Source organism: Caldicellulosiruptor sp. F32, assembly GCF_000404025.1.
GTDB lineage: Bacteria > Bacillota > Thermoanaerobacteria > Caldicellulosiruptorales > Caldicellulosiruptoraceae > Caldicellulosiruptor > Caldicellulosiruptor saccharolyticus.
On the sequence record NZ_APGP01000011.1, the window covers coordinates 1 to 47722 of the forward strand.

The following is a 47722-nucleotide window of genomic DNA, read 5'->3' on the forward strand; positions in this document are numbered from 1 at the left end:
TTTCTTAACAGAATATATCTTTTTAAAATTTATCAAAATTATCATCGTGCTTACCTTGTAATGTTAAACTTGTCAAATAAGCTCCAATTAAATTACAAATCTGTATATAAGATTTTAGATTCTTTTTTTGTGTAAGCATTTTATTAGATAACTTTATAAAATTCGTAATTATTTCTAAACTTATATTATAAACAAAGTCTTCTAATAATCCTAACCCGTAAAGAAGTAAAATTTCTTCAATAATCTTTGTCATAATCAGTGAATTAATATTTTCAACTTTTTGTTTTTCTCTTAATTTACACATTATCCTTTCTATTAAATACTTTTTTATCTCTTTTTTATCCTCTTCATACTTCCTTTCATGCTCTGTAATTAAAATTTCTCTATAAAGTTCCCATTCAAGAAATAATTCATTTTTCTTTAATATATAAAAAACAGCTACTATATCCGGATATGTATTATAAAAATTATAGCCTCTATCAATATATACAATTACTTCCACTATCATTAATGCTATGGGATAAACTAATGCTATTAATAAAGACTTAAAAACACTATATCCCAAAATAAAATACAAAAGTAAAAAGTCCACAACAATTGAGACAATAATACCATTTAACAAAAGTAAAATAAATTTAATTTGTATTTTATAAAAATCTGTAACTTCTTCTTTTTCGATATTTGCAAAAGAACACTGACAATATCCTCCCACATAAAAACCTTTTTTCTTTTCAATACTTATTTTTGTTGAGTTCAAATTTGAATTTCTAAATTTAATTACAAAATTAAGTATTCCCATTTCGTTTACAAAAACTTTGTTTCCCCACAAAATTTTTGCTCCTATATAATGACCTATTTCATGAAATACTATTGTTGTAATATTTAAAACTATAAATAGAACAAATGCTTTTATAATAGTTAACATATTCTCTATATCTCCTTTTTAAAAATCACGGAAGAGGCTGTCTTTATTCTAATTTTTTCATGTAAAAATTCAATAATTTTATAAAGACAACCTCTTCCTTTATTACAATTCAATTCAATTTAATATGCCATTTAGAAAGAAGGATAGATTAATTTTTGTTAATCTTCTTTCCCATGTTTCAAATGAACAGCATCTCTCAATCCTATAAAAGCACTAAAACCACCGCTTACCGCCGCACTTGCAAGAAACCATGTTACAATTGGCAAAAATGCAATACCACCACATACATTTTCCTGCTCTTGTTTAGTCATACTCTCAAAATTTTCTCCCAGCAATACTTTTGCTCTTTCTTCACAAATTTGAAAACTCATTTAAGCCACCCCTTCATTCCATATTTAATAATGAAGTATTAAATTATTCCTATTCATTTTACAGTTCCCATCCTTTTTTGAAACTATAATAATAACTGATAGCACCAGCTGCCGATGCTCCTGCAGAAGCTGCAGTAATTTTTGGTAAATTGCTTTTTATAGCGCTGATTATTTGGCTCAAATCTATATTTATATTTACATCAAGAAATATAAAGCCTCCTGCTATAGAATACTTCTCAATTTGCTCAATTTCTTCAAAAGTTGGTCCAACTAATGAAGACAAATTTTCTTTCATTCTTTTCACACCTCCTCATTTTTTTGATTTAATTATATATCCCAACCCTCACAGCCGGCTGATGAAAGGGTTGTTGCCTCACCTCATAACCTCAATCCCATCTTTTCTAAAACCCATTCAATCACTCGCTTTTGCTCAACCACTATGCTCATCTCACAGGCTTGCCCTGCCCTCAAATTAATACCTTTTGAAACATTCTTCACTTCTACTTCAACTTCATAAAATCCTTGCCCACTTTGACTTGCTACCTTTATATCCCGTGATACCCTGGTAACCTTTCCTTCTACTACATTCAAGCCACCTGCTCCTGTCAATTTCACCTTTACTCTTTGCTCTTTTTCTATACCACTGCTTTTTGTGTTTGGTATGTATCCAATTATCTTAAAACCTTTTGCCTGACTGTTAACTATTCTGCCAATCTCAGTTCCGCTCCTTACTACCACACCACTGACCATTTCGCTACTGTATTCCACATAACCATCTTTTTCCGCTCTTACACTACAGCTTTCTATCAACTTCTCAGTTTCATCCAAGTTGATTTTCAGGTTCTTTATTTCATTACTCAAATTACTAATCTCATTATCAATCTGCTGCAGCATGTCCAGCTGATACTTCTCAATATCTCCTTTTGTATCATCACCTGAAATGTTTAGCAGCTTCAGCTGCCCTTCTATTTTCTGTTTCTGCAAAATCATCTCACTTTTTGACTGCCTCAGCTCATCAAGCTTTGAATCTATTTTCGATACTAAAATCTTCTTCTGTATATCACTACCATCCAATTTTGCCTTCACCTGCTGATTGTAAGCCTCTATTTCACTCAATATAAATCCTAAATACCCTATGTCGTATTTTTCTTCTATCTTAACTTGATCGCCTTTGCTTACAATTCCCTTTATTTCTCTTAACATGCTTTCAAATTTATCAATACTTTTAATCTTTTCATCCAAACTCTCCATCTGCTTTTTAAAATCCATTATACTGTATTCTCTTTGTACTCTTGCTTCTTCTGCAGCTTTTCTTAATTCGTTTACCTCATAACTATAGCTCAAGTACCTCAAATAGTATGCATTATTTTTATTCCTGAGACTTTCTCCTTTTTCTATGCTATTTCTCAATTCTTTCAAATCATCAATCTTTTTCTCATTTTCGCCCAATTGCTGTCTTAACAAATCCCTCTTCTTTACATACTCCTCATCATCAATTTTAAATAGAACCTCACCTTTCTTTACATATTCACCTTCTTTTACAAAAACCTCTTTTACCTTCCCTCCAACATAACTTATCACCTTTGCTTCATCTTCCCAAGGTCTTATTATTCCTTGAACCTTCACATTTATATCAATTTTCCCTACAATACTCCACAAAACAAGCCCTATTATTAAAGCCAACAAAATGTATGTAATAAAAAGTCCATACCTTGGAATCTCTGCCTCGTACAAAAGCTTGCTTTCCCTAAGTTCGCTAAAATCATATATTACCTCTCTCATCTTCCAGCTGCACTCCCAACCAAATCCCATAGCCCTTTTTGCTCAAGCCCTATCAGCTGCTCTCTCCACAGGTTATAATAATACCCTTTCTTTGCCATGAGTTCCTCATGCGTCCCCACTTCTACTATCCTGCCTTCATGCATTACCACAACCCTGTCGCATTTCAAAATAGTGGATAGCCTGTGCGCTATTATTATGGTTGTTATCTCCTCACATATTTTCTCTATAACCTTTCCTATCGCCTGCTCGGTTACAGAATCAAGGTTGCTGGTCGCTTCATCCATTATTATTATCTCAGGCTTCTTTAAAAGTGCCCTGGTTATCGCTATAAGCTGCTTCTGCCCACCTGACAAATTTGCTCCATTCTCTTCTATCATCGTATTATATCTCAAAGGAAGTTTTGATATAAACTCATCCAGTGTGGTTAATCTGCTTATTTCAATCACTTCTTCCATTTTTATATTCCTGTTACCCAATACCAAATTCTTAAATATCGTACCACTGAACAAAAAGATCTCTTGAGATATATATGCTATCTTTTCCCTCAAATGCCTCTTGTTTATATCTTTTAAATTGTATCCATTTATCCTTATCTCACCGCTTTCATAATCATAAAATCCTAAAAGCAGTTTTGCCAATGTAGTCTTCCCTGAACCACTCTCCCCTACTATCGCTATCTTTTCTCCTCTTCTTATCTTAAGATTTATATCTCTTAGCACAAGCTGTCTTGTACCGTATCTGAAGTTCAAACCCTCTATCTCTATATCACCCTTCAAACTAGGTGATAACTTTTTGTCCTCATCTTCTTGAAACTCACTCTCAAGTTCCAAAATTTCACTAAGCCTCTCGGCTGCAACTATTGCTGTCTGCAACATCGGCTGCAATCCTATCAAGTTCTTTATCGGGTCTACAAAGTATGCAAGCAGTGCATTGAACGTAAACAACTCTCCTATGCTCATCTGCCCATTTATTACCTTGTGTGCTCCTACCCATAGTATTACCATAACACCTACCGCTGCTATCCCACTGCTTATATTACTTTGCAAATTGTTTAGATTTGCCACTTTAATCACATCTTTCAAAAACTTTACAAACTTGCTCTCTGTCTTAAAATTCACATCCTCTTCTATATTAAATGCCTTTACTACCTCTATCCCATTCAGTGACTCTACCAAATATGATGTCAAAATTGCATTGTCTTCCATCTCCTGTCTGTTCGCTTCCCTCAATGCCCTGTTAAATCCAAACACCACCGCTGCATACAGCAAAACCATCACAAGTGCTATAAAAAACAGCGTGGAATTTTGCAGGTATAATATAATTGCGCCTACCACTGCCATTATGCTGTCTATCATTAGCGTCAAAGTTGCACCTGATACTGCATCCCTTATCTTTGACGCATCCATAAACCTCGAAATTATCTCCCCTATCTTCCTGCTACCAAAAAAACTCATCGGAAGCTTAATCACATGTTCATAGTACCCCAGCATCAGCTTAATATCCAATCTTTGACTTAAATGTATCAAAAGCCTTACCCTGAATGCTCCTAATATCACCTTGAATATTGTAATCAGTATCGCACCTGCTGCTATAACGTGAAGTGTATTCTTCAAAAGATTTGGTATTACATCATCCATCAAAAACTTGTAATAAAACGCTGCCACTATACCAAGCAAGGTATATACAACTGACACTGCAAAAATATTCAATATCAAATTCTTCTGTGGTCTCAATAACTTAAAAAACTTTTTCAAAACCCCCTCTTGTTTTCCTTTCTTGAACCTCTCATTTGGTACAAGAAGTATCAAAATGCCTGTCCATATTTTAAAAAACTCTTCTGGCTTTAGCTTAACTATTCCTTTGGCCGGGTCTGCTATCACTATCCTTTCTTTTCTTATCTCATGTATTACAACATAATGAAATAGCTTGCCATCTATCAGTACATGTGCTATACACGGAAGTGGTATTTTCTCAAATATTGCTTCTTTTGCTTCTGCCCTGACTGCTTTTGCTTCAAATCCAAGCTTTTCTGCCGCTTTTACAACTCCATATGCTGTGGTGCCAAACCTGTCTGTCCCTGCCATCTCTCTTATCCTAGCTATCGATACTTCTTTTCCATATTGCAAGCAAATTGTTGCTAAGCTCGCTGCTGCACAATCTGTTATATCATGCTGCTTTACACAATAGTATCTTTTCCTCATCTCTACATCCCACTTGATTTTTGATATATTTGCTTCTTTATTTTCTTATTTAGGCTGTTTTGTACTTGAACTATTTTTTCTGTAAACTTCTTCTTGGAATTTCTATGCAAATTTTATCTTATACATTTTCACTCTGTCAATCCCGTTTTTTTTTTTTTTTTTTAGCCAATTTTCAACCAAATTTTGAGCTCAGAATACACTTTTCTTTAAATAGCTTAAAAGTTCTTAAATTTTCTTGAGTTTATATCAAGGCCAAATTTGCAAATAGTTAAAATATATAGTTTGTTGAATAAAAGAAATAACCATATAGAGTAAATGTAGTAACAAAAGAAAAAAGCCCCATCGTATTATAATTTTGATCTTTAGAGAAAAGCTGCAACAAAACATAAGGGAAGATAAAAAATAAAGAACAGAACAACCAAGGAAATGTAATCTATTTCAAATTTTCACCATGTACTTAAAAACAAAAAGGATTTACTACTTTTATTTTCCCAAAATACTGACCAGAATTTAAATCTTCACTCAATACTACTGAACATCCCAAATTTATAGCACTGCAAAGTATCAAAGCATCCCAAAAAGATATTTTATATCTTTGTGAAAGCTTGATAGCTTCCAAAATATCTTTTACTTCAATTGTGGCTACCTTCCATAAACCTAAGTCTGATATGATTTGAAAAGCGCTTTCAAAACTTAAAGGATTTTTAACCTTTTTTGTAACAACAACAAAAAATTCTTGAAGAACTTGAGTGCTCAATGCACCATTTCTTTCTTTCCAAAGCTTCTCCACAATTTGTTTAGCTATTACGTGTTTTTCCCCTGCAGATTTATCATAAGCATAGACCAAAATATTTGTGTCAACAAATTGATAGCTACTCTCTTTCATATAAATCTTCTCTCCTCCAACTGATTGCTCCACCTGTTCCAAGGTCAAATCCTTCTTCTAAAAGTTTAAGATGTTGTAAATATACTTTTTGATATGACTCTTCCCTATTTACAAGCTCTTCTAACAAGCTTGTAAGCAGCGCAGAAATAGATGTATTCCTTTCAACAGCAATATGTTTTACCTTTTGAATAAGTTCCTTGGGAAGAGACAAAGTAATATTCTGATATTTACGCATACTATTTCACCTCCACGTAAAATAGTGTATCACATATTTACGTGAGATTCAACATTAAGTTTGAATGTATTATTCACCAATCAATCATGTGATAGGAAATGGAAGTATAAAAATAGGGTGGAATATACAACTCCACCCTATGTCTTTCTCATCTATCTTTTAAAACCCAAAATACTCTTTTGCATTATAATAGCAAATGCCTTGAACTATTCTACCAAGTATCTCCAAATCATAAGAGTATTCGCCATTTTCTACCCACTCACCGATCAAGTTGCAAAGAAGCCTTCTAAAGTATTCATGCCTTACATAGGACAGAAAGCTTCGAGAATCTGTTACCATTCCAACAAATCGGCTCAAGAGCCCAAGGTTCGCAAGGTCTTTCATCTGTTGAAGGTTACCATCTTTGCTGTCATTGAACCACCAAGCTGCACCAAGTTGCATCTTGCCAGGAATGCTACCATCTTGGAAAGACCCCATGATTGTTGCAAGAACATAGTTGTCTTTTGGATTTAAAGAATACAAAATTGTTTTTGGCAAAGAGTTCTCCTTCTCTAATGAATCAAGTAATTTAACAAGTGAAATAGCTACTTGATTATCATTTATTGAATCATATCCTGTGTCAGGCCCCAAAATATTGAACATTCGTGTGTTGTTGTTTCTCAGAGCATTTATATGAAGCTGCATTGCCCAGCCGAGACTTGAATAAACCTTTCCTAAGAGTCTCAATGTATACGTTTTATATTTTGCAACTTCAATTTCTGTAAGTTTCTCACCTGCTAAAGCTTTTTTGAAAATATTAGCTACTTCATTAAAAGATGCATCGGCAAAAACCATATCGTCAATAGCATGGTCAGAGGCACGACACCCCACAGAGTGAAAAAATTCTGCTCTTGACTTTAAGGCATCTAAAAACTCATCATAGCTTTCTATCTTCTTTCCACATACCTCTGCAAGCTTCTTTACCCACGGGATGAATGTTTCTCTTTCAATGTTCACACCCTTGTCAGGTCTGAAAGTAGGATAAACTTTGACATTGAAGTCTTTATCTTCTTTCAGTTTTAAATGATACTCAAGTGTATCAACAGGGTCGTCTGTCGTGCAAATTACTTCCACATTGGACTTTAAAATTATATCTCTTGCACCAAGCTCTTTTAGAACTTTGTTTGTCTTTTCCCAAATGATAGGTGCTGACTTTTCATTCAATATCTCATCTATTCCAAAATATCTTTTAAGTTCTAAATGTGTCCAGTGATAAATTGGATTTCCTATTGCCATTGGAATGGTCTTTGCCCATGCCAAGAACTTTTCATAGTCATCTGCGCTACCTGTTATATACTTTTCTTCAATTCCGTTTGCTCTCATAAGCCTCCACTTGTAATGATCTCCTCCAAGCCAAACCTCCGTGATATTCCTAAACTTCTTGTTTTCATAAATTTCCTTTGGATTCAAATGACAGTGAAAGTCAACAATTGGCATATCTTTTGCATATTTTTCGTAAAGCACTTTAGCAGTCTGGTTATTCAAGAGAAAATCCTCATCCATAAATCTTTTCATCTTTCCAAACCTCCTTGTAACTTGTTTCAACACAATTTTGTAAAAATTCAAACAAAATTCACAACTCAATCTGTTTGAATATATTATAAAATGAAAAGAGGGAAAGTTCAACACTTTCCCTCTTTCTTTATTCCATTGCAAATCCAAAAACTTTTCTTTGGACTTTTGTGGAGTTATTTTTTCTTCAAGTTAAAGAATGCGTTCATTCCAGGATATACGGCAACGCTACCGAGCTCTTCTTCGATTCTCAATAGCTGGTTGTATTTTGCTACTCTGTCTGTCCTTGACGGTGCACCTGTCTTTATCTGACCAGCATTTACCGCAACAACAAGGTCAGCAATTGTTGTATCTTCAGTCTCACCTGATCTGTGTGATACAACTGCAGTGTAGCCTGCTCTATTTGCCATCTCAATTGCTTCTAAAGTTTCTGTAAGTGTTCCTATCTGATTGAGCTTAATTAATATTGAGTTTGCAACACCAAGCTCAATTCCCTTTGCAAGCCTCTTTGTATTTGTAACAAACAAATCATCACCAACAAGCTGAATTTTGTTACCAAGTGCTTCAGTGAGCATCTTCCAGCCTTCCCAGTCCTCTTCTGCAACACCGTCTTCAATTGAAACAATTGGATATTTCTCAACAAGTTTTACCCAGAATTCTACCATTTCTTCTTTTGTTCTAACTTTACCTTCTCTCTCGAAATGATACTTTCCATCTTCTTCATTGTAGAGCTCAGAGGTTGCAGGGTCAAGCGCTATTGCTATGTCTTTACCTGGAGTATAACCAGCTTTTTCGATTGCTTCAACAATCACTTCCAATGGCTCCTCGTTAGACTTCAAATTTGGCGCAAATCCGCCCTCATCACCAACTGTTGTGTTGTATCCTCTTGCTTTGAGCACATTTCTCAAGTGATGGAATGTCTCAGCACACATCCTGAGTGCTTCGCTAAAAGATTTTGCACCGACAGGCATTATCATAAACTCTTGCAAATCGACAGAGTTGTCAGCATGCTTACCACCGTTTAAGATATTCATCATTGGCACAGGTAAATATTTTGCATTAACACCGCCAATGTATTGGTACAGTGGAAGACCAAGTGCGTTCGCTGCTGCCTTTGCAACTGCCAAAGATACACCCAAAATTGCGTTTGCACCAAGCTTGCTCTTGTTCTCTGTTCCATCAAGCTCAATCATAAGCCTGTCAATCTCAACTTGGTTTAAAGCATTCATTCCAATAATCTCTGGTGCAATAACCTCATTTACATTTTCAACTGCCTTGAGAACCCCTTTACCCATATATCTTTTTTTGTCACCATCTCTGAGTTCAACAGCCTCAAACATACCTGTGGATGCACCTGATGGAACAGCAGCTCTACCTACGAACTCATCATTTACAACAACTTCTACTTCAACAGTCGGGTTTCCTCTTGAATCAAGAATTTCTCTTGCTTTTACAGCTGTAATTGAAAGATCAACTTTCATTCGTTTATTCCTCCTTCTGAATATTTTTTTCAGTCTCTATAAATGAATTTATTTAATAACAAGCGAGCTTCCTTTCATCTCTGAAGGCTTTTCTAACCTTAAGATGTCTAAGATTGTCGGAGCAATGTCTGCTAAAATTCCGTCATCTCTTAATTTAACATTGCCATACCCAACAAGATACAAAGGCACCTTATTTGTTGTATGAGCTGTATGAGGCTCACCTGTCTCATAATCGATCATCTGTTCGCAGTTACCATGGTCAGCAGTAATAATAACCACTCCGCCTTTTTCTAAAACTTTGTTAACAACTTTTCCGATACACTCATCAACAGCCTCAACTGCTTTTATTGCAGCCTCCAACACTCCAGTGTGTCCCACCATATCACCGTTTGCATAGTTACAAATTATAACATCATATTGGTTGTTTTCAATTCTCTCAAGAAGAGCTTCAGTTACCTCATAAGCACTCATCTCTGGTTTTAGGTCATATGTTGCAACCTTCGGTGATGGTACCAAAACCCTGTCTTCTCCGACATTTGGTACTTCAACACCACCGTTGAAGAAGAAGGTGACATGAGCATACTTTTCTGTCTCAGCAATCCTGAGCTGTTTTAGGCCAAGCTTGCTCAAATACTCACCCAAAGTGTTTTCTAAATTTTCTGGTTTGAAAGCAACATGGCAATTCTTTATAGTGACATCATACTGTGTCATGCATACAAAGAATACTTCAAAATATCCTTTTTTCCTTTCAAAACCGTCAAATTCTATATCACAAAATGCTCTTGTGATTTGTCTTGCTCTATCGGGTCTAAAGTTGAAAAATATTATGCTGTCGTGTTCATTTATGGTTGCAGTGGGCTTACCATTCTCAATCACAACAGTCGGAATTACAAACTCATCGGTATTACCTTTTTCATACGACTTTTCAACCGCCTCTAATGCTGAGCTTGCATACTCGCCTTCACCAAACACCATTGCATTATAAGCCTTTTCTACTCTCTCCCACCTTTTATCCCTGTCCATTGCATAGTATCTGCCCATCACTGTTGCAATCTTACCACAACCTATCTCTTTCATCTTCTGTTCAAGCTCTTCAATGTAAATCTTTGCGCTTGAAGGTGGGACATCACGTCCATCTAAAAAACAATGAACATAAACTTTTTCAAGATTATGCTTCTTTGCAAGCTCTAAAAGTGCATAAAGGTGAGTGTTGTGACTGTGAACACCGCCATCTGATAAAAGCCCCATCAGATGAAGAGAAGAGTTATATTTTTTGCAATTCTCTATTGCCATCAAAAACTCTTCTTTTTCAAAAAAGTCGCCGTCTCTAATTGACTTTGTTATCCTTGTAAACTCCTGATACACAATTCTCCCAGCACCCAAATTAAGATGACCTACCTCAGAATTTCCCATCTGACCTTCAGGAAGACCAACGTCCATTCCACTGCTACCAATCAAGGTATATGGGTAATTCTTTTCGTAATAGTCAAGGTTGGGGGTCTTACCCAAAGCAACAGCATTCCCCTCTTGCTTTGGGTTGTAACCCCAACCATCCATGACGATAAGAACAACAGGTTTTTTCATCATCTTATTCCCCTTTACTTGCCATAATTAGTAGTGTAATATCTTTGCAAATTCCTGAGCATTAAGGCTTGCACCGCCAACTAAGCCTCCATCAATCTCTGGCATATTGAAAATGTCAGCTGAATTTGCAGAGTTTACACTACCGCCATACTGAATTCTAACCTTTTGCGCAGTATCTTCATCGTAAATCTCTGCAATTACATTTCTGATAACCCCAATTACTCTATTTGCCTCTTCAGGTGTTGCATTCTTACCTGTACCTATTGCCCAGATGGGTTCATATGCAATTACAACCTTCTCAATATCTTCTTTAGACACACCATTTAGTGCAATCTTTACTTGAAGCCTTACAAGCTCATCTGTAATACCATATTCTCTTTGCTTAAGTGTTTCACCAACACATACAATAGGCTTTAGACCAAACTTGAGCGCTGCTAACACTTTCTTGTTCACAATCTCATCAGTTTCACCAAAGTACTGCCTTCTTTCAGAGTGACCTATTACCACATACTCGACCCCAACGGCTTTGAGCATTGGACCAGATATCTCACCTGTATATGCGCCTTTTTCTTCATAGAACATGTTTTGTGTTCCAAGTTTTATATTTGTTCCTTCTATTGCTTCTTTGACATATGGCACCAGGATTGAAGGTGCACAGATTACAACCTCTGCTTGCACATCATCAATATATTTTTTCAGCTCTTCAACAAACTCTTTCGCCTCAATAGGAGTCTTGTTCATCTTCCAGTTCGCTGCGATTATCTTTTTTCTTGGATTTTTATCAAGAAGACATGCAATCCCCGGTAAAACTTTGCCTTCCAAGAACTCTAATGAAGCACCGCCACCTGTTGAAATATGTGTCATCTTATCAGCAAAGCCGAGCTTTTCAACAGCAGCTGCAGAGTCGCCACCACCGATAATTGCAATTGCACCATTTTCTTCAACAGCCTCAGCAACAGCTCTTGCAATAGCTTCTGTTCCTTTTGCAAAGTTTGGAAATTCAAATACGCCCATTGGACCGTTCCAAACAATAGTCTTTGCCTTCTTTATCTCTTTTGAGAAAAGTTCAATTGTGGTATTTCCTATATCCATACCCATCATATCATCTGGCATTGCATCTGATGGTACGTACATAAACTCAGTATCATTTTTAAACTCTTTTGCTACTATGCTTCCAACGGGTAGCAAAAGGTTTACTCCTTTTTCTTCTGCCTTTTTCATTATCTCTCTTGCAACATCAAGCTTGTCATCTTCACATTTTGATTTTCCAATCTTATATCCTTTTGCCTTCAAGAAGGTATATGCCATTGCACCGCCAATAAGCAGGCTATCCACTTTTTCTAATAAATTCATAATTACTCCAATCTTGTCAGAAACCTTTGCACCACCTAAGATTGCAACAAAAGGTCTTTGTGGATTTGCAAGAGCATTGCCAAGCATTTCAATCTCTTTTTCCATTAAAAATCCAGCAACTGCTGGTAAGAACTCTGCAACACCTGCTGTTGAAGCATGAGCTCTGTGAGCTGTGCCAAATGCGTCATTTACGTAAATGTCTGCAAGCGATGCTAAAGCCTTTGCAAATTCTCTATCGTTTTCTTCTTCCTCTTTGTGGAATCTGACATTTTCAAGCAAAACAACATCTTTTTCTTTCATCTGTTCCACGCATTTTTTTGCATCTTCGCCTATAACATCTTTTGCAAGCACAACTTCCTTGCCAAGAAGCTCAGATAACCTTTTTGCAACAGGTGCCATAGAATATTTTGGATCAAACTTACCCTTTGGTCTTCCTAAATGTGAAACAAGAATCACCTTTGCATTGTGATCAATCAAATATTTAATGGTTGGAAGCGCTTCTCTGATTCTTCTATCATCTGTGATATTCCCATTTTCATCTTGTGGAACGTTAAAATCAACTCTGACTAACACTCTTTTACCACTTACATCTATATCGCGAATTGTTTTCTTGTTCAATCTTGGCATTAGTAATCTCACCTCTTCTATATTCTATCTCCTTGAAAACCTAAGATAATGGTTCCACTTTTTCAAATCAAGACTGGTCCGGGCAAAACTGCACTCTCACTACTTCTTGCCGGACCAGTCTTTTTTAAAAATCATTATAACCCTTTCTTAACAATGTAGTTCAGAAGGTCAGCAACTCTGTTAGAGTATCCCCATTCGTTATCATACCATGCAACAACCTTTACAAGTGTATCTTCTATAACCATTGTTGAGAGAGCATCAACTATTGAAGACCTTGGATCACCCTTGTAGTCAACAGAAACAAGTGGCTCTTCGCTGTATCCTAAAATACCCTTTAATTCGCCTTCAGCAGCAGCTTTCAAAACGCTGTTTACTTCTTCTTTTGTTGTTGGCTTTTCAACCTCAAAAACAACGTCTGTAACAGAAACAGTTGGAGTTGGAACTCTGAGTGCAAAACCATTGAGTTTTCCTTTGAGGTGTGGAAGAACGAGCGCTACTGCCTTTGCTGCACCAGTTGTTGTTGGAATGATAGAAAGTGCTGCTGCTCTTGCTCTTCTTAAATCCCTGTGTGGAAGATCCAATATCTGCTGGTCATTTGTGTAAGAGTGAACTGTTGTCATAAGACCTCTCTTTACTTTGAAGTGTTTGTCAATTACTTTTGTTACAGGTGCCAAACAGTTTGTTGTACAGGATGCATTTGAAATTACATGGTGCTTAGCAGGGTCGTACATCTCTTCGTTAACACCCATAACAATTGTGATATCTTCATCTGTTGCCGGAGCTGTGATGATTACCTTTTTTGCACCTGCTTGGATGTGCTTTTCTGCATCTTGCTTCTTTGTAAACCTACCTGTTGACTCAATTACAACCTCAACACCTAAATCCTTCCATGGCAGGTTTGCTGGATCTTTCTCAGCTAAGACCTTTATTTCCTTGCCGTTTACAATGATTGACGTGTCTGTATAATCAACAGTCCCATTGAATATACCATAACATGAATCGTATTTTAAAAGATGTGCCAAAGTTTTTGGATCAGTCAAGTCATTTACCGCAACAACCTCAAACTCATTTGGATATTTTGCCAAAATTGCCTTAAAAGCATTTCTACCAATTCTTCCAAAACCATTAATACCAATCTTAACAGCCATCTTACCTACCATCCTTTCTCTTTTTTTTATTTTTAACACTGCAGCAACCTTAAAATTGCAGCAGTGTTACTACCCTTTTATACTCAAAATTCTACGTGCAATCCCCTCGTCAATGACAAATATTGTGTTATGTTTTATACCATTTAATGAAAGTATTGCCTCTGCCTTGTGCGCGCCACCCGCAACTCCTATCATATATTTAATGTTTTTAATTTTTTCAAGTTTTATACCTACTGTGGTTGTACTATAGACAATATTACCCTCTTTGTCAAAATAATAACCAAAAATCTCACCAATCGCTCCCACTTCTTTTAGTTTTTCTATCATCTCTTCGCCAAATTTTCTTCTCTTTGCCATTTCAATCGCATTGCCTATACCAAATATCAACATATCGGCATTGTTAATGTCATTTAAAACATCTTGAACCTCTTCTTTTCTCACAATCAGTTTATATATCTCTTCGTCCATCGTATCAGGAAGGTGGAGAAGCTTATACTTTCCACCCAATTTTTTAGCTAAACTTGCTGCCAGGGTATTCGCTTGTTTTTCAACCTCTTGTCCAATTCCGCCCCTTGCTGGAACTACCAAGATATCTTTAAAAGAGCATCTTGGGAAATTGTCAACAACTTCTTTTACCGTCTGTCCACCTGTAACGGCAATTATCTTGACTTCTGGTAAGAGGGAGAGAATAACCTTACCCGCTGCAATACCCAATTCCCTCAGTACATATGGATTTGTATCAGCATTTCCTGGAACTACAATGATATCTTTCGCACCTAAAATATCTTTTACCCTCTCTCTTAAAGCTTCTAACCCTTTTATATCATATACTATATTAGAAAGTTTTTCAAGAATATCTTCTCCTTCATTTGTCAAAAATGTACCATTCTCTGTTATGGTTAAAAGCCCAAGACTTCTTAAAATGTCTACTTCATTTCTTACAATTCTTTCAGAAAGCTTTACCCTTTCAGCTAACATCCTTCTACCAATTGGCTGATAATATTTCACGTTTTTTAATATGTCATACCTTCTTTCAAATATTTCTATTACTTCAGGTGTTACTCTTTTTAAAAGCTCAAGAAAATCTTCCATCTCATCATTACTCCATCAGGGACAGGTTTATCCATCCCACATATAGTTTTGTCCCACTATTAATTATATCACTTTTAAAGCTTTGTTCAAGTGTATACATGCAAAAAAAGCAGAGGAAGGCAACTTCTTCTTTTATACCCTCCTCTGCTTTTTGCCCCTTCTAACTATTATTTATCTATAAATGCTTTCATCTTTGATTTTACTTGTGCTTGAGCAGCTGCAAGTCTTGCTATTGGCACTCTGAATGGTGAACATGAAACATAGTCAAGCCCTGCATTGTGGCAGAACTCAATGCTGGATGGATCGCCACCATGCTCACCACAGATTCCAAGTTTGATATCTAGTCTGGTGCTACGTCCAAGCTCTGCGGCCATCTTGATAAGTTTGCCAACACCTTTTTCATCAAGTCTTGCAAATGGATCTGTTTCGAATATCTTCTTTTCAAAGTAGTCATCTAAGAACTTGCCTATATCGTCTCTGGAAAATCCAAATGTCATCTGTGTCAGGTCGTTTGTACCAAATGAGAAGAACTCCGCTTCTTTTGCAATCTCATCAGCAGTAAGTGCTGCTCTTGGTACTTCAATCATTGTACCAACTTTATACTCAATCTTTACACCCTTTTCTTCCATGATCTTTTCAGCAGTTTTAACAATGATGTCTTTGATGTACTTGAGCTCTTTGAGTTCACCAACAAGTGGAACCATTATCTCAGGTACAACATCTATTCCCTCATTCTTTACATTTATAGCTGCTTCAATTATAGCTCTTGTTTGCATCTCAGCAATCTCTGGATATGTCACAGCCAAACGACAACCTCTGTGACCAAGCATTGGGTTAAGCTCATGCAAGCTTTGAACAATTGACTTTAGTTCTTCAAATGTGAGACCCATTTCTTTTGCAAGTTCTCTTATAGCATCATCTTCTTTTGGTAAGAATTCATGCAATGGTGGGTCAAGAAGCCTTATTGTAACTGGATAACCTTTCATCTCTCTGAAGAGGGCTTCAAAGTCGCCTCTTTGCATTGGGAGAAGTTTGTTCAATGCTTTTCTTCTCTGTTCTTCTGTTCTTGCAACAATCATCTCTCTCATAGCTGGTATTCTGTCTTCTTCAAAGAACATGTGCTCAGTTCTGCAAAGACCAATACCTTCTGCACCAAACTTTCTTGCCTGTGCAGCATCTCTTGGCGTATCAGCATTTGCTCTGACCTTTAGTCTTCTTATCTCATCAGCCCATTGCATAAATGTTGCAAAGTAACCTGTGAGCTCTGGATCTTTTGTCGGAAGTTCACCTTCGTATACATACCCTGTTGAGCCGTCAAGTGAAATCCAATCACCTTCGCGATATACTTTGCCATCTGGTGTCGTAAAGTATTTCTCCTCTTCATTAATTGATATATCCCCACAACCAGCAACACAGCACTTGCCCATACCTCTTGCTACAACTGCTGCATGTGATGTCATACCACCTCGTGATGTGAGTATTCCTTGAGCTGCAACCATACCTTCAATGTCTTCTGGTGATGTCTCTGTTCTGACAAGAATAACCTTCTTTTCACCTCTTTCAACTGCTGCTTTTGCCTCTTCAGCTGTAAAGTAAATCTTACCAGTTGCTGCACCTGGTGATGCAGGGAGGCCTTTTGCAATTGGCTTTGCAGCTTTTAGTGCACTTGGTTCAAATGTTGGGTGAAGTAATGTGTCAAGCTGTTTTGGATCAACCTTCAACATTGCTTCTTCTTTTGTTATAAGCCCTTCTTCAACCATGTCAACTGCAATTTTAAGTGCTGCTTGTGCTGTTCTCTTACCATTTCTTGTCTGAAGCATATAGAGTTTTCCTTTTTCAATTGTGAACTCCATATCTTGCATATCCTTGTAGTATGTCTCAAGCTTCTTTGCAATGTCAGCAAGCTGCTGGTAAACTTCTGGCATTGTCTCTTTTAAAGCTGAAATTGGTTGTGGTGTTCTGATACCCGCAACAACGTCTTCACCTTGAGCATTCATTAAGAACTCGCCATATAACTCTTTTTCACCTGTTGCTGGATTTCGTGTGAAGGCAACACCTGTACCAGAGTCATTGCCCATGTTACCATATGCCATCATCTGGACATTTACAGCTGTTCCCCAGTCATGAGGAATCTCATTGAGTCTTCTATAAACAATTGCTCTTGGGTTGTTCCATGATCTGAACACTGCCTTTACTGCTTCTAAAAGCTGTACTTTTGGATCTTGTGGAAAGTCTTCGCCTTTTTCTGCCTTGTAGAGCTCTTTATACTTTACAACTACTTCTTTTAAGTGCTCAGCAGTCAAATCTGTATCATACTTTGCACCATACTTTTCTTTTACTTCATCGAGTATCTTTTCAAACTTGCCTTTCTCAATTCCCATAACAACATCTGAAAACATCTGGATAAATCTTCTGTATGAGTCATAAGCAAATCTCTCATTATTTGTAAGCTTTGCCAAACCTTCGACAACTTCATCATTGATACCAAGGTTCAAGATAGTGTCCATCATACCCGGCATTGAAACTCTTGCACCGCTTCGAACAGAAACAAGAAGTGGATTGCTTGGATCTCCAAATTTCTTACCTGTAATCTTTTCAAGTTCAGCTAACTTTTCAAAGATTTCTTCTACAATCTCCTCAGCTATCTTTTCGCCTTCGTCGTAATATCTTGTACACGCTTCTGTTGTTACGGTAAAGCCTGGAGGAACTGGAAGTCCAAGATTTGTCATCTCAGCAAGATTAGCACCTTTCCCTCCAAGAAGCTCTCTCATATCTTTGTTCCCTTCATAGAACATGTACACATATTTCTTTTTGCTCAATATAAATCCCTCCTATGTGAAATTTGATTGGAAAAATATGTTAAATAAAATTTCGCGCACTACAACATAAATTATTATAGCATATTTTTGCAGTTTGAAAATATATTTTATTTAAAACTTTATTTCAATCTTTTCTTCCAAATATGGAATTATCTCTTCAATATGAACTCTTACCTGTTCCATTGTATCTCTATCCCTTATAGTCACTGTGTTGTCTTCTAAGGTTTGATAATCTACTGTTATTCCAAATGGAGTACCTATCTCATCTTGGCGTCTGTATCGTTTGCCTATGCTGCCACTTTCATCATATTGGACAATCCACTTGTATTTGAGGTTATTGTAAATCTCCTTTGCCTTTTTTACAAGCTCTTCTTTTTTCAAAAGCGGGAAAATGCCTGCTTTAACTGGAGCAATAGCAGGGTGAAGGTGCAGTACAATCCTTGAATCATTCTCGTCAATCTTCTGATTTTCATATGCGTCAACTAAAAATGCAAGAAGCGACCTGTCAACTCCCGCAGAGGGTTCAATTACATATGGAATATACCTTTGTTTTGTCTCATCGTCAAAATATGTCAAATTCTGACCACTGTATTCCTGATGTCTCGACAAGTCAAAGTCAGTTCTATTTGCAATACCTTCAAGCTCTGACCAGCCCATTGGGAATAAATATTCAATATCAACACATGCCTTTGCATAATGCGCAAGTTCATCTTTCCCATGCTCTCGTATTCTTATGTTTTCCTTTCTAATACCCAGTTTATAATACCAATTTATTCTCTGTTCGATCCAGTGTTTGTGCCAGTACTCGTCTGTCCCAGGTTTTACAAAGTATTCTATTTCCATCTGTTCAAATTCCCTTGTCCTGAAAATGAAATTGCCCGGTGTTATTTCATTTCTAAACGACTTTCCTATTTGGGCAATTCCAAAGGGAAGTTTTTTTCTCATGGTTTGCTGGACATTTAAAAAGTTAACAAATATACCTTGTGCAGTTTCAGGCCTCAAGTAAACAACTGCAGACTCATCCTCAACAGGGCCCATGAAGGTTTTAAACATCAAATTAAACATCCTTGCTTCTGTAAGTTCTCCACCACATTCAGGACATTTATACTCAGAAAGTTGGTCTGTCCTCCATCTTTTTTTACAAACCTTGCAATCAGCCATAGGATCTGCAAAATTAGTTAAATGTCCACTTGCTTCCCATACCTTTGGATTCATTAATATACTTGAGTCAAGTCCGACAACATCGTCCCTTAGCTGTACATTTGCTTTCCACCAAAGCCTTTTTATATTGTTCTTCATCTCAACGCCAAGTGGTCCATAATCCCAGCAGCTGTTCAGTCCGCCATATATTTCACTTGATTGGAATATAAATCCTCGACGTTTGCAAAGTGATACTATCTCATCCATTGTTACCATACTATCCTTACCACCTTCAATTTATTTTGTACAGTCGAATCTATTTTATTTTATAAATTTAAAAAAATCAAGGATTTTGACATCCTTTTGCAATACTAATTTAATATATGTGGTCATTAAGGTTTTCAATATGTCATTCAAACCTTTACTAATTCTTATTTTACTTAGCTTTTTCAAATCTGTTGCAGCAATTATTAAGATTTTTTCAACAACTTCAAGATTTACTTCCATATCATCTTCTTCTTTACACTCTGTGCAGACAACACCTCCATTTTTGAAAGAGAAAAAAATACGGCTCAGGTGTGACTTTTGACATTTCACACATTGGGTAAATTGAGGGAAAAATCCCGTAAAGATTAACATTTTAATCTCAAAGATTCTGCATATAGTCTCAGGATCTGCCCCTTTTTTCAGCATATACAGTGAGTTCAAAAGAAGTCTTAGCACGTCCTCGTTTTTTTGCTCAATCTGGATGAAGCTGTCTACAAGCTCTATAAGGTAACTGGAGTAAATAGTAAGGTAAACATTTTGAGTAATGTCAAAAAACGATTCAATTACACTTGCTGATGATATAGAGTAAATCTCCTTTGTTTTTGTAAACACAAACTCTGAATATATAAGCGGCTGTGATACAGCACTCAAAGGACTCAATGTTCGTCTGCAATTTTTTGAAAGTGCCTGGATCTTTCCAAGCTCGGATGTTAAGATGGTCAAGATCTTGCTTGACTCTTCAAAATTTACATCTTTTAGCACAATGCCTTTTGCCTTTATGAATTTCATTATCCATCAGACCTCTTTTAGGTTATATCCCAGCATCTTCATTGCAGATATATCATCTCGCCAGTTCTTCTTAACCTTTACCCAGAGCTGAAGATTAACTTTTATTCCAAATAACATTTCAAGTTCTTCGCGCGCTTGCATTCCAATTTTCTTTAGCATTTGTCCACCTTTTCCAATAATTATTGCTTTGTGGGATTCTTTTTCACAATAGATAGTTGCTTCTATATCTAAAATATCCTTATCTTCTCTTTCAGAAAACCTTTCAACCGAAACTCCCACACCATGTGGTACTTCTTCAGAAAGATTTAACAAAATCTTTTCTCTGATTATTTCAGAGACAATAAAGCTCTCTCTCACATCTGTTGTCATATCGTCAAGATAGTACTTTGGACCTTCTGGCAATAGCATTTTGATTTTTTCTAACAGTACATCACAATTATACCCATTGATTGCGGCTATCTCGATTATAAATTCAAAACTTAATCTGCCTGAAAAAAGACTTTTTAAAATCTCGATATTCTCCTTGGATGCTAAATCAGCCTTGTTTAAAACCAGTATCTTAGGCGTTTGAACCTCTTTTAACTTTTCTAAGATTGTTTCATCCCACGGACCAATTCCACTGTCAGTAGCTTCAATAATATAAAGGATTAAGTCTACTTCTTTTAGGGTCTTTTCAGAAACCTTTACCATATATTCACCAAGTTTGTTCTTAGGTGGGTGAACACCAGGTGTATCAATAAATATTACCTGTGCATCATTCAGGGTCAGTATTCCTTTTATGCTATTTCTTGTTGTCTGTGGTTTCGGTGAGATTATTGAAATTTTTTTTCCCACAAAGTAATTCATTAGCGTTGATTTACCAACGTTTGGACGTCCTATCAATGCTACAAATCCTGACTTAAATGCCATTAATGATATCACCTCATCGTTTATTATTAAAAAGATTATTGTATTTAATCTCCCTTTAAATTATCATATCATATGTGTTCAATTTTTAACAGGAAGGGTGAAAAATAATTTATTATGAGACTTGTATACGTCATAAAAAAAGAGGATTTGAATATGACATACAAAGAAATTCTAAGAAAAAAGTTATTTCTCTCATCAACCCTTTTAAGCAAGCTAAAATCAAATGGACAAATAAGGTTTATACCACCAATTTTTTCAATCAATCAACACCCAACTGCCGAGTCAATAATAGAGCTTGAACTAAAGGATATCTATTCAAATATAGTTCCAATAAAAGGTAGTATTGATATTTTATTTGAAGATCAATTCTTTTTGTTTGTAAACAAGCCATCTGGTATTCCATCACATCCATCTAAAGGCCATTACTTTGACACTCTTGCAAATAATGTTGAGTGGTATTTAAATTCTCAAGGAGTTACGTCACATATAATAAACAGGTTAGACAAAGACACTTCTGGAATTGTAGTATTTGCCAAAAACTCTTACTTTCACAGTATAGTTTCTTCGGAATTTGAAAAAAGGACAATTGAGAAAACATATATAGCTGTGGTGGATGGAATTTTGACAAAAAAAAGTGGGTTTATAGAAAAACCCATCAGCAGGTCAAATGATGGAATAAAAAGAGAAATTAATGAAGATGGTGATTATGCAATCACCTACTACGAAGTAATTGCCTACAAAAGTAACTACTCAATCTTGAAACTAAAGCCTATTACTGGCCGTACACATCAGTTAAGAGTACATTTGGCATCAATTGGTTATCCTATTGTTGGTGATGTTCTTTATGGAACAGGAAAATATAAAGACTTTCCGCTATTGCTTCATGCATATTCAATAAAGTTTGATTTTAACTTAATAGAAAGACAATACAATATCACTGCTCCACTACCACACTATTTTTCTGAGTTTCTTGGCTGTGAGTTGGAGCTTTAAAATTTGTTACAAACTTTTCTATTCTGTCTAAAGCCTCTTTTATAGTTTCTATTGAATATGCATATGAGCACCTGATAAACCCCTCTCCACAACTTCCAAATGCAGTTCCTGGTACAACGGCTACCTTTTGCTGATACAAAAGCTTCTCAGCAAACACTTCTGATGAAAGTCCAGTTGATTTTATTGAGGGAAAGACATAAAACGCTCCTTTTGGTTCAAAACATTCAAGTCCCATCTTATTGAACCTACTCACCATATATCGTCTTCGGCGATTGTACTCCTCTCTCATCTTTTCAACTTCAGCTGCCCCACTACGTAAGGCTTCAATTGCAGCGTACTGGGAAAACGTGGGAGCACTCATTATAATGTACTGATGTACTTTTGCCATTGCTTTTATAAAAACCTCATTTGCTGCAACAAACCCAAGTCTCCAACCTGTCATTGCAAACGCCTTCGAAAAACCGTTTATTAGTATTGTTTTATCTTTCATCTCTGGAAAATTGGCAATAGAAACATGTTCACCCTCATATGTAAGCTCAGCATATATTTCATCTGAAATAACAATAATGTCTTTATCCTTCAAAACATCGACAAGCTCTTTTAAGTCCTCTTTAGTCATAATTGCGCCTGTTGGATTATTTGGATATGAAAGTATTAGAGCTTTTGTCCGTGGTGTAATTTTAGGAATTATATCATCTGCTCGAAGTTTAAAATCATTTTCTGCTTTTGTCGGAACCTCAACAGGAATACCCCCTGCAAAAATTGTACAGGGTTTATAAGAAACAAATGAAGGTTCAGGAATTAATACCTCATCGCCAGGATTTATAATACTTCTTAGTGCAATGTCAATAGCTTCACTTGCACCAACTGTAACTAAAATTTGTTCTCTATAATTGGGGTAGTTAAGGTCAAATCTTCTCTTTAGGTAATTGCTGATTTCTTTTCTGAGTTCAAGTAGTCCATAGTTTGATGTGTAATGTGTATGCCCTTCTTCAATAGAGTATATGCCCATATCTCTTATACTCCAGGGTGTAACAAAGTCTGGCTCCCCAACGCCAAGCGAAAGAGCGTCTTTCATTTCAGAGACGATATCAAAGAATTTTCGAATACCAGAAGGTGGAACACTTTGAACAGACCTTGATAGAAATCTTTCTAAGTTCACGGTGTTATTACCTCCCTGTCATCCTTCTCACCATCTTCTAAGATTACCCCTGCGTCTTTGTATTTTTTCATTATAAAGTGGGTTGCTGTAGACAAAACATATTCAAGCGGTGCAAGTTTAGAACCTACAAAATGGGCAATATCTTTCATTGTCTTTCCTTCAACAATTACATGTAAGTCATAATTTCCAGAAAGAAGATAAACCGCCTTGACCTCTGGAAATTTGTATATCCTTTTTGCAATTGCATCGTATCCAACACCTCTTTGAGGAGTTACCTTTACCTCAATTATTGCTTCCACCACCTCTTTTTCTGTCTTTTCCCAATTGACAATTGTGTGATACTTGACTATTACCTTTTCATCTTCAAGCTTTTTAATTACTCTTTCAATCTCCTCTTTCTTTTCATTTAGCATAATGGCAATTTCTTCTGCAGAGAGCTTTGGGTTTTGCTCAAGAAGTTCTAAAACCTTTATTTCTGTGTTCATATATCTTCATCCTCCTTTGCAAGATGTTTCAAAAATTCTATCAAAAATCCTCTTTCCTTCATATTTTCAATCACTTCATGGTTTATAATGATACCTGATGGTAAAATAAGGTTACCGTCAACGTAAAAATCTCTTCGCAATTTCCTTAAAGATAACTCTTCTTCATTATTAAGTAAACTTTCTATATCATCTACAGTCTCTTTTAGTTTTTTAATGGTTTTTTCTTTCTGCTTTTTTATGTACAAGATGTGATTAAGTGTATTCTCTTTAATTTTTTCAAGCTCTTCTAAGCTTTTTGAATATTCAGCTTCAACCTCTGAAGCCTTTTTTGAATAATATTCCTTCCATTCATTAAAAAAGTACTCATCAACAAATCTTTGGTAGCAGCTTATGTCTTTGACATGTACGGAAGACAGCTGAAGACTTAACCTCTCAATCTCCTTTTTAAGTCTTTCGTTTTCTTTTATAAGTAGTTCTTTTTGGTTTTCAAGCTTGTAAGATTGGTTTTTAAAATCTTCATTTAACTTTTCAATATACGCCCTTACCTCAACTTTTGAGTATCCAAAAAAGGAGGTTGGAAGTATCATTCAAGCTCCCCCTCTTTTATGTTTACAATTATCACATCATCACCAATTACAACTATATTTTCCCATCCAATAAATTCTTTCTCCCATCGGAAATTTCGCCTTTTTCTAATCTCTATGCCACAAATATTTCCATCATTGTCAATCAAAACTTCTATGTCATTTGAATTGCCTATAATCTTTCCTGAATGCTGACACACAATAGGCTTTGAATTTTTTATATTACTCAAAAGCAATCTTGATACCACCTCTTTTTCGAAATTGTTCAAATACCGGTTGAACCAAAACCACCATCTCCACGCTCTGTTTCAGAAAGTTTGTAAACCTCCTCTATTCTCGCCTTTTCATACTTGCATATCACCATCTGAGCTATTCTATCACCTCTTTTTACTACAAACGGCTCTTTCCCAAGATTAATCAAGATTATACATATCTCTCCTCTGTAGTCATTGTCAATTGTTCCAGGGGAATTTAAAATTGTAATGCCATATTTTAATGCAAGCCCGCTTCGTGGTCTTATCTGAGCTTCATAGCCATCTGGAAGCTCTATGTATATCCCTGTTCTGATAAGCTTTATCTCACCAGGGTTGATGACCACTTCATTCTCCACACAAGCAAAAAGGTCCATCCCGGCAGAACCAGCTGAAGCGTATTGAGGCAAAGGTAAATCTTTTGCATCATCTGCCCTTTTTATCTTTAAAATCATCTGTCTTCCTCCCCTTTTTCATTCGGTTACAAGTCTCTCCTCAAAAATTTTACTATCTATCTCTTTTTTGTTTCCCACAACAGCTACAGAAAACTCTTTTGTCAATACTTCTCTTACTATGTCCATAACTTGGTCGAATTTAATAGAATTAATCATATTAATTATCTCCTGCATTTCAATTATTCTATTTAAAAGTAGCATATTCTTCCCAAGGTTTGACATCCTGCTACTTGTGTTCTCCAATCCAAAAATTATACTTCCTTTTATCTGCTGTTTTGCAACCTCTACCTCATCAGGAGTCAAGTTTCCTCTTATCAGGAGTTTAATCTGGTTAAGAATCTCTTTATAAACCACTCCTATATTCTTGGGATTTGTGCCAGCGTACACTATTAGCATCCCTACATCTTTGTAAGTGCTGACAAAAGAATTTATACTGTATACAAGTCCAAGTTCTTCTCTTATCTTCTGAAAAAGTCTTGAACTCATTCCACCACCAAGTATGTTTGAAACTACTAACAACTTGTAAACATTTTCATCTTCTTGGCCAAAACCTTCAAACGCTATTGCAATTTGGGCTTGGTCACTCTTCTTTGACTTTATAACTGCTCCCCTTTTGAAGATAGGTTCTGATGAGTTATTCGTGTCTTTTGATTTTAAATATCTTTCCCAACTACCAAAATATCTTTCACATAAATCTATAAGATGGGCTTCATCAAAGTTGCCAGCCACTGAAATCACTACATTTTCGGGCTTATATCTCTTTCTCATAAAATTTAATATCTTGTTTCTGTCAATCCTTTTTACAGTAGATTCTTTCCCAATTATTGGATATGATAACGTTTCCCCTTTCCATATCAAATCATTTAATGCTTGGTACAAAATTTCTTCCGGGTCATCTTTTGACATATTAATTTCCTCAATTATAACAGTTTTTTCTTTCTCAATATCCTCTGGATTTATTAGAGGATTTAGAAGTAAATCAGACAGGATTTCAAATGCTTTTTCCAAAAACTCGTCTAATACTCTTACATAAAAACAAGTATACTCTTTTGCAGTAAACGCGTTTATTTGCCCACCTATGGATTCTATTTCATAGACTATTTCTTTGGAGCTTCTATTTTTTGTACCTTTAAAAAGTATATGCTCGATAAAATGAGAAATCCCATTCTCACTTTTAGTCTCATACCTTGAACCTGCTAATATCCATGCTCCAACACTTACTGTCTTTACAGTATCTACTTTTTCATACACGAGCCGAAGATTGTTGTCAAGTTTGTAGAGATTTATCAACCATTCTACCTCCTCAGCAACCAACGTCATTGTCACAACAACATTCCCAGCAGGCGATTATCTGACATATTGTACATATATCACAGTCATCATGGCGTCTATAACCCCTGTTATATGCTGACCATTCGTAATTTCTTGAGGTTGTCTCAAACTGTTCTTTTGCACGTCTGTATTCAAAATTGCTGGGGTCACGACTATATGCCTCAACAAAATACCTGTAGGCTTGATTTATCCACCCTCTTTTTTGATATATTATTCCCATTAAGTAAAACCACTCTGCATCATTTTGTGGGTTTTGATTGAGCAAGTTCTCTGCTGCACTTAAATTGCCTTGCGCAATTAAATCTCTTGCTTGCTGGTAAATAGAATTTTGGTCATATGTAGAATACTCATAGCTTGAGTATTGATCATTCATAAGTATATTATATGCTTCATTAATCTCCTTTAACTTCTCTTCCGCAAGTTCACGCAGTGGGTTGTCTTTAAATTTATCTGGATGATACTTTTTAACAAGCTCAAGATAAGCTTTTTTAATCTCTTCTTTTGTTGCACCTTTTCTCACACCTAAAATCTCATACGGGTCTCTCATCACATCTTCAACTCCTTAAAAAAGTTTGCTTTCAATTTGTTTATTACCTCTTCTGTCTTTGAGTACATTCCAAGTTGAACTATATTGTCTAACAACTGATTATTATACCCTTTTATAAGTCCATTCAATCTGGCAAGATAATTATCTAAACTCACTTTAAGGATACTTATCTCTCTTTCAAATAGAGCACTGTTCTCTTTGCACCTTTGAAGATGATATTTCAAACAATTATATCTCTTTTTTTTCACATCATCAATATAGTCATCAATGGCATCAACAAGGTATATCCAAACACCAGTATAAAAACCTATCTCTCTCAACTTTGGATCGTTATTGTATGCAAAAATCTCAGCCAAAATCTGGCCAAAATTGTGTGCCACCTCATCAATGTTTTGACATTCTGATTTTTCAAGCAAAAGTTGCTTCTCAAATAGTTCTTTTATCTTTTTAAACGATGTAGGATACATTCTTGTTATCTTTTTGAGATATGGTCTTAACACATTGTATAAAGTAAAACTTATAAGTCGTTTTTCGTCAACATAATCATCATAGAGTTTTAAAAAACTCAACATCACCATTTGGTCGCTTACATACTCTAAAATTTTATTTGATTTGATAAATACTCCCTTTTTTTGAGGATGAGCGATACATCTTGTATTGCCGAATTCTTCTTGTATGTTAAAATGCTCTTTTAAAATCAGGTATAAAAACACAAAATCGTAATTTAAAAATACTCTCGGAATATTACCAATCTTTTTTGTCTGCAGACATATTCCACAGTAGATTGCTTTATAATAATTGTAATCTCGTATTTTAAGTTCGGGCTTATACGGCACGACATATCCAAACAACTTAGAAAGCTTCCCCTTACGTCTTTATTTTCTTTATGTTTTTATAGTAGCAAAAATAAAGGCTGTTGTTAAGTAAAATTTAGTTGATTTTTTTCATAAGACTAATTAATATTATTTTGATAGCAAATCAACTTTTTAGGGGGAAAAAGAAGATGGGTTATAAATACTGTCCAAGATGTGAGTTAAACAGAATACCTGAGGAGGAAGACCTCTGCCCTATTTGCAAAAGGGATTTAGAGCAGCTAAAAAAGGTCACAGAAGAAAACATGAAACTTTGTCCATACTGCCATGAGGAGTATATTCCAGAGGACCAAGACATGTGTGATTCTTGTTTTGAAGAAAGACTTTTAACAGGTGTTGTTGATGACGCTGAGATAGAAGAAGATGCATTGAAAGAACCAGAGCCAGAGAATTTCGAAAGCGACTTTGTAGATATAGAACCAGATATTCTGACAGAACTACCAGATGAAGAAATTGACCTTGTGGACACTCCATTAGATTTTGAAGAATTAGATGTGGACGAGGAAGTGCTGTTAGAAGACGAAGAAGTTAAGGAAGATGAGGAAGAGGAAGAACATAGCGAGCCTGCAAAAGAAAAAGAGACTACCAATAAGACCAAGAAAGAAGGAAAAGGTGAAAAAAAGAAAAGTAAAAAGAAAAAATAAACGAAATAAAAGAAAAAAGTGGGCTGTTTTATTAAACTTACAGCCCACTTTTTATATTAGTCACCATTTTTACGTTCTTCAATCATTCTTAGCCTGTTTATAGCTCTATACAAAGCTGCCTGATATCTTTCAAACTCATCTGGCGGAAGTTTTTGCTGAAGTTTCTTTTCAGCTCTTTCTTTCGCAGCTAAAGCTCTTTGTCTGTCTATTTCCTCTGGCCACTCAACAGCGTCAGTCAAGATAACAACCTTGTTTCGGTTAACTTCAAGAATACCTCCCGCAATTGCTGCCTCGCGCCATTTTCCATCCTTTTTTATCCTAAGTTTTCCAATTCCAATGGGTGTGACAATTGGTTCATGTCCTGCCATTATACCTATTTCTCCATCTATTGCACGAATAACTATCATCTCTACTTTGTCTTTAAAAAAGACTCTCTCAGGTTGCAAAACTTCTAATTCAAATGTTGACATTTTGCAGTATCACCTCAAAACTTATTTACCCTTCATGTCCTTTTCATAGTTCTCATAAACCTCATCAATTGTTCCAACCATGTAGAAATACTGCTCAGGGATATGGTCCATTCTGCCCTCAATTATTTCTTTAAATCCTCTTATTGTATCTTTCAGCTTGACATATCTTCCAGGTCTTCCTGTGAAAGCTTCAGCAACAAAGAACGGCTGAGAAAGAAATCTCTGAATCTTTCTTGCTCTGTAGACAATCAATTTGTCTTCTTCAGAAAGCTCATCCATACCCAATATTGCAATGATATCCTGAAGTTCTTTATACCTTTGCAAAATCTGCTGGACTGTCCTTGCAACATAATAGTGCTCTTCACCCACAATTCGTGGGTCAAGTATTCGTGATGTAGAGTCAAGCGGGTCAACTGCAGGATATATACCAAGCTCAGCAATCTGTCTTGACAAAACAGTTGTTGCATCAAGGTGAGCAAATGTAGTAGCAGGTGCTGGGTCAGTGAGGTCATCAGCCGGAACATAGATTGCTTGAACAGAGGTTATTGATCCTCTTTTTGTAGAGGTTATCCTCTCTTGCAAAGCGCCGACCTCGTTTGCAAGTGTTGGCTGATACCCAACAGCTGAGGGGATTCTTCCTAACAGCGCTGATACTTCAGAACCTGCTTGGATAAATCTGAAAATGTTGTCAATAAACAAAAGCACATCCTGCCCTTCTACATCACGGAAATACTCGGCCATGGTAAGACCAGTGAGGGCAACTCGCATTCTTGCCCCTGGTGGCTCGTTCATTTGGCCAAAGACCAAAACTGTCTTCTCTATAACACCTGATTCGTTCATCTCAAGCCAAAGGTCATTTCCCTCTCTTGTTCGTTCACCAACCCCAGTGAATATTGAAAATCCACCATGTTCTGTTGCAATATTTCTGATAAGCTCCATGATGAGAACAGTCTTGCCAACACCTGCACCACCAAAAAGACCAATCTTCCCACCTTTTGCATATGGTGCTAAGAGGTCTATAACCTTAATTCCTGTCTCAAAAATCTCTACTGCAGGCACCTGTTCTTCAAATGAAGGTGCACTTCTGTGAATTGGCCAGTAGTCCGCGGCCTGTACTTCGCCTTTGTTGTCAATTGGCTGGCCTAAAACATTGAATATTCTCCCCAACGTCCCTCTTCCAACAGGAACTTTAATGGGTCCACCTGTATCAATTGCCTTTACACCTCTTCTGAGCCCGTCAGTTGAACCCAAAGCAACACAGCGAACAGTATCATTGCCCAAATGCTGGGCAACCTCTGCAACAAGCGTCTTTCCATCAAAATGAATCTCAATTGCATTATTAATAGCTGGAAGGTTACCACTTTCAAACCTCACATCTACTACAGGACCAATTATTTGAACAACATAACCAACATTTTGTTCCATCTTTGGCTACACTCCCTTTAAAATCAAGTTTAAATAGTTACTTATTTCAAAGCAGCTGCACCACTTATTATCTCTGATATCTCCTGAGTAATCACTGCCTGGCGTTCCCGATTGAGCTTTAACACGAGTTTTTGTATCATTTCATCTGCACTTTTTGTTGCATTGTCCATTGCTGTCATCCTTGCAGCAAGTTCACTTACATATGAGTCCATCATTGCCCCAAAGATTATACCTTTTAGATATTCATATATAACAACATTAAGCACATCTGTTGGGGTTGGTTCATATCTTATTGTCTCATCTTTCTTAACCTCACCAGACACAAATTCACTTGGATCAAGAGGAAGAAGTTTCTTTACAACTACATCTTGTTTGATTGTGGAAATTAGCTTGGTATATATGATATAAAGCTCATGAATATCTCCTCTATAGTACTTTTTTACAACATTTTGTGCAATCACCTTTGCAACTTTTACAGACACAGACTGAGTCTGATAATTAAAATTTTCTTCTACTTTGTAACCATGGCGGAATAAAAAATTTTTTCCAACAATGCCTATTGGAAAAAATAATACTTCTCCCTCTTTTGAAATCTTTTCGTACAAATTCAAAGCGCTTCTTATAACATTTGCATTGTAACCGCCACACAGCCCTTTGTCACCACTAATTACAATTACCCCAATCTCTTTTTGTCCCTCTTTATATGACCCTTCAAAGAGAATGTGATTTGTCTCCATACCATGTATCACAAGATCTTTCATAAATTCGTTTATTTTTTCAAAATATGGTCTGGTACTGTCAAGTCTATCTCGTGACCTTTTCATCTTAGATGCAGAGATGAGATACATAGCTCTTGTAATCTTTTTCGTCTCATTGACACTTCTAATCCTTGACTTTATCCACCTTGTTTTGTTTGCCATCTTTGATTTCACCTACTTGCTACTTTTAAATCTCTCTTTGAACTCGCTAATTACCTTCTTTAACAGTTCTTCATTCTCAGGCGTCAAGTCCTTTGTCTCTTTTATAGAATCAAATATTTGCGGATAGTTTGCAGAGATGTATTGGACTAATTTCTCATTAAATTCTCTAACTTTATTTACTTCTATATCCATTAAATACCCATTTACTGCACTATAAAGGATGACAACTTGGTGCCAAACAGGTAGTGTCTTGTATTGAGGCTGTTTTAGTGTCTCTACAATTCGCTGACCTTGGGCAAGTCTTTCACGAGTTGATTTGTCAAGCTCTGAACCAAACTGAGCGAAAGCTTCAAGTTCTCTGTACTGTGCCAAGTCAAGTCTCAATCTTCCTGCAACTTTCTTCATAGCCTTTATCTGAGCATTGCCACCTACTCTTGAAACTGATATACCTGCATTTATCGCGGGCCTTATACCAGCGTAAAACAGCTCACTTTCAAGATATATCTGGCCATCAGTTATTGAAATGACATTTGTGGGAATATATGCTGAAACATCACCAGCTTGTGTCTCAATGATAGGTAAAGCTGTAAGAGAACCTCCACCACGCTGGCTATTTAACTTTGCAGCTCTTTCTAAAAGTCTTGAATGAAGGTAAAAAACATCCCCCGGATATGCTTCACGGCCAGGTGGTCGTCTCAAAAGAAGTGACATTGCCCTGTATGCAACTGCGTGTTTTGATAAGTCATCGTAAACTATAAGAGCATCTTTTCCAGATTCCATAAACTCTTCTCCCATTGCACAGCCTGCATAAGGCGCTAAGAACTGAAGTGGTGCTGAGTCACTCGCAGTTGCGCTCACAACAATTGTATAGTCCATTGCCCCATATTCCTTTAATGTGTGCACTATCTGCGCAACAGTTGATGCCTTTTGACCAATCGCTACATAGATGCAGTATACTCCCTGGTCTTTTTGATTAATGATTGTATCAATTGCAATAGCAGTTTTCCCTGTTTGTCTGTCTCCAATAATAAGTTCTCTCTGACCTCTTCCAATTGGAATCATGGCATCAATTGCCATAATGCCTGTTTGAAGTGGAGTTTTAACAGGCTCTCTTTCAATAACGCCTGGCGCTATCCTCTCAACCGGTCTGTACTTTGTTGCATTGATTGGACCCAAACCATCAATAGGCTGACCCAAGGCATTTACAACTCTACCTAAAAGCTCTTCCCCAACAGGTACCTCTACTACTCTGCCTGTTCTCTTGACAATTGTACCTTCTTTGATTTCCCTGTCATTTCCTAAAATAACGCACCCAACATTGTCTTCTTCCAAGTTAAGCGCCATTCCATAAACGTTGTTAGGAAATTCTAAAAGCTCACCAGCCATACAATTGTCAAGGCCGTGTATTCTCGCAATACCATCTCCTGACATAATCACAACGCCAACGTCATTTGTTTCTATCTTCTTTTCATAGTTTTTTATTTGCTCTTTTATGATTGAGGCAATCTCATCTGGTCTTATAGTTACATCAACCATCTTAAATCATCACCCCTAAATAGCATTCTGGATAAGTTCTTTTTTTATCGAATCCAATGCACCTTTAATTGTAGCGTCGACCTCAATATTGTTGAATAAAAGTTTTATTCCTCCAATGATACTTCTATCAACCTTAACTTTAAAGCGCGGATTTTTAACATCATACCTTTTCAAAAGCCAGTTTGATATCTTTCTAAGAACGCCTTCGTCAACTTCTTCTGATACAATCACTTCAACTTCCACATTACCTATTATCTTGTCATACATTTCCTTATAATAAAAAGGTATATATGGAAGTAAAGTCTCTCTTCGTTTGTCGATTAGCAAACAAATGAGATTGACAATATATCTATCAATGCTTTCATCAAGAAATTGTTTTATCTTCTCTTTTTTATTAGATACTTTCATCTCAAGGTCAAATAAGACATCTACAAACTGTTTATTTGTCTTAAACAAGTCATATATTTTAAAAAGGTCTTCATAAAACTTCTCAAGCTTTCCCTCTTCTTGAGCAAGCTTAAGTAACCCTTCAGCATATCTTTTTGCTGGCAACATTTTTAAGCAACCCCTGCCTCGTCAAATATATTCTCAACTATTTTCCTATTTTCTTCAGTGTTTAAATTCTTTTCAATAACCTTAGATGCAGCAAGAAGAGCAATTGAGACAAACTGGTTTTTAAGTTCATTGATTTGTTTTTTCTTCTCAATCTCAAGCTGCTTGAGAGCATTTTCAATAATCTTGTTTGCCTCAAGCTTGGCATCTTCAATAATCTTGTCAGCCTGCTTTTGAGCTTCAATCACAGCGTTTTGGACTATCTCGTTTGCCTTCGCATGTGCCTGAGATAAAATATTTTCGTACTCTTCTTTCAATTTTATAGCCTCTTCTTTTGACTTTGCAGCAAAGTCAAGCTGCTCTTGAATCATGTTTGCGCGTTTTTCCATAAAAGCAGTTACCTTTTTGAAGAAGAATATTCTATAAACCAGGTAAAGTATCAAAAAGTTAATAACTGCCCAAAAGAACATATTTTCGAAAATTGCAAGGTCAAACATATATATGCTCATCTCCTTTTTGGATTTTGCAGAAATCTATATGTTAACCACAATTTTTAATTTTGAAAATAAAGAGATGACGCTCCCCAACCCAACTGGAGAGCGTTTAAATCTTTGAAATTAACATAAATGCAGCAACCAAACTGTAAATAGCTACTGCCTCTGCCAAAGCAGCACCAAGCAAAAATATTGGGAAAATTCTTCCAAATGCTTCTGGCTGTCTTCCTACAGATTCTGCTGCTTTAGCAGTTGCAATACCAATGCCTATACCTACACCCAATCCTGCAAGCATTGCAATACCTGCTGCTAATGCTGTCAATTGAAACACCTCCAAAAATTTTTACTCTTCGAGCGCTTCATATAGATAAATCATAGACAAAAACGTAAAGATTACTGCTTGCAAAACACCATCAAAAATATCAAAATATAAACTTAACGCTGCTGGTATACCAACTGGAGGTATATGAGCTTTTAAAAGCCCATGATATATTAGCTCCATTATGGTAACACCAGCGAGGATGTTGCCAAACAGTCGGGCAGAAAGAGAAAGAGTTCTTGTGAAATAGTCTAAGAATTTAAACGGGAAAATTATAATGATAGGCTTAAAATGCCCCAAAAACCATCTAATTGGGTTTTTGAGAATAATGGTTGAAACTATCAATACCAAAATTGACATAACACCAAAACTTGCAGTTACATTTAAATTACTTGTAGGGGGTTGAAGACCTATAAGGCCTAACAAGTTTAGCCCAAGTAAGAATAAAAATAGTGTACCTAAATAGGGAGCAAATATATGCCAATAATGGCCTAAAAAGTTTTTAGTGATTTTATTTATTGAGTCGACAATGAACTCAGCAATGACCTGTTTTCTGCTCGGCACTAATTTCATATTAGAGGTGAGATAAAATGCTAATATAATCAAAAATGCCATCACGCCCCACATCTCAACAACTGCTACCCTTACAGGAATACCCTTGCCAATTGGTATTGTGAACAAAACCTTCAATACACCCTCGCCCATTTTACCTTTCACTTCCTTGACAACGTTTTATAAGTATAAGCTACAGCATATGAAACTGTAAGAAACAGTGGATAATTTACTAAAGTCCAAACAAGATATACATCTCCACCTTTATAGAACCTAAAAATAAAAGTGGAAAATACTATCAAAGCCACAACTGCAAAGCTATGAAGTAATAAATAAACAAAATTAGTTTTGCCTTTTATTGCAGACTTTAAAAGTAACAATAGAGAATATAAGATAAATAGCAATATTAAACTGCTGCCAAGCACAATCAGAAAGACTGCTATGCTTTTAGAATAAGCAAACACCATTACACAAAAGATAAGATTTATACCCCATAGCACTTTCAAAGCAAGATTTACAATATCCTTCATATCACATCCCACTAATCAACTTATAAATATGTTACACCCATCTATTATAAAATTCAAGTCCTTATAAAAAATTTTTTGACATCATTCCCACTCAATTGTAGCAGGTGGTTTTGAAGTAATGTCATATACAACTCTATTAACCTTTCTTACAGTGTTTACAATTTCGTTCGAAACCCTTTCTAACACATCATAAGGAATCTTTGCCCAGTCAGCCGTCATACCATCAACGCTTGTAACAGCCCTAAGTGCAACAGTGTAATCATATGTTCTTTCATCACCCATTACACCAACACTTCTCATATCAGTGAGTACTGCAAAGTACTGCCAAATTTCTTCATCAAGTCCACACGCCTCAATTTCTTTTCTGAAAATCCAGTCAACCTCCCGGAGTATCTCAAGCTTTTCTTCGGTAACTTCACCAATTATCCTTATTGCAAGGCCAGGTCCTGGAAACGGCTGTCTTTTTACAATCTTTTCTGGAATTCCTAATTCTATTCCTACCCTTCTTACCTCATCTTTGAAAAGCTCGCGTAGCGGTTCGATTATCCTCTCAAACTTGATATGTTCTGGCAAACCACCAACATTGTGATGACTTTTTATTGTTGCAGCTTTACCAACTCCACTTTCAACAACATCAGGATAAATTGTACCTTGCACTAAAAATTTTACATCTCCAAGTTTTGAAGCCTCCTCTTCAAAAACACGTATAAACTCTTCACCTATTATTTTTCTCTTTCTCTCAGGATCTATGACACCACACAAAGCTTTTAAAAATCTCTCTTTCGCATTAACCTTGATTACATTCATGTCAAACTGTCCTTTGAATGTTTTTATAACTTCTTCCGCCTCTCCTTTTCTCAAAAGTCCATGGTCAACAAATATGCAAAAAAGATTTTTGCCTATCGCCTTGTGAACAAGCACTGCTGCAACAGAAGAGTCAACTCCACCAGAAAGAGCACATACAACCTTTTGATTGCCCACAATCTTTCTTATCTCATTTATTTTTTCTTCTATAAATGACGATGTCCTCCAATCACCTTTGCATCCGCAGATATTGAACAAGAAGTTTTTTATTATTTCTTGCCCAAACTCAGTGTGAACAACCTCTGGATGGAATTGCACACCATAAATCTTTTTTTCTTTGCTGCCAAATGCGGCAATGGCACAATTTTCAGTAGAAGCTAAAATTTCAAATCCCTCTGGGAGTTCTTCTACAAAGTCAGTATGGCTCATCCAACAAATTGAGTTTTCTGGCAAGCCTGTAAACAAAGGCGAATTTGTATTGTATTTTATATGCGTTTTACCATACTCTCTAAATAGAGCAGTTGAAACCTTGCCACCCAAAAGAGATGCAATCAGTTGATTTCCATAGCATATTCCAAGAATTGGAATACCAATTTCAAATATCTTTTTATCAACAACAGGCGCATTTTCTTCATACACGCTTGATGGTCCACCAGTAAAGATTATTCCTTTTGGATTTTTCTCAATTATCTTCTCTAAGGGTGTGTCATATGGCCAAATTTCACAATAAACACCACACTCTCGTACTCTTCGCGCAATTAGCTGATTGTACTGTCCCCCAAAGTCCAACACAATAACAATCTCATGCTGCAAATTTAATCATCCTCTCTTTTGGATTTTTAAATATGATAATATATAAACACAAGAAAAGGAATTGTCAACAGAGAAAAAATTGTTGTAATAAATATTGTACGTGTAGCATATGAACTATCAGCTTTGTATCTATACGATATTATTGAACTAATTATTGCAGTTGGCATTCCTGTTTGGAGTATAATAATCAGTCTTGTAAAGTCATCTAAGCTTATGAATTTGGTCAAAAATGTAATCAATAGAGGAAAAGCCACCATCTTAAACGCAACAATGCCATAAGCAGGATATGTCTTAACTGTATCTTTAAATGAAACTTCTGCTAAAAGGCAGCCAATAAAAAACATAGACAAATAAATGGTTGTTTTTCCAAATGGATTTAATGCATCGTAAATAGTGAGAAAAAATCTATTGTAGTAACTCAAAATTTCAGCTGGCAAAGCTCCTTTTAGTAAATACACTACAAATGCTGAGAAAATGGCAATTGAATTTGCATTTATAAAACCAAATTTAGTTTTCTCACTGCTGTGCTTTGTTATAATTGAGAGTCCCAATGACCAAGCCAAAAAGTCATGCATTATATTGTAACTTGCAGCGTAAAACACACCCTTTTCACCAAAGATAGAGTACAACAGGGGAAATGACAAAAAACCAGTATTTCCAAAAGCAGAGCAAAATATATGTGTGTAAAATGTTTTGCCTTGAAGCTTAAATAACTTTGCTGTTATGTAACCTGTCCCAAGTAACAATATTATCCCAATAAAAGCTGAGATTATCAGTGTGAGGATATTTTTTACAACAGTTGAAGAATAAGGTTTGCTACTTATGGTTGTAAACAATAGGATTGGAGCGGTTACTTTTATAATCAACTCGCTCACAGAATCTTTTATATTAGGTGAAAACAATTGTATTTTAGTACCAATAAATCCTATAAAGATAACAGCAAAAAGATAAAGGATATTTTTTAGAAGAATTAAAACTTCCTGATTCATGGCTGTTAAGACCTTTCCAACAGTAAAAAGATTCTTAAAGTGTACAAGCTCTATTATATAAAAAAAAAGTGCCATTTTACAAGGCACCCTATTCACTAATTTCTATTTCCTCAATCTCCTGTGTGGAATTTGCAAGTGAATTTAGTTTTGCCTTCATTTTATTCATCACTTCTTTTGCCATCTCAGAAGAATACTTTTCCATTGCAAAAACAGGAGTGGTTGTTGCAGTAGAAGCTTTTACAACTCGTATCACTTTAAGCTGTGGCTTGTCTTGCGTTGTAGGTCTTACCTTCGCGTTGAATAAGATATAATCTGCATATCCCTGTTTAAATACCCCAATTACTACCTCTTCATAAGGCTGTGATGTAATCCCTAAACCTCCAGTTGATTTAATGTTCATAGGTATAAGCTGTGTCTTTCCATCTTTGCCTGTTGTATATAGCTGCTCTAAGTTAGAAAAAACTACATTTGCTCCTTCAACAGGTGTACCAGTTTTGCTGTCCACCACCATTACCTGAAGATAACCTTTAAGAGTATCTACTTTTGAAACCTCTTGTGTTTGGGTTTGCGTAGTTTTTGGTATTTCGGAAGATGCCATCTTTGTTTTTTCTAAGCTTTTGTTTGAAATTATACCTACTAAAGCAATAACAAATATAGCTAAAATTGTAACAGCCAGAAATCGATTAGATACTTTGCTTAACATTTTTCTCTTCCCTTCTATTAATTGTATTTCTACTAAAATATATTACTGAACAAAAATTTATATCACTTAATTTGTTTACAAAAAAAATTGTGGGGTATAAATATCTTTGAATACACTGAGACTTTTTTTACAAGGAGAGTGAGAGTTAGAATGTACACAAAATTAAAAGAGAATATATACTCAGTAGGAGTACAAGATCCAAATCTTCGTATTTTTGACATTGTAATGTACACAAAATATGGAACAACATATAACTCTTATCTCGTAATTGGCTCTGAAAAAGTTGCACTTATTGAAAATGTGAAGTATAAATTTTTTGACCAGTTTTTAGACAATATTAAAGAGATAATTGACCCTGCAAAGATAGATTATCTCATAGTAAATCACACAGAACCGGACCACTCTGGTTCAATTGAAAGTCTGCTTGAGATAAACCCGAAGATAAAAGTATTTGGTAGCAGCTCTGCCATGAGGTTTTTGAAGAAGATTTCAAACAAGAGTTTTGATTCTCAAGTTGTAAACGATGGTGACCAAATATCCTTGGGTAACAAGACATTGAAATTTATTTCTGCTCCATTTTTACACTGGCCTGATTCAATTTACACCTATCTTATAGAAGATAGTATACTCTTTACTTGTGATTCATTTGGTTGTCATTACAGTACCGAAAATCTTGATATAAACTGGGTGATGGACAATGACAAAGAGGGATTCATGGATGCATACAAGTACTATTACGATGTAATTATGTCTCCATTTAAAAGCTATGTACTTCAGGCAATTGAAAAGATAAAAGACTTAAAGATTGACATAATAGCAACAGGTCATGGTCCAATCTTGACAAATTACAAGGATGAACTTATAGGTTTGTATAAATCATGGTCAGAAGAGCTTCTAAAAGAACCAGAAAAGCCTTATGTGGTTATTGTCTATGTTTCGGCATATGGATACACTGAAATGCTTGCCAAAAAGATTTCTGAAGCAATTACTCAAAGTGGTATAGATGTGTTGTTGTACAATGCAATTGAGCACAAAATAGAAGATATATTGGAAAAGATATATATGGCAAAAGGTGTGCTGTTTGGCTCACCTACCATAAACTCAGATGCTCTTTTACCAATATATGAAATATTGATAAGGCTAAACCCCATAGTTCATGGAGGGAAAATTGCTGGTGCTTTTGGATCATATGGCTGGAGTGGAGAAGCTGTCTCAAACATTGAAACACGATTAAAACAGTTAAGGTTCAAAGTAGTTGAACCAGGGCTCAAGGTAAATTTCAAACCGAATGAGGAGGAATTAAAAAAGGCATATGAATTTGGTATACTATTTGCTGAGAAGGTAAAAGAGAAAAAGCTGGTGTAAAGCAATGGAAAAATTTGATGTAGTGATTATTGGTGGTGGGGTTTCTGCTTTAACAGTTGCAGAAGAGATAAGGAAAAAGGATTTTAATCTTTCAATATGTATTCTAAGTGATGAGAGGGTATTGCCTTATTACAGATTGAAACTGCCTTATTATATTTACAATCCTATTGATGAGAAATTCTTTATAAAACCACAAAACTGGTTTGAAGATAACAACATAAAAATTTATCTAAACTCGCCTGTGATCAAGGTTAATTTTGACAACAAGATTGTGTTTGTGTCAGACAAGAAAATAGGATATAAAAAACTTGTAATTGCTTCTGGAGCCAAGCCATACATGGGTGATGATGTGGTTGATATCAGAGCAAGAGATAAGGTTTTTTCTTTGAGGACCTACGAAGACCTTCTACGATTGAAAGAAATCATTCCCCGAGTCCCTGAAGTTGCCATTATAGGCGCAGGGCTTTTGGGATTAGAACTTGCTTCAACACTGGAAGGTAAAAGTGTATTTCTAATTGAAATAGCAGAACGACTTTTACCTAAACAATTAGATGAAGTAGGTGCTTTGCTTTTTGAAGAAGAGATAAAAAGAAAGGGAATAAATATAAATTTTAATAGCAAAGTTGAAAAAATAGAAAAAATAAACAACAAGTTGGTAATCTTTCTTTCAAATAATAAAGAGATTTTATCTGACATTGTAATTTTTTCAGCAGGTGTTGTGCCAAATACAGATTTTGTAAATGATAAACGAATACTGAGTTCCAGAAAAGGCATTGGAGTAAATGCCAGAATGCAAACCTCAATAGAAGATGTGTTTGCATGTGGAGATGTAGCCTATCTTAACAATCAAAATCCTGGCACATGGACTTTTGCAGTTGAAAGTGGCAAGGTGGTTGGCAAAAACATTCTTGGACAGAATATTGAATATCAAAGAAAACCTATCCCTTATTTTCTAAAGGCATTTGGAATGGAAATAGTCTCTGCTGGAAACATAATCGACGTAAAAGAATCAAATCTTTTTGAGTGTCTTAACAAAGAAAAGATGGTTTATAAAAAATTTGTGCTCAAAAACAAGAAATTAATTGGGTATCTGCTCATAAATGACACAAAAACACACAGTCAGATAAGTAAATTTTTGGGTCAGGAAGTCAACCTAAAATGGATAGAAAAATATCTTGAGATAAAGTAAAAAAGGGGCTTTACACCTTTCATTAAGCGGTGTAAATACCCCTTTATTTTTTTGCATAAATCCTGTCTTTTAAAATCTCTTTCAAAAACATGCCTGTGTATGACCTTTCACACATTGCAACCTCTTCTGGTGAGCCAAAAGCCACAACTTCACCACCTCTGTCTCCACCCTCTGGTCCCAAATCAATTATATAGTCAGCAACTTTTATAACATCCAAATTATGTTCAATCACAATAACTGTATTACCCATATCTACTAGCCGCTGCAATACGTTTATGAGCTTGTTTACATCATCCATATGAAGTCCAGTTGTGGGTTCATCTAAGATGTATAAGGTCCTACCTGTTGCTCTTTTAGAAAGCTCTGTTGCAAGCTTTACCCTTTGCGCCTCCCCACCAGAAAGTGTAGTAGACGGCTGGCCAAGTTTGATGTAACCAAGCCCTACATCATAAAGTGTCTGAAGTTTTGCCTTAATCCGTGGAATGTTTTTGAAAAATTCAAGTGCTTCTTCAACAGTCATCTCTAAAACATCAGCTATTGTTTTGTCTTTATATTTTACCTCTAATGTTTCTCTATTGTATCTTTTACCCTTGCACACCTCACAAGGTACATATACATCCGGCAAAAAGTGCATTTCAATCTTTATAATTCCATCTCCACCACAAGCCTCGCATCTTCCGCCTTTGAGATTAAAACTAAACCTTCCTGCCTTATATCCTCGCATTTTTGCCTCAGGTGTTTGAGCAAATATCTCTCTTATAAAGTCAAAAACACCTGTATAAGTTGCAGGATTAGAACGTGGAGTTCTTCCAATTGGTGACTGGTCTATGTTGATTACCTTGTCAAAATGCTCAAGACCAATTATTTCTTTGTACTTGCCAGGCTTTTCCTTAGATTTATTTAGTATTGAACTTGCTGCCTTGTAAAGTATCTCGTTTACCAGCGTGCTTTTACCAGATCCTGAAACTCCTGTCACACACGTAAAAAGCCCTACAGGAAAACTGACATCAATGTTTTTTAGATTGTTCTCACAAGCTCCTTTTATTGTAAGCCATCTACCATCAGGTTTTCTTCTCTCTTGAGGAATCTCTATCTTCTTTTTACCAGAAAGATACTGTCCTGTAATGGACTCTTCACAGGAAATTATATCTTCTAATGTACCAGCTGCAACAATTCTGCCACCATGCTCCCCTGCTCCAGGTCCTATGTCAACTATATAATCAGCAGCTCTAATTGTATCCTCATCATGCTCAACAACAATCAAGGTATTACCCAAATCCCTAAGTTTTTGCAATGTTCTTATAAGTCTGTGGTTGTCTCGCTGATGAAGACCAATACTTGGCTCATCAAGGATATACAAAACTCCTACAAGCCCAGAACCTATCTGTGTTGCAAGTCTTATTCTTTGTGCTTCTCCACCCGAAAGAGTACCGGCTGAACGTGAAAGTGTCAGATAGTCAAGTCCAACATCTATCAAAAAATCCAGCCTTGCTAAAATCTCTTTCAAAATTGGTACTGCAATAACTTTATCTTTGCCCTGGAGATTTAAGCTTTGTAGAAATCCTTTTGCCTCTAAGATTGTCATATCAGCAACATCTGCTATTGACTTTCCTTCAATTAATACTGACAATGCCTCTTTTTTAAGTCTTTTCCCCAAACAATCAGGGCATGTGAATGTACTCATATACTCTTCAATTTCTTGCTTTACATACTCTGACTGGGTCTCTTTATACCTTCTCTCAAGATTATTTACAAGTCCTTCATACTTTGCATAATAAATCCCTCGTGGAGTGTAAATCTTTATCTTCTCTTCTCCTGTTCCATATAAAAAGATGTCAAGAATTTTTTTATCTAGTTTATTTACAGGAGTGTTTAAGCTAAAATTGTATTCTTTTGCCAACGACTCTAAAACCATTCTGGCATATGAATTTGTTTCACTAAAATTCCATCCATTTATAGCAACCTGACCTATAGGTATCGACTTGTCAGGAATTAAAAGGTCAGGATCAACCTTTTGCAAGTACCCAAGCCCCATACATGTTGGGCACGCACCATAAGGGGTGTTAAAAGAAAAAAGACGTGGAGTTATCTCTTCAAACGAAACTCCACAGTCTACACATGCAAAGTTTTGTGAAAATACAATTTCTCTGTCGCCAACAATATCAATAGTCACAATTCCGCCTGAGAGTTCTAACGCTGTTTCAATCGAACCTGTAAGTCTTGACTCTATTCCTTCTTTGATGACGAGCCTGTCAACAATAACATCAATGTTGTGCTTTTTGTTCTTATCAAGCTTTATCTCCTCTTCAAGCTCATAGATTACACCATCAACTCTTACCCGTGCAAACCCACTTTTTCTAAGCTCTTCAAACTGTTTTTGGTACTCCCCTTTCCTACCTCTCACAATAGGCGACATGACCTGAATCTTTGTCCCTTTTTGCAATTTCATTATCTCATCTACCATCTGGTCAACTGTCTGCTGTGATATTGGTTTGCCACAAATATAGCAGTGAGGTTTTCCAACTCTCGCAAACAGAAGTCTTAAATAGTCATAAATCTCTGTAATTGTACCAACTGTTGAACGAGGATTTTTTGAGGTTGTCTTTTGGTCAATAGATATAGCCGGTGACAGTCCCTCTATGTGATCTACATCTGGTTTTTCCATCATACCCAAAAACTGTCTTGCATATGATGACAATGACTCAATATATCTTCTTTGTCCTTCTGCATAGATAGTGTCAAAAGCCAAAGATGATTTCCCTGAACCTGAAAGACCTGTAAAGACTATTAGTTTGTCACGAGGCAGTTTCAAGTCAACATTTTTCAGGTTGTGCTCTTTTGCACCTTTTATTACAATGTATTCTTTCGACATTTTGCATTCTCCTCCGAAAATACATTAAAGCAACTTCTTTAGTACAAATATTTTATCTCTTATCTTAGCCGCTTTTTCAAATTCAAGTTCTATAGCAAACCTTTTCATCTGCTGTTCAAGCTCTTTTATATACTCTTCTATTTCCTGTTTGGACATGTTCTGTACAATATCCTTTTCTATGCTCTCATATTTTTCTTCCTCTTCAGCAACCGAGATAGTTGCTTCAATAATCTGTCGTATTCCTTTTCTTACAGTTTGAGGCACTATTCCGTGCTTTTGGTTGTACTCTATCTGAATTTTTCTTCGTCTATTTGTTTCATCAATAGCCTTTTGCATAGCCTTAGTAATCCTGTCAGCATACATAATTACTTTACCATCAACGTTTCGTGCAGCTCGTCCAATTGTCTGAATAAGAGAAGTTTCTGAGCGCAAGAATCCTTCTTTGTCAGCATCTAAAATGGCAACAAGTGATACTTCTGGCAAATCAAGTCCTTCACGAAGCAAGTTTATTCCTACTAAAACGTCAAACTTGCCAAGTCTCAAATCTCTTATTATCTGCATACGCTCAATTGTGTCAATATCAGAGTGCATGTACCTCACTCTTATACCAACATCTTTTAAATATTCAGTGAGACTTTCTGCCATCTTCTTTGTAAGTGTTGTAATCAAAACTCTTTGGTTCTTCTCTACTCTTTTTCTTATCTCGCCAATCAAATGGTCAATTTGACCTTTAACAGGATGTACTTCAATTTCAGGGTCAACAAGCCCTGTGGGTCTTATAATTTGTTCAACCACTCTTGACGATTTCTTGAGTTCATAAGGACCAGGTGTTGCGCTTACAAATATAACCTGGTTGAGCTTCTCTTCAAACTCTTCAAAGGTAAGTGGGCGGTTGTCATATGCAGATGGAAGTCTAAAACCATATTCTACAAGCGCATCTTTTCTTGCCTTGTCTCCATTATACATAGCCCTTACCTGAGGAATTGTCACATGCGACTCATCAATGAACATTATAAAATCTTTTGGAAAATAATCAAGCAAGGTGTAAGGAGGACTTCCAGGTGGTCTTCCCGTTAGATGTCTTGAGTAGTTTTCTATTCCTTTGCAAAATCCCATTTCCTGGAGCATCTCTATGTCATATCGTGTTCTTTGCTCAAGCCTTTGCGCTTCGACAAGCTTGCCCATACTTCTAAGTTCTTGAAGCCTTTGTTCAAGCTCCTCTTCAATACTCTTAATTGCTCTCTTTAGCTTTTCTGAAGTTGTGACATAGTGTGATGCAGGAAATATTGCAACATGGTTTCTTCTCCCAATTACCTCACCAGTCAAAACGTCAAACTCGGTAATTCTCTCTATTTCATCTCCAAAAAACTCTACTCTGATTGCTCTCTCAGTATTTGATGCAGGAAATATCTCAAGTACATCGCCTCGTACTCTGAACCTGCCTCTTCTAAAATCAATGTCATTTCTTTCATATTGCATTCTAATGAGTTCTCTTATTACTTCATCTCTATCTTTTATCATCCCGGGTCTTAATGATAACGTTAAATTTAAATAGTCTTCTGGACTACCTAAGCTGTAAATACATGAGACACTTGCTACAATTATTACGTCTCTTCTCTCAAACAAAGCAGATGTTGCAGAGTGTCGAAGTTTATCTATTTCATCATTGATGGACGAATCCTTTTCAATATACGTATCTGTCTCAGGTATATAAGCTTCTGGCTGGTAATAATCGTAATAGCTTACAAAAAATTCTACAGCATTTTCAGGAAAGAATTCCCTAAACTCACTGCAAAGTTGAGCAGCCAGTGTTTTATTATGAGCTAAAACCAATGTGGGTCTTTGTACATTTTCTATTACTTTAGCCATTGTAAATGTCTTTCCTGAACCAGTAACACCAAGCAGTGTCTGAAACTTTTCACCTTTTAAAATTCCTTCGGTAAGCATTTCGATAGCCTTTGGTTGGTCACCTGTTGGCTTAAAGTCTGAAACAACCTTAAACTTTTTCATATTCTATCACCAAGTCTTATTTTACATCATTAAAAGTTGAATTTCAAACATATGTTTGGGAAAATTTGTGAGCCTCTAAACTCAATAGTTACCATTTTCAAATTCGTCTTGATATAGTTTTTTGTAAATTTCATAACTTTTAAAGACTCTTCTGACAAAATGGTTTGTCTCTTTAAAAGGAATTTCATCCACCTCAAATGTGCTTCTATCTTTTTGATAAAGCCATTTATTTACATTTGTCATACCAGCATTATAAGCCGCAACTGCAAGCCTTGTATCATTTCTGTAGTAATCTATGAGGTATTTTATATACCATGTACCAATTAAGATATTGTAGTCGGGGTCATATAACTTCTCTTCACTATAGTCTAATTTTAGTTTATGAGCAACCCATTTAGCAGTAAGAGGTGATAATTGCATAAGACCCACAGCACCTTTTTTAGAGACTGCAAACTGGTTAAAGTTGCTTTCACTTTTTATTATTGCACAAATTAAATATGGGTCTACATTTATTTCTTTACTATGCTTCTTGATACTACTTGTAAACCTTAAGGGGTACAACTGTTTTAAAATCAAAAAGTAAAATGGTTCAAAAAACAAAAGAAAAAGTAAAAGCAGAACAATTAATACAACCTTCCTTTTCAAATCAAACCATCCTCTTTGAGATATTTTTCTATGATAGTTTTCAAATTCTCAATGTCTCCATTGTTTATAACTATCTTACTTGCAAAGTCCTTGTATCTTTCAATATCTCTTTGTCTTTCTAAAAACTTTTCGACCTCTTCCACATCATATCCACTTCTTCTAATTACTCGCTCAATTATAATTTCTTTTTCACATTCAACATACCAGATGACCGAACAAAGTTTATCAAGTCCTATCTGGAACAAAAGTGCAGCATCAATAACTATATGCTTGTCTTTGTAAACATCTGTGATTAAAAAATTTACTCTTTCAAATATAAATGGATGAGTAATCTTATTGAGAAGCTCCATATTAAAGTCACATTTCAAGGCTACCTTTCTAAGTTTAACTCTGTCAATTTTGTCATCTGTTAAAATCTCCTCTCCAAAGCTCTGTGTTAACTTTAATTTCAATTCTAAGCTATTTTGTAGTAACCAATGGTATTCCTTATCAGCATCTATAACCTCAAAACCAAAATGCTCTTTTAATATTCTACTAATAGTACTCTTACCAGAACCCATCTTCCCTGTAATTCCCAGTACTTTACTTTGTCTCATACCAGTTTGAACCTTCTTTCACTTCAACTACCAAAGGGACTTTCAGTGAAACAGCATTTTCCATCTCAGTTTTCACTATTTTTTTTACTATTTCTTTTTCTGCATAAGGTGATTCAATCAAAAGCTCATCGTGAACTTGTAAAATAATCCTTGATTTTAAATTCTCCTCTTTTAACCTTCTATAAACCCTTATCATTGCTATTTTCATGATATCTGCAGCACTGCCTTGGATAGGTGAATTCATTGCTATTCTTTCCGCATAGCTTCTGAGATTTTTATTAGTAGACTTTATATCCTTAATATATCTCTTTCTATTAAAAAGTGTTAAAACAAACCCATTTTCACGTGCAAACTTGACAACATTGTCCAGATATTCTTTCACTTTTGGATACTTTTCAAAATAGCGATTAATAAAATCAGCTGCCTCTTTTCTTGATATCTTTATATCCCTTG

At 35.9% G+C, this 47722-nt stretch carries 46 protein-coding genes; 4 read left to right on the forward strand and 42 right to left on the reverse strand.

Going from position 1 to position 47722, the window contains the following annotated elements; all coding sequences use genetic code 11:
- Window positions 1-22: 22 nt before the first annotated feature.
- From H964_RS00950 to era, 17 genes are all read right to left on the reverse strand, one after another.
- Complete coding sequence (locus tag H964_RS00950) at window positions 23-925, reverse strand: hypothetical protein (protein WP_039763892.1); 903 nt, start codon at window positions 923-925, stop codon at window positions 23-25.
- A gap of 158 nt (window positions 926-1083) precedes the next feature.
- A complete protein-coding gene (locus tag H964_RS00955; RefSeq protein WP_039763895.1) occupies window positions 1084-1296 on the reverse strand; it encodes a hypothetical protein in 213 nt (70 codons plus the stop codon).
- A gap of 58 nt (window positions 1297-1354) precedes the next feature.
- Window positions 1355-1591, reverse strand: coding sequence for a hypothetical protein (locus tag H964_RS00960; RefSeq protein WP_039763898.1), 237 nt, complete (start codon window positions 1589-1591; stop codon window positions 1355-1357).
- An 83-nt stretch (window positions 1592-1674) separates the two neighbouring features.
- Window positions 1675-3078, reverse strand: a complete 1404-nt coding sequence (locus H964_RS00965; RefSeq protein ID WP_039763901.1) for an HlyD family efflux transporter periplasmic adaptor subunit — start codon at window positions 3076-3078, stop codon at window positions 1675-1677.
- Complete coding sequence (locus H964_RS00970; RefSeq protein WP_039763904.1) at window positions 3075-5279, reverse strand: peptidase domain-containing ABC transporter; 2205 nt, start codon at window positions 5277-5279, stop codon at window positions 3075-3077. Before H964_RS00970 ends, H964_RS00965 begins: the two co-directional genes overlap by 4 nt.
- A gap of 457 nt (window positions 5280-5736) precedes the next feature.
- Window positions 5737-6165 (reverse strand): PIN domain-containing protein, encoded by a 429-nt coding sequence (locus H964_RS00975; protein ID WP_039763907.1) that lies wholly within the window; start codon window positions 6163-6165, stop codon window positions 5737-5739.
- Window positions 6152-6400 (reverse strand): DUF6364 family protein, encoded by a 249-nt coding sequence (locus H964_RS00980; RefSeq protein WP_039763909.1) that lies wholly within the window; start codon window positions 6398-6400, stop codon window positions 6152-6154. Before H964_RS00980 ends, H964_RS00975 begins: the two co-directional genes overlap by 14 nt.
- A 159-nt stretch (window positions 6401-6559) precedes the next feature.
- Complete coding sequence (gene uxaC / locus H964_RS00985) at window positions 6560-7954, reverse strand: glucuronate isomerase (protein WP_039763912.1); 1395 nt, start codon at window positions 7952-7954, stop codon at window positions 6560-6562.
- A 173-nt stretch (window positions 7955-8127) separates the two neighbouring features.
- The gene (gene eno / locus H964_RS00990) at window positions 8128-9432 is read right to left on the reverse strand and encodes a phosphopyruvate hydratase (RefSeq protein ID WP_039763914.1); all 1305 of its coding nucleotides are present in this window, start codon (window positions 9430-9432) and stop codon (window positions 8128-8130) included.
- Between the two features lie 48 nt (window positions 9433-9480).
- Complete coding sequence (gpmI, locus tag H964_RS00995; RefSeq protein ID WP_039763916.1) at window positions 9481-11019, reverse strand: 2,3-bisphosphoglycerate-independent phosphoglycerate mutase; 1539 nt, start codon at window positions 11017-11019, stop codon at window positions 9481-9483.
- A gap of 24 nt (window positions 11020-11043) precedes the next feature.
- Window positions 11044-12996, reverse strand: coding sequence for a triose-phosphate isomerase (gene tpiA, locus H964_RS11885; RefSeq protein WP_083931409.1), 1953 nt, complete (start codon window positions 12994-12996; stop codon window positions 11044-11046).
- A gap of 134 nt (window positions 12997-13130) precedes the next feature.
- Entirely contained in the window at window positions 13131-14144 is a 1014-nt protein-coding gene (gene gap, locus H964_RS01005) for a type I glyceraldehyde-3-phosphate dehydrogenase (RefSeq protein WP_039763988.1), read from the reverse strand.
- 69 nt (window positions 14145-14213) lie between these two features.
- On the reverse strand, window positions 14214-15236 hold the full coding sequence (locus H964_RS01010; protein ID WP_039763917.1) for a sugar-binding transcriptional regulator: 1023 nt from the start codon (window positions 15234-15236) through the stop codon (window positions 14214-14216).
- A gap of 167 nt (window positions 15237-15403) precedes the next feature.
- Window positions 15404-18055: a pyruvate, phosphate dikinase gene (gene ppdK / locus H964_RS01015; RefSeq protein ID WP_083931410.1), complete on the reverse strand. Its 2652-nt coding sequence runs from the start codon at window positions 18053-18055 to the stop codon at window positions 15404-15406.
- Between the two features lie 111 nt (window positions 18056-18166).
- Window positions 18167-19462 (reverse strand): glycine--tRNA ligase, encoded by a 1296-nt coding sequence (locus H964_RS01020; RefSeq protein WP_307189050.1) that lies wholly within the window; start codon window positions 19460-19462, stop codon window positions 18167-18169.
- A gap of 54 nt (window positions 19463-19516) precedes the next feature.
- Complete coding sequence (gene recO, locus H964_RS01025; protein WP_039763924.1) at window positions 19517-20251, reverse strand: DNA repair protein RecO; 735 nt, start codon at window positions 20249-20251, stop codon at window positions 19517-19519.
- Between the two features lie 6 nt (window positions 20252-20257).
- Window positions 20258-21160, reverse strand: coding sequence for a GTPase Era (gene era, locus H964_RS01030; protein ID WP_039763925.1), 903 nt, complete (start codon window positions 21158-21160; stop codon window positions 20258-20260).
- Window positions 21161-21274: 114 nt separating this feature from the next.
- Between era and H964_RS01035 the strand changes: the two genes are divergently transcribed.
- Complete coding sequence (locus H964_RS01035) at window positions 21275-22153, forward strand: RluA family pseudouridine synthase (protein WP_039763926.1); 879 nt, start codon at window positions 21275-21277, stop codon at window positions 22151-22153.
- Here H964_RS01035 and H964_RS01040 read toward each other — a convergent pair.
- From H964_RS01040 to H964_RS01075, 8 genes are read right to left on the reverse strand one after another with little or no spacing between them, the layout of a single operon-like run.
- Window positions 22095-23315 carry an aminotransferase class I/II-fold pyridoxal phosphate-dependent enzyme gene (locus tag H964_RS01040; RefSeq protein WP_039763927.1) on the reverse strand — a complete coding sequence of 407 codons (1221 nt, stop codon included), beginning with the start codon at window positions 23313-23315 and terminating at the stop codon, window positions 22095-22097. The genes H964_RS01035 and H964_RS01040 overlap by 59 nt on opposite strands.
- A complete protein-coding gene (locus H964_RS01045; protein ID WP_039763928.1) occupies window positions 23312-23800 on the reverse strand; it encodes an Lrp/AsnC family transcriptional regulator in 489 nt (162 codons plus the stop codon). The genes H964_RS01040 and H964_RS01045 overlap by 4 nt, the downstream gene beginning before the upstream one ends.
- Window positions 23797-24387: a hypothetical protein gene (locus H964_RS01050; protein ID WP_039763929.1), complete on the reverse strand. Its 591-nt coding sequence runs from the start codon at window positions 24385-24387 to the stop codon at window positions 23797-23799. Before H964_RS01050 ends, H964_RS01045 begins: the two co-directional genes overlap by 4 nt.
- The gene (locus tag H964_RS01055) at window positions 24384-24620 is read right to left on the reverse strand and encodes a hypothetical protein (RefSeq protein WP_039763994.1); all 237 of its coding nucleotides are present in this window, start codon (window positions 24618-24620) and stop codon (window positions 24384-24386) included. The genes H964_RS01050 and H964_RS01055 overlap by 4 nt, the downstream gene beginning before the upstream one ends.
- Before the next feature lie 29 nt (window positions 24621-24649).
- Window positions 24650-25090 (reverse strand): dUTP diphosphatase, encoded by a 441-nt coding sequence (dut, locus tag H964_RS01060; protein ID WP_039763930.1) that lies wholly within the window; start codon window positions 25088-25090, stop codon window positions 24650-24652.
- Window positions 25091-25108: 18 nt separating this feature from the next.
- Window positions 25109-26380: a M16 family metallopeptidase gene (locus tag H964_RS01065; protein WP_039763932.1), complete on the reverse strand. Its 1272-nt coding sequence runs from the start codon at window positions 26378-26380 to the stop codon at window positions 25109-25111.
- Between the two features lie 13 nt (window positions 26381-26393).
- The gene (locus tag H964_RS13295) at window positions 26394-26969 is read right to left on the reverse strand and encodes a J domain-containing protein (protein ID WP_039763933.1); all 576 of its coding nucleotides are present in this window, start codon (window positions 26967-26969) and stop codon (window positions 26394-26396) included.
- Window positions 26969-27820 carry a DUF5685 family protein gene (locus H964_RS01075; protein WP_039763934.1) on the reverse strand — a complete coding sequence of 284 codons (852 nt, stop codon included), beginning with the start codon at window positions 27818-27820 and terminating at the stop codon, window positions 26969-26971. Before H964_RS01075 ends, H964_RS13295 begins: the two co-directional genes overlap by 1 nt.
- A 152-nt stretch (window positions 27821-27972) precedes the next feature.
- On the opposite strand from H964_RS01075, the gene H964_RS01080 reads away from it, so the two are divergent.
- Window positions 27973-28485 carry a hypothetical protein gene (locus H964_RS01080; RefSeq protein ID WP_039763935.1) on the forward strand — a complete coding sequence of 171 codons (513 nt, stop codon included), beginning with the start codon at window positions 27973-27975 and terminating at the stop codon, window positions 28483-28485.
- A 56-nt stretch (window positions 28486-28541) separates the two neighbouring features.
- Here H964_RS01080 and atpC read toward each other — a convergent pair whose 3' ends face one another.
- The 12 genes from atpC to H964_RS01140 all read right to left on the reverse strand — a co-directional run bounded on the left by atpC (window position 28542) and on the right by H964_RS01140 (window position 38592).
- Window positions 28542-28955, reverse strand: coding sequence for an ATP synthase F1 subunit epsilon (gene atpC, locus H964_RS01085; protein ID WP_039763938.1), 414 nt, complete (start codon window positions 28953-28955; stop codon window positions 28542-28544).
- A gap of 21 nt (window positions 28956-28976) precedes the next feature.
- Window positions 28977-30380 (reverse strand): F0F1 ATP synthase subunit beta, encoded by a 1404-nt coding sequence (gene atpD / locus H964_RS01090; protein WP_039763939.1) that lies wholly within the window; start codon window positions 30378-30380, stop codon window positions 28977-28979.
- Window positions 30381-30421: 41 nt separating this feature from the next.
- Entirely contained in the window at window positions 30422-31300 is an 879-nt protein-coding gene (gene atpG, locus H964_RS01095) for an ATP synthase F1 subunit gamma (RefSeq protein ID WP_039763941.1), read from the reverse strand.
- Between the two features lie 12 nt (window positions 31301-31312).
- Window positions 31313-32836: a F0F1 ATP synthase subunit alpha gene (atpA, locus tag H964_RS01100; protein ID WP_039763947.1), complete on the reverse strand. Its 1524-nt coding sequence runs from the start codon at window positions 32834-32836 to the stop codon at window positions 31313-31315.
- Window positions 32837-32851: 15 nt separating this feature from the next.
- Window positions 32852-33391 carry an ATP synthase F1 subunit delta gene (gene atpH / locus H964_RS01105; RefSeq protein WP_011917494.1) on the reverse strand — a complete coding sequence of 180 codons (540 nt, stop codon included), beginning with the start codon at window positions 33389-33391 and terminating at the stop codon, window positions 32852-32854.
- 2 nt (window positions 33392-33393) lie between these two features.
- The gene (atpF, locus tag H964_RS01110; RefSeq protein WP_039763955.1) at window positions 33394-33885 is read right to left on the reverse strand and encodes a F0F1 ATP synthase subunit B; all 492 of its coding nucleotides are present in this window, start codon (window positions 33883-33885) and stop codon (window positions 33394-33396) included.
- Between the two features lie 106 nt (window positions 33886-33991).
- Window positions 33992-34204, reverse strand: coding sequence for an ATP synthase F0 subunit C (gene atpE, locus H964_RS01115; protein ID WP_083931411.1), 213 nt, complete (start codon window positions 34202-34204; stop codon window positions 33992-33994).
- Between the two features lie 21 nt (window positions 34205-34225).
- Window positions 34226-34906, reverse strand: a complete 681-nt coding sequence (locus H964_RS01120) for a F0F1 ATP synthase subunit A (RefSeq protein WP_039763957.1) — start codon at window positions 34904-34906, stop codon at window positions 34226-34228.
- Between the two features lie 8 nt (window positions 34907-34914).
- Window positions 34915-35283 (reverse strand): hypothetical protein, encoded by a 369-nt coding sequence (locus tag H964_RS01125; protein WP_039763959.1) that lies wholly within the window; start codon window positions 35281-35283, stop codon window positions 34915-34917.
- An 81-nt stretch (window positions 35284-35364) separates the two neighbouring features.
- On the reverse strand, window positions 35365-36900 hold the full coding sequence (gene guaA / locus H964_RS01130) for a glutamine-hydrolyzing GMP synthase (protein WP_039763961.1): 1536 nt from the start codon (window positions 36898-36900) through the stop codon (window positions 35365-35367).
- Between the two features lie 26 nt (window positions 36901-36926).
- Window positions 36927-37964, reverse strand: a complete 1038-nt coding sequence (locus H964_RS01135) for an AEC family transporter (RefSeq protein WP_237738157.1) — start codon at window positions 37962-37964, stop codon at window positions 36927-36929.
- Between the two features lie 13 nt (window positions 37965-37977).
- Entirely contained in the window at window positions 37978-38592 is a 615-nt protein-coding gene (locus tag H964_RS01140) for a hypothetical protein (protein ID WP_039763963.1), read from the reverse strand.
- Window positions 38593-38742: 150 nt separating this feature from the next.
- Here H964_RS01140 and H964_RS01145 point away from each other — a divergent pair, with 150 nt between their 5' ends.
- Complete coding sequence (locus tag H964_RS01145) at window positions 38743-39957, forward strand: FprA family A-type flavoprotein (RefSeq protein WP_039763966.1); 1215 nt, start codon at window positions 38743-38745, stop codon at window positions 39955-39957.
- A 4-nt stretch (window positions 39958-39961) separates the two neighbouring features.
- Window positions 39962-41146: an NAD(P)/FAD-dependent oxidoreductase gene (locus tag H964_RS01150; RefSeq protein ID WP_039763969.1), complete on the forward strand. Its 1185-nt coding sequence runs from the start codon at window positions 39962-39964 to the stop codon at window positions 41144-41146.
- A 43-nt stretch (window positions 41147-41189) separates the two neighbouring features.
- On the opposite strand, the gene uvrA is transcribed toward H964_RS01150, so the two are convergent.
- The 5 genes from uvrA to H964_RS01175 all read right to left on the reverse strand — a co-directional run.
- Complete coding sequence (gene uvrA / locus H964_RS01155; protein WP_039763973.1) at window positions 41190-44018, reverse strand: excinuclease ABC subunit UvrA; 2829 nt, start codon at window positions 44016-44018, stop codon at window positions 41190-41192.
- A 24-nt stretch (window positions 44019-44042) separates the two neighbouring features.
- Window positions 44043-46028, reverse strand: coding sequence for an excinuclease ABC subunit UvrB (gene uvrB / locus H964_RS01160; protein ID WP_039763976.1), 1986 nt, complete (start codon window positions 46026-46028; stop codon window positions 44043-44045).
- 81 nt (window positions 46029-46109) lie between these two features.
- Window positions 46110-46673: a lytic transglycosylase domain-containing protein gene (locus tag H964_RS01165; protein WP_039763978.1), complete on the reverse strand. Its 564-nt coding sequence runs from the start codon at window positions 46671-46673 to the stop codon at window positions 46110-46112.
- Window positions 46670-47269, reverse strand: coding sequence for a dephospho-CoA kinase (coaE, locus tag H964_RS01170; protein ID WP_039763980.1), 600 nt, complete (start codon window positions 47267-47269; stop codon window positions 46670-46672). Before coaE ends, H964_RS01165 begins: the two co-directional genes overlap by 4 nt.
- Window positions 47256-47722, reverse strand: a 467-nt coding sequence (locus H964_RS01175; RefSeq protein WP_039763981.1) for a DNA polymerase, incomplete at its 5' end; no start/stop codon positions are given. The genes H964_RS01175 and coaE, both read right to left, overlap by 14 nt.

Bases quoted from the DNA above. Each gene is read 5' to 3' on its own strand.
- H964_RS00950 (WP_039763892.1), bottom strand. From the start codon at position 925: ATGTTAACTATTATAAAAGCATTTGTTCTATTTATAGTTTTAAATATT.
- H964_RS00955 (WP_039763895.1), bottom strand. From the start codon at position 1,296: ATGAGTTTTCAAATTTGTGAAGAAAGAGCAAAAGTATTGCTGGGAGAA.
- H964_RS00960 (WP_039763898.1), bottom strand. From the start codon at position 1,591: ATGAAAGAAAATTTGTCTTCATTAGTTGGACCAACTTTTGAAGAAATT.
- H964_RS00965 (WP_039763901.1), bottom strand. From the start codon at position 3,078: ATGAGAGAGGTAATATATGATTTTAGCGAACTTAGGGAAAGCAAGCTT.
- H964_RS00970 (WP_039763904.1), bottom strand. From the start codon at position 5,279: ATGAGGAAAAGATACTATTGTGTAAAGCAGCATGATATAACAGATTGT.
- H964_RS00975 (WP_039763907.1), bottom strand. From the start codon at position 6,165: ATGAAAGAGAGTAGCTATCAATTTGTTGACACAAATATTTTGGTCTAT.
- H964_RS00980 (WP_039763909.1), bottom strand. From the start codon at position 6,400: ATGCGTAAATATCAGAATATTACTTTGTCTCTTCCCAAGGAACTTATT.
- uxaC (WP_039763912.1), bottom strand. From the start codon at position 7,954: ATGAAAAGATTTATGGATGAGGATTTTCTCTTGAATAACCAGACTGCT.
- eno (WP_039763914.1), bottom strand. From the start codon at position 9,432: ATGAAAGTTGATCTTTCAATTACAGCTGTAAAAGCAAGAGAAATTCTT.
- gpmI (WP_039763916.1), bottom strand. From the start codon at position 11,019: ATGATGAAAAAACCTGTTGTTCTTATCGTCATGGATGGTTGGGGTTAC.
- tpiA (WP_083931409.1), bottom strand. From the start codon at position 12,996: ATGCCAAGATTGAACAAGAAAACAATTCGCGATATAGATGTAAGTGGT.
- gap (WP_039763988.1), bottom strand. From the start codon at position 14,144: ATGGCTGTTAAGATTGGTATTAATGGTTTTGGAAGAATTGGTAGAAAT.
- H964_RS01010 (WP_039763917.1), bottom strand. From the start codon at position 15,236: ATGGAAGATTTTCTTGAGCTTTTAAAAAGAGTAACACCTGAAGTAATA.
- H964_RS01020 (WP_307189050.1), bottom strand. From the start codon at position 19,462: ATGGATGAGATAGTATCACTTTGCAAACGTCGAGGATTTATATTCCAA.
- recO (WP_039763924.1), bottom strand. From the start codon at position 20,251: ATGAAATTCATAAAGGCAAAAGGCATTGTGCTAAAAGATGTAAATTTT.
- era (WP_039763925.1), bottom strand. From the start codon at position 21,160: ATGGCATTTAAGTCAGGATTTGTAGCATTGATAGGACGTCCAAACGTT.
- H964_RS01035 (WP_039763926.1), top strand. From the start codon at position 21,275: ATGAGACTTGTATACGTCATAAAAAAAGAGGATTTGAATATGACATAC.
- H964_RS01045 (WP_039763928.1), bottom strand. From the start codon at position 23,800: ATGAACACAGAAATAAAGGTTTTAGAACTTCTTGAGCAAAACCCAAAG.
- H964_RS01050 (WP_039763929.1), bottom strand. From the start codon at position 24,387: ATGATACTTCCAACCTCCTTTTTTGGATACTCAAAAGTTGAGGTAAGG.
- dut (WP_039763930.1), bottom strand. From the start codon at position 25,090: ATGATTTTAAAGATAAAAAGGGCAGATGATGCAAAAGATTTACCTTTG.
- H964_RS13295 (WP_039763933.1), bottom strand. From the start codon at position 26,969: ATGAGAGACCCGTATGAGATTTTAGGTGTGAGAAAAGGTGCAACAAAA.
- H964_RS01080 (WP_039763935.1), top strand. From the start codon at position 27,973: ATGGGTTATAAATACTGTCCAAGATGTGAGTTAAACAGAATACCTGAG.
- atpC (WP_039763938.1), bottom strand. From the start codon at position 28,955: ATGTCAACATTTGAATTAGAAGTTTTGCAACCTGAGAGAGTCTTTTTT.
- atpD (WP_039763939.1), bottom strand. From the start codon at position 30,380: ATGGAACAAAATGTTGGTTATGTTGTTCAAATAATTGGTCCTGTAGTA.
- atpG (WP_039763941.1), bottom strand. From the start codon at position 31,300: ATGGCAAACAAAACAAGGTGGATAAAGTCAAGGATTAGAAGTGTCAAT.
- atpA (WP_039763947.1), bottom strand. From the start codon at position 32,836: ATGGTTGATGTAACTATAAGACCAGATGAGATTGCCTCAATCATAAAA.
- atpH (WP_011917494.1), bottom strand. From the start codon at position 33,391: ATGTTGCCAGCAAAAAGATATGCTGAAGGGTTACTTAAGCTTGCTCAA.
- atpF (WP_039763955.1), bottom strand. From the start codon at position 33,885: ATGTTTGACCTTGCAATTTTCGAAAATATGTTCTTTTGGGCAGTTATT.
- H964_RS01120 (WP_039763957.1), bottom strand. From the start codon at position 34,906: ATGGGCGAGGGTGTATTGAAGGTTTTGTTCACAATACCAATTGGCAAG.
- H964_RS01125 (WP_039763959.1), bottom strand. From the start codon at position 35,283: ATGAAGGATATTGTAAATCTTGCTTTGAAAGTGCTATGGGGTATAAAT.
- H964_RS01135 (WP_237738157.1), bottom strand. From the start codon at position 37,964: ATGGCACTTTTTTTTTATATAATAGAGCTTGTACACTTTAAGAATCTT.
- H964_RS01140 (WP_039763963.1), bottom strand. From the start codon at position 38,592: ATGTTAAGCAAAGTATCTAATCGATTTCTGGCTGTTACAATTTTAGCT.
- H964_RS01145 (WP_039763966.1), top strand. From the start codon at position 38,743: ATGTACACAAAATTAAAAGAGAATATATACTCAGTAGGAGTACAAGAT.
- H964_RS01150 (WP_039763969.1), top strand. From the start codon at position 39,962: ATGGAAAAATTTGATGTAGTGATTATTGGTGGTGGGGTTTCTGCTTTA.
- uvrA (WP_039763973.1), bottom strand. From the start codon at position 44,018: ATGTCGAAAGAATACATTGTAATAAAAGGTGCAAAAGAGCACAACCTG.
- uvrB (WP_039763976.1), bottom strand. From the start codon at position 46,028: ATGAAAAAGTTTAAGGTTGTTTCAGACTTTAAGCCAACAGGTGACCAA.
- coaE (WP_039763980.1), bottom strand. From the start codon at position 47,269: ATGAGACAAAGTAAAGTACTGGGAATTACAGGGAAGATGGGTTCTGGT.